The following is a 57,671-nucleotide window of genomic DNA, read 5'->3' as shown; positions in this document are numbered from 1 at the left end:
CAGCGCCTCGGCCTCGTCGGGCGTTTGCTGCAGGTAACGCACATAGTCGTCGATCTTGCTGATCTGGTGCACCGACATGCGCCGCTCGATGCGCCGGTGGATGGTGCTGGGCTTGTACTGCGAAAAGTCATGCCCGGTCTGGGTGCGCAGCACCACAAAGATCTTGCGCAAAGCGCTCTCATTGATCTGAATCGGCCGGTCCGAATGGGTGGAGAACTGGCCAAACGCGTATTTCACGTAAACCAGCAGCTGCGCGGGCATCTCGGAGGCGTCCAGCAGATAGTCGACCATGCCGGTGGCGATGGCGCTGCGCGGCATGCCATCAAACTCGGTGCTCTCGGGCGTTTGAGCCATCACCATGCCGCCCGCGTCCTTGATGGCGCGCACCCCCACCGTGCCGTCGCTGCCGGTGCCCGAGAGCACGATGCCAATGGCGCGCCCGTGCTGGTCGACTGCCAGCGACTTGAAGAAAAAGTCGATCGGCAGGCGCTGTCCGCGCGGCGCGGTGGGCTCCAGCAGCTGCAGGCAGCCGTGCAGCAGCGCCATGTCGTGGTTGGGGGCAATGATGTAGACGTGGTTGACCTGGACCGTCATGGCGTCTTCGACTTCGACCACCGGCATCGGGGTGTAGCGGCGAATCAGCTCGGCCAGCATGCTCTTGTGGTCAGGCGCCAGGTGCTGCACCAGCACAAATGCCATGCCCGGTGCGGCGTCTTTGGGCATGCCCGAGAAAAACGCCTCAAAAGCCGCCAGCCCGCCGGCCGAGGCGCCAATGCCGACGATGGGAAAGCTGTCAGGCGGGGCGGAAGCAGCGGGCGGCACACTGGCCGCTGCGGTTTTGATCGGCGCTGGTTTGAGCGCTGCGGGCGTGGAAGCTGGCGACTGGGCTTGGGCTGGCGCTGCGGTTGCGCCCGCTATTTTCTTTGCCATGGAGGCACTCCTTATCTGACCGGTGGTGTAGGGCGACGCGATGGCGCTGGCCCCGGTCTGAGTGTAGGGGCTGGGATGTTTTTGAAAAATAATAGCTTGAAACCCTTGTCCATGGCTGCTTGAGGCCTGTCTGGCATGAATTTTTCGGGCATCCTGCCGTGGGTCAGATGCCGGGATGTCGGCGTTCACCAAAGGGAGCTATAGCCGCTTGACCATAATCGGGGTCCATTCCACTTCGGCGCAAGCCCACCATGGCCAGCTCTGCCTACCCCACTGACCGCCACCAGCACATCCGGGCGCTGTTTGACGAGTACATCGAGATGTATGCCGCGCGTGATGCGCGGCTCACCGAGCGTTTCAGCGACAACTTCAGCGGCTACACCGGCAGCGACGACTTCTTGGTGAAAGACCGGCAAGCCTGGCAAGCCATCACCCGGCAGGATTTTGCCCAGGTGCCCGGGCGCATCCGTATCGAGCTGCTGGACTACGTGGCGCAAGATCTCAGCCCCGAGGTGGTCATGTGCACGGCGGCGTTCCACATCCACCTGCCGGTCCAAGACCATGTGCTGGCCAACGAGGTGGCGCGACTGGTGCTGGTGTTCCGGCAAGAAGGCGCCCAGTGGCAGATCGTGCACAGCGGTATTTCGATCCCTTACCCTGCGGCGCAAGACGGCGAGGTGTACCCACTGGCCACGCTGCGAGAGAAAAATCAGGCGCTCGAAGCCTTGGTGGCCGAGCGCACCCGCGCCTTGCAAGCCAGCGAAGCCTTGTACCGCTCGCTGACTGAAAACACCCAGGACGTGCTCTGGCGGACCGACGGCCACCTGATGGTGACTTACATCAGCCCGTCCGATGAGCTGTTGCGCGGTTTCAGAGCCGACGAGGTGGTGGGCCGCCATGTGTTCGAGATGTTCACCGACGCAGGTGTGGCGCAGGTCAAAGCCGTCATGCGCGAGGCCCAGCAAGCCCGGGCGCAAGGCCTGCGCAGACCCTTTGTGAATCTGGAGCTGGAGCACCGCTGCAAGGACGGTCGGCTGATTTGGGGTGAGGTGTACTCGCGCCCGGAGCTGGACGCCCAAGGTGCCATCGTGGGCTACCAAGGCATCACCCGCGAGATCACCCAGCGCAAGCTGCTGCAAGACCAGGTGCGCCAGCTGGCGTTTTTTGATCCGCTGACCCATCTGGCCAACCGGCGTCTGCTCGATGACCGGATCAGCCAGGCGCTGGCCATGGGCAAACGCTCGGCTTGTTTTGGTGCGCTGCTGTTTCTGGACCTGGACAACTTCAAGCCGCTCAACGACGACCACGGCCACGCCGTGGGCGACCTGCTGCTGGTCGAGGTGGCCAACCGCCTCACGGCCTGTGTGCGCCAGGTCGATACCGTGTCGCGTTTTGGTGGCGACGAGTTTGTGGTGTTGCTGGCCGAGTTGAGCACCTACCCGGCGCAGGCCACCGATCAGGCCCGTGTGTTGGCAGACAAGATTCGCCACCAGTTGGCCCGGCCGTATGTGCTGAGCGTGGTGCAGGAAGACTTGACGACCAAGGTGGTGACGCACCACTGCACGGCCAGCATCGGCCTGGTGGTGTTTCAGGGGGCACACGTCACCCAGGACGAAGTGCTCAAAGCCGCCGACGCCGCCATGTACCAGGCCAAAGAGGCTGGCCGCAATGCCGTCTGTTTTGTCAGCGCCAACGCACAGCCCTGACATCCGGGGCATGAATCCGGGGGCATGGATGGCGGGTCGTCGCCCCGCAATGACAGCCGTTAATCCGCAGCCACCCGGCGGTCATCCCGGACGTGATCCGGGATCCATGAATCCGGGCCCATCCGGCTTTTAAGATCACTTTATGTGCGACAGCGCACCAATTCAGCCAGGCGGGACCGGTATGCTGAAGGCACATCCACACCGGGCCGACACAGGCTGGCTTCACTTGGCGATACCTTTGAAATCCCCTTCCAAACAAATGATCTGGCTGGCCGTTGCGCTGCTGCTGGTCGCTGCGATGGTGTTGGTTGACTGGTTGGCGGTCTACCCCCAGGTCCAGGCGCTGGTGCTGATCGTGCTGCTGCTGGCCATCTTCGGGATGCAAGGCGCCAGCCAGCGCCAACTGGTGCGGGCCAACCGGCAGGCGCAGGACGACGCCCAAAAACTGGCTGCCACCCTCAACGCAATCGGCGATGCGGTGATTGCCACCGACGCCCAGGCCCGCGTGACGCTGCTCAACCCGGTGGCGCAAAAACTCACCGGCTGGACGCTGGCGCAGGCGCTGGGGCAGCCGGTTGAGGAGGTGTTCAAGATCGTCCACAAGCTGACCCGCCAGAGCGTTCTGGTGCCGGTCGCCGCCACGCTGGCGCACGGCACCACCCAGGGTCTGGCCAACCGCGCGGTGTTGCTGTCCCGTGACGGTGCCGAGTACGACATCTCTGACAGTTGCGTCCCGATTCGCAACCCGGACGGTGCGGTGGTGGGTGCCGTGCTGGTGTTTCGCAATGTCACCGAGGAATACGCCGCCCAACTGGCGCTGCGCCAGGTCAGTGCGCTGCAAAACGCCATCGGCAACAGCGCCAACTTCTCCAGCATTGCCACCGATGCCAGCGGGGTGATCCAGATTTTCAACGTCGGCGCCGAGCGCATGCTGGGTTACACCGCGCCCGAGGTGATGAACCGCATCACCCCCGCCGACATCTCCGACCCGCAAGAGCTGGTGGCGCGCGCGCAGTCGCTCAGCCAGGAGCTGGATGCCGACATCGCGCCTGGCTTTGAGGCGCTGGTGTTCAAGGCCTCGCGCGGCATTGAAGACATTTACGAGCTGACCTACCTGTGCAAGGACGGCAGCCGCCTGCCCGCCCTGGTGTCGGTCACCGCGCTGCGTGACGAGTTGGAGGCGATCATTGGTTACCTGCTGATTGGCACCGACAACACCGCCCGGCGTGCCGCCGAGGTGGAGCGTGCGCATCTGGACCAGACCCTGCGCGACAAAAATACCGAGCTCGAAACCGCCCGTGCCGCCGCCGACAAGGCCAACCAGGCCAAGTCCGAGTTTTTGTCGGGCATGAGCCACGAGCTGCGTTCGCCGCTCAATGCCATTCTGGGTTTTGCGCAACTGATGGAGTCGGGCACGCCCGCGCCCACCGCCTCGCAAAAGGCCAGCATCGAGCAAATTTTGCGCGCCGGCTGGTACCTGCTCAAGCTGATCAACGAGGTGCTGGACCTGGCGCTGATCGAATCCGGGCGCATGGCGCTCTCAAGCGAAGCGGTGTCGCTGCCCGAGGTGTTGCAAGACTGCCAGACGCTGATGACACCACTGGCGCAGAAAAAAATGGTGACGCTGCATTTTGGCCAGATGGCGGTGCCGTGTTTTGTCAGTGCCGACAGCACCCGCCTCAAACAGGTGGTGATCAACCTGCTGTCCAACGCCATCAAATACAACCGCCAGGGCGGCAGCGTGACCGTGACCTGCAGCGAGCGCCCCGGTGGGCGCCTGCGCATCAGCGTGCAGGACACCGGCGAGGGCTTGAGCGCCGACAAGGTGGCGCAGCTGTTCCAGCCGTTCAACCGCCTGGGCCGCGAAAACAGCGACGAAGAAGGCACCGGCATTGGCCTGGTGGTGAGCAAGCGCCTGGTGGCGCAGATGGGCGGCGAGATCGGTGTGTGCAGCACCGTGGGTGTGGGCAGCGTGTTCTGGATGGAGGTGGCGCTGATCGGCGCGCCGCAGTTTGCCGGGCTTGAGGGCGACCTGCCCTTGGCAGCCACCACGCCAGCCGCGCCGCTGGCCACCGTGCGCACGGTGCTGTATGTGGAAGACAACCGCGCCAACATGGAACTGGTGCAGCAGCTCATTGCGCGCCGGCCCGACCTGCGGCTGTTGGGTGCCGCAGACGCCACCCGCGGCATGGCCCTGGCGCGCCTGCACCAGCCCGACGTGATTCTGCTGGACATCAACCTGCCCGGCATCAGCGGCCTGCAGGCGCTCAAAATTTTGCAGGAGGACCCGTCCACGGCGCACATCCCGGTGCTGGCCCTGAGCGCCAACGCCATGCCTAGCGACATGGCGCGCGGGCTGGCGGCAGGTTTCCTTCATTACCTGACCAAGCCGATCCGGGTGACCGAGTTCATGGATGCCCTGGATGACGGGCTGGCACTGGCCCGCCGCCAGCAACACAGCTGCGTGCCTTGTGAGGTGGATGATGCGTGACAAACCCGACGTGATGGACGCCCGCATCCTGATCGTGGACGACAGGGGTGCCAATGTGCTGCTGCTGGAGCAGCTGCTGCAAGCCGTGGGTTACCGCCATGTGATGTCCACCCAGGACCCGTTTGCGGTGTGCGACTTGCACCGCGCGAACAACTTTGACCTGATCCTGCTGGACCTGCAAATGCCCGGCATGGACGGTTTTGCGGTGATGGCGGGGCTGGCCCAGATTGAAACGCAAGCCAAAGGTTATGTGCCGGTGCTGGCCATCACCGTGCAACCCGGCCACAAGTTGCGGGCACTGGCAGCGGGTGCCAAGGACTTCATCGCCAAACCGTTTGAGCTCGAAGAGCTGAAGACCCGCATCCACAACCTGCTGGAAGTGCGCCTGTTGCACAAAAAGCTGTCCAACGCGGTGAACACGCTGGAAACCATGGCGCTGCAGGACGCGCTGACCGGCCTGGCCAACCGGCGCCTGCTGATGGACCGGCTCAACCAGTCCCGGCTGTCGTCGGCGCGCACGCACAACCACTGCGCGCTGATGTTCATGGACCTGGACAAGTTCAAGCAGCTCAACGACACGCTGGGCCATGACGTGGGCGACCAGCTGCTGCAGCAGGTCAGCGCACGCCTGCTGCTGTGTGTGCGTGAGGGCGACTGTGTGGCCCGCTTTGGGGGTGACGAATTTGTGGTGCTGCTTGACGCCTTGGGCCAGAATGCGGCGGATGCCGCCCAGCAGGCGCAGAGCGTGGCCCACAAGATCCTGCAAATGATGCAGCAGCCGTTTGATTTGCAAGGGCACAGCGTGGCGGCTTCGTTGAGCGTGGGCTCGGTGATTTTTCTCGGCGCCCAGGCGCCGGCAGACGAGGTGCTCAGACAAGCCGACCTGGCCATGTACCGCGCCAAGGCCATGGGGCGCGGACGGTTATGCGCCTTCGATGCCGCCCTGCCAGCCGATCTGGTGGTCAACACACCGCAAGACACTGTTCGCTAGGGAAGGCCAGCCATGCAAAGAAGACCCCTTTTGAAGCCTGACCAACCGCCGCAAGCCCTGCCCGAGGTCACCGATGACCGCGTGTTCACGGTGGGTGCGCTGCAATCGTTACGGCGCCGGGCGCAAGACCGGCACCAATCCAGGGTGGCGCTGCCGCTGGACATGCTCACGGAGATGGAGCCGCAAGACGCGCAGCTGCTGTTTCATGAATTGCGGGTGCACCAGATCGAGCTGGAGCTGCAAAACGAGGAACTGCGCCGCGTCCACCGCGAGCTGGAGGCTGCGCGGGAGCGCTACTTTGACCTGTACGACCTGGCCCCGGTTGGGTATTGCACGGTGGATAGCCACGGCATGATTCTGGAGGCCAACCTGACCTCGGCCAAGCTGCTGGGGGTGACCCGCAGCGCCCTGACCAAGCTGCGCCTGACGCATTTCATGCCGCTGGCACAGCGGCATGTGTTTGAGCAATGTTGCGCCGCGCTGGACCCTGGCGGGCCAGCGCAAAACTGCGAGCTGCAGATGGTTGGCGATGACGGCCATGCGGTGTGGGTGCATCTGACGGCCAACATGGCCCGCGACCCCACCGGGGTGACCACGTTCCGGGTGATGTTTCGCGATGTGTCGGACCGGGTGCGGCTGGACGAGGCGCTGCAGGCCAAAAACGCCGAGCTGGACCTCGCCCGCCAGGTGGCCGACAAGGCCAACTGCGCCAAGTCGGATTTTTTGACCAGCATGAGCCACGAGCTGCGCTCACCGCTGAACGCCATCCTGGGCTTTGCCCAGCTGATGGACGCCGGCCTTCCGCCACCGACACCGGCACAAAAGTCAGCCATTGACCAGATCATCAACGGCGGCTGGTACCTGCTGGATCTGGTGAATGAAATTCTGGACCTCGCCAGCGTCGAGTCGGGCCAGCTGGCGCTGACGATGGGGATCGAATCGCTGGGTGAGATGCTGGCGGACTGCCAGATCATGATTGAGCCGCAGGCCACAGCCCGCGGCATCGCCATCCGGTTCCCTGAATTGGCGCACCCGATCCTGGTGAAGGCGGATCGCCGCCGCTTCAAACAGGTGGTGATCAACCTGCTGTCCAACGCCATCAAATACAACCGTCAGCAAGGCACGGTGACGGTGAGCTGCCTGGTGAGTGCGCCTGGGCGGTTGCGCCTGAGCGTGCAGGACGATGGCAAGGGCCTGACCCCCGAGCAGGTGGCGAATCTGTTCCAGCCGTTCAACCGGCTGGGCCAGGAGAGCGGGCCCCAGGAAGGCACGGGCATTGGCCTGGTGGTGAGCAAGCGCCTGGTCGAGATGATGGGCGGTAGCGTGGGCGCCACCAGTCGGGTCGGGGTCGGCAGTGTGTTCTGGTTTGAGTTGGCGCTGGCAGGAGTTGCATCATGAAAGATTTTCCAATTGTGTGCGTGGGTGGTTCCGCAGGCGGCCTGGACGCCTACATCCGCCTGCTGAAAAACCTGCCGCCCGACATGGGCGTGGCTCTGGTCATCGTTAACCACATCACCCTGGTCGCCACCCAGCTGCATGAGGTGCTGCTGCGGTTTTCCAGCATGCCGGTCACGCTGATCACCGACGGCCTGCCGGTGTCACCCAACCAGGTGTTCATCATCCCGTCCAACCGCGACCTGCATGTGCAGGACGGCTTGTTTCGGCTGGCACCCATCTCCAAACCCTACGGCTGGCCCGATGTGATCACGGTGTTTTTGCGTTCGCTGTCCAACAACTGGACGGGGCAGCTGATGGCGGTGATTGTGTCGGGCTACGATGGGGATGGCGCCGAAGCGTTGTGTGGCATCCGCGAAGCGGGCGGTATCACCATCGCCCAGAAACCCGCTACCGCCAGCCGACCCGACATGCCGCAAAGCGCCATCGAGAGCGGGTGTATTGACTTTGTGCTGTCCCCGGAAGACATTGCCCAGCAGATCGTGCGGCTGGCCAAGACGGCGGGCGCGGCCAAGCCGTCGTGATGAAATGAATTTTTGGAGAAGCTGAAATGAACCTGTCTGTCGATATCCTTGCCGCCAGCATCCTCATCGTGGATGACCAGCCTGCCAATGTGCAGCTGCTGCAGCAGTTGCTGGGCGAGGCCGGGTACACCCAGGTCAGCGCCACCACGAACCCCGAGGAAGTGTGCGCCTTGCACCGCAAAAACGCCTATGACCTGATTTTGCTGGACCTGCAAATGCCCGTGATGGACGGGTTTGCGGTGATGGAAGCCCTGAAAACCAACCCGGTGGACAGCTACCTGCCGGTGATTGTGCTCACCGCCCAGCCCGGCCACAAGCTGCGCGCACTGGCGTCGGGCGCCAAAGACTTCATCAGCAAGCCGTTTGACCTGATCGAGGTTAAAACCCGTATCCACAACATGCTGGAAGTGCGCCTGCTGTACAAAAAGCTGGCCAACTACAACCAGGAACTCGAAGCCACCGTGGCCGAGCGCACCGCCGAGCTGCGCGAGAGCGAGGCGCGTTTTCGCAGCCTGACCGAGCTGGCCTCGGACTGGTATTGGGAGCAGGACGAGAACGGCGTCTTCACCAAGGTGTCCGGGCCGGTGCTGGAAATGCTGGGCATCCAGGTGGCACCGCTGGCGGATGACCCCGCACCGTCGCCACTGGGTGGCTGGAACGAGGCCGAGCGTATCAAGCTGCGCAACGCCATCGCCCAGCGCGAGCCGTTTCTGGACTATGTGTTTCGCCGTGTGGATGCCAAGGGTGAGGAGCAGACCTTCCAGGTCAGTGGCGAGCCGATGTTTGACCGGCACAGCCGTTTTATCGGCTACCGCGGCATCGGTGTGGAACTGACGTCAAAACATTAAAAAATGTCCGGGAGATCCACATGAGCTTGCCTGTTACCCCTAACCAAAACCAGCTGCTGGCGGCGTTGCCCCCCGCTGATCTGGCGCCGCTGACCCCGTATCTGGAGCTGGTGCCGATGCCGCTGGGGCAGATGCTGTTTGAGCCCGGCATCCTGATGCGCCACGCCTACTTTCCCACCACCTCCATCGTGTCGCTGCATTACGTCACCGAATCCGGTGCGTCTGCCGAGACGGCGGGTGTGGGCAACGAAGGGGTGGTGGGCGTGTCGCTGTTCATGGGCGGCGACACCACGTCAAGCTCGGCGGTGGTGCAAACCGCCGGTCAGGCCTGGCGGCTGGATCGGCACACGCTCAAAGCCGAATTCAATAAGGGTGGCGCCTTGCAGCGCCTGCTGCTGCGCTACACCCAGGCGCTGATGACCCAGATGGCGCAAACCGCGGTGTGCAACCGGCACCATTCGGTGGTGCAACAGCTGTGCCGCTGGCTGCTGCTCACCTTGGACCGCCTGCCCGACCGCGAGTTGGTGATGACCCAGGAGCTGGTGGCCAGCATGCTCGGCGTGCGCCGCGAAAGCGTGACCGACGCCGCCGGGCACCTGCAGGCGGCGGGCTACATCCGCTACCGGCGCGGCCACATCGGTGTACTCGACCGCGCCGGGCTGGAGCGCAGCGTGTGCGAGTGTTACGGCGTGGTCAAAAAAGAGCTGGACCGGCTGCTCAGCGACGTCAAGCTCAATCAGTAGCGGGGGCCGGTGCACGCCGCTCGGCCATGCCGGCCCGAGGGCCAGCCAAGGCGTCAGTAGCGGCGCAGGGTGCCGTTGTCAATCTGCACCCTGTCGCCCACGCGGATGTCGCCGGTGGTGGACTGGGTGACGGTCTGGTAGCTGCCGTTGTTCAAACGCACGGTGAATTTGTAGGCGTTCACCAACTGGTTGGCCTGGTTGTTTTTTTCCAGCGTGTGCCCGGCGTAAGCGCCGCCTGCCGCGCCCAGAACGGTCGCCGCTGTTTTGCCGCTGCCGCCCCCCACCTGGTTGCCCAGAATGCCGCCCACCACCGCGCCGGCAATGGCGCCAGCGCCGATCGAGCCGGCGCCTGACGCCACCTCTTGCTGTACCAGGTCAATCGACTGCACCACACCATATTGGGTGTAGGCGCCGCTGGCCTGCGGCTGGACGTTGCCGGTGGGGTAGGTTTGCCCCGGCACGTTGGCGCAAGCTCCCAGCACCAGCAAGGTGGAGATGCCCAGGACGGCTTGAAAGTTCTTTTGAATGGTGTTCATGAAAGTCTCCGGTTATTTCTTCAAACTCATTTGGTTAGTGACCTGGGTCACGCCATCGATGGTACGGGCAACGGCTACCGCGCGGTCAATCTGGCCTTGGTTGTTGACAAAGCCGCTGAGCTGCACCTCGCCCTTGCGGGTGGCCACGTTGATGTCCAGGCCGTTGATGCTGGCATCTGCCAGCAGGGCGGCTTTGACTTGGGTGGTGATCACGCCGTCGTCGATCTTGGTGCCCACCGTGGCGGCCACGCCGTCTTTGATGGCGAGTTTGTTGTTGACGCTTGTGACGCCTTCAACGCCCTGGGCTACGGTGATGGCCTGGTCAATCTGGCTCTGATTGGCGACAAAACCGCTCAACATGACTTCGCCTTTGCGGGTTTCAACCGCAATGTCGGTGCCTTTGATGTCGATGTGGTCCAGCAGCGCGGTCTTGACGCGGGTGGTGACGACGCTGTCGTCAATTTGGGTCCCGACGGTGATGGCGGGTGCTGCGGTGCCGGTAGTGTCAGCTTGTTGGCTGCACGCCACCAGGGCCATCACCACCGCGGCGGTCAGCGTGGTGGTCGCGATGCGCAGGCTAAGGGGGTTGCCCATAAGTTGTCTCCCATGTTGTTGTGAATAAGCCTCCACTTTGGCCCTGGGGGGCGGTGCTGTCGGTGCGGCAGCTCACGTTGGGTGCAACGCATGGGTGAAACACAACGGTGGGTTGGCGACGGGTGCGCAACTGGCAGGTCTGTGTGTGCGGGCGCACAGACGGCTGGCAGGTGTGCCGTCAGACTCGCTGGTTTCATAGAAAGTGACCCTCATGAACCCGATCAAGCTGATAGGTATTGTTCTCATTGCAGCCGGTGCCCTGGGCCTGGTGTATGGCGGCTTCAGTTACCCCAGTGAAACCACGGCATTGAAACTGGGCACCATGGAGCTGAAGGTGCAGGAGACCAAAACCGTCAACGTGCCGCTGATCCTGAGCGCCGCCGCTGTCGCTCTGGGCGCGGCGATGCTGGTGTTTGGGCGCAGCAAATAAGGCGGGGCTACAGCCAGCGCTCCCACAAGCGCGCCAACCATTCCTTGAGTTTGAACTGCAGTGGGCGAGCCGCCCAGGTTTGGGCGTCGATGGGGTGTGAGGCCGCCTGGTCCAGCGCGAACATGGCCGACATCTGCGCGGCAAAGTCGCGGCCCAGGATGACCGCGTTGACCTCGTCGTTGTCCATGAAGCTGCGCCAATCCAGGTTGCTGGAACCGACGGTGGACCAGACGCCGTCGATCATGGCGGTTTTGGCATGCAACAGGGCGCCCTGGCGCTCGAAAATCTTCACACCGCCCTGGAGCAGGCGCCCGTATTGCGCCCGACCCGCATGGAACACCAGGGCCGAGTCGCTGTAGCTGGGCAAAATCAGCCGCACATCGACTCCGCGCGCTGCGGCGTCGACCAGCGCCTGCATCAGTTGCGGGTCGGGCACAAAGTAGGCGTTGGTCAGAAAGACCTGTTTTTCGGCGTTGCTGATGGCCGAGATCAGCGTCAGGTACACCAGGCTGTACGGGTCGTCCGGTGTGCCACCAATCGCGCGCACGATGTCTTTGCCCGCTGGCGCGAGCACCGGGGTGTAGTTTTTGGGCATGAGGGTCTTTCCGCGTTGCTTGTCCCAGGTCTGAAGAAAAAGTTTCTGAAATTCAGCCACCACCGGGCCGTCGATTTGGATATGGGTGTCGCGCCAGGCACTGTCAGCCGTGCTGGTTTTGCTGGGCCGGTGGATGACCGACCCCGACGAATACACGTTGCTGATGTTGATGCCGCCCAGAAAAGCGGTGCGGCCATCCACCACCAGCAGCTTGCGGTGGTCGCGGTTGTTGATCAGCCATGCACCGCCGCGCGAGGCAAGCGGGTTGACCGGGTTGAATTCGAGCACCGCCACACCGGCGCTGGCCAGCTCGTCAAAAAATTGCCGCGGGGTGGTGAGGCTGCCGACACTGTCATAAATCAGGTTTACCTGCACACCCTGGCGCTGCTTGGTGAGCAGTGCCTGCGCAAACGCCTGCCCCGTGGCATCGTCTTCGATGATGTAAGACTCCAGGTTGATGTGGTCCTGGGCGTCGGCAATGGCGGCCAGCATGGCCGCATAGGTGGCCGGGCCGTCTTGCAACAGCGTGACCTGGTTGCCCAGCACCAGCGGGCTGTCGTTGATGGCCTGCTCCAGGGCGATCTGTTTGTCCAGAATGTCCAGGTCGCCGGCGGTGCGCTTGAGTTCGGCCACGATGGCGGCGCTCCGGCGGGCCGACACCGGGCCGCGCGCGGATTCAAACTGTGCCGCCTGGACGCTGTGGCGCGCCAGGATGTCCTGCGTATCGGGCAGGCTGGCGCAACCAGCCGTGCTCAACACCCACATCATGATCAGGATGGCAAGGTGACGAGAGGGTTGGCAAGTTGGGTGTGGCATGAAGCGGGCAGGGTACAAGGAGGGGCAGCCAGCGGACGTAAAAACGCCCCGCGATCCGATAGGCGAATCCAGGGCGTTAGCCTTTTGGCCAGGCTCAGGCACAGAAAAGGTGACTGGTTTGTCTTGAACCACCTTTCCTCAACGTTTCAAGGTTGGATCAAGGACGAACAGCGATCTCGTTCTTGACCGAGGTGACATTGTTCACGCCACGGGCAATGCGTTCGGCTTCAGACTTTTCGGTGTTGCTCTTGGCAAAGCCGGACAACATCACCACGCCATTGAGCGTTTCAACACTGATGGAGGAAGCGCTGACCAGTTTGCTCTCGGCCATGCGTGTTTTCACCAAGGTGGTGATGCCGGCGTCGTCAACGTAGGCGCCCACTGTTTGTTGGCCACGGCTCACAGCGCAACCGGTCGCGGTCAGCAGGGCGGCGGCAGTCATGACGGCGGCGAGGGCAAGTTTCATATTCATAGGGGACTCCTGGACTATTTTGATGGTGAATGCCCCACCACCTTCGGGCGATAAACCGGGGTCATCCCAGTTGCTGGACGAACTGTAAAACGTGTGCGCCAGCGCGTCCGTGCGCTGGCGCACCTAAGGATCTACACCGTGATCACAAAGCTGGTGTGCTCTGGCAGCTCTGTCCAATGCAGTTGCTGGCCCGGTGCCAGCAGGGTGGCGCCGTGCTGGGCGGCGGCCTGCACGGCGGCTTCGGGTGACGCGCGCAGCAGGATGAAGCGCATCTGGCGCGTGCCACGCACCAGCGTGATCTCTGCCTGCGGCCAGTGGCTCGGCAAGTGCGGGGTAAAGGCCAGGGTCTGCGCGGTTTGTTTAAGGCCAAAGATGGATTCGATGGTGGCGCGGTGCATCCAGGCGGCCGCCCCGGTGTACCAGCTCCAGCCGCCACGGCCCACATACGGCGGCTGGCTGTACACGTCGGCCGCCATCACATACGGCTCCAGACCATACAGCGGGCCGCGCGTGGGGTGGCTGGCGCGGTGCGCCGGGCTCAGGTAGGTGAAATAGCGGTAGGCGACATCGCCGCCGGACACCTCGGCCTGCGCCATCATCCCCCAGATGCCGGCGTGGTTGTACTGGCCACCGTTCTCGCGCACACCGGGCGGGTAGGCCTGGATGTAACCGGCGCTGGGCAGCGCATCGCTCAAAGGCGGGTCCAGCAGCTTGATCAGCCCCATCTGCGGGTCCACCAGATGCGTTTCGGCCGACGCCATGGCCTCGCGCGCCAGCTCGGGCGGCGCGGCGCCTGAGAGCACGGCCCAGGCCTGGGCAATCAGGTCGATGCGGCCTTGCGTGTTGACGTGGGAGCCCAGCGGCTGGCCATCGTCAAAGTAGGCGCGTTTGAACCACTGGCCGTCCCAGGCGGTGCTGGCCAGCGTCTGCTTCAGCCCGGCGGCCACGTGTTGCCAGCGCTGCACCCGAGCGCTGTCACCGCGCGCCAGTGCCCACGGCGCAAAGTCGGTGATCAGGCGGCACAAAAACCAGGCCAGCCAGACCGATTCACCGCGGCCTTCGATGCCGACCCGGTTCATGCCGTCGTTCCAGTCACCGCTGCCCATCAGCGGCAGGCCGTGGCTACCCAGCGCCAGGCTGCGGTCGATGGCGCGCGCGGTGTGTTCGTAGACCGACGCTGTCTCGGCGCTGATGGCCGGGCTGTCGTAGGCGTCTTCGGCGCCGGGCGCAATGGTGCTGCCTTCCAGAAACGGCACCTGCTCGTCGAGCACGCTGGTGTCGTCGGTGGCTTGCAGGTAGTGGGCGCAGGCCGCCACCAGCCACAGCCGGTCGTCCGAAAAATGGGTACGCACCCCCGCGCCGGTGGGCGCGTGCCACCAATGCTGCACATCGCCCTGGACAAACTGGCGCGAGGCGTGCAACACGATTTGCGCGCGCAACGTGTCTGGTGCCGCCCAGGCCAGCGCCATGGCGTCTTGCAACTGGTCACGAAAACCGGTGGCGCCACCGGCCTGGTAAAAGCCCGACTTGGCCCACAGTCGGCAAGACACCGCCTGGTACAGCAGCCAACGGTTCACCAGCGCGTCCAGCAGCGGGTCAGGCGTGGTGACGGTGGTGGCGCCCAGCAGTGTGTCCCAGCTGGCGCACACCTGCGCCAGCCGGTTGGCCGCGGGCAGGGCGCTGGCCTGCGCCAGCAGCGGCCCGACCTGGTCGGCGCTGGGGGCGTAGCCAAGCAAAAAGTTGACCTGGGCCGACTGCCCGGCGCCGATGACGCGTTGCGTGGCGAGTGCGGCGCAAGGGTCCAGCCCGTCGCCGCTGCGCTCGCCCAGGTGGTCGGGCAGCACCAGGCGGCCACGGGCGTCAAAAAACTCCCGCCGGTCACAGGTCCAGTCGGTGGCCTGGGTACCGCTGTCGGCCAGGCTCAGGAAAGCCGAGCCCTGGCCAAACCCGGCGGCGCGTTCAAGCTGGGTGGCCAGCAGCGCAGTTACCCCGCCCTGTTGCAGCACGGCGGTGCGCACGGTGGCGCGGTCGCTGCGGTTGGCGCCCATCAGCCATTCGGCCAGGCCGATCAGGCGCAGTTGCAGGGTGCGGTGGCCGTGGTTGGTCAGGGTGATGTGCACCTGTTTGATGGCGGTGTTGGCATCCACGCACCAGGTGGCGGTGACCGCCAGATCAGCGTGGCGGTGCGCCACGCGGGTGAACCCCTGGCCGTGCGTGACCTGGTAGGTGCGGGCGTTATGTACCCCCGCGCCGGGTGCCACCGGCCAGACCTCGCGGGTTTGGCTGTCCTGCAGCAAAAACCACTCGGACGGCGGGTCAGACAACGGGTCGTTGGACCAGCCGGTGAGCTGGTTCAGGCGGCTGTTGATGGCCCAGGTATAGCCGCCACCGGCCTCGGACAGGTGCGCGCCAAAGTCGGCGTTGGCCAGCACGTTGATCCAGGGCCGGGGCGGGCGCTGATGCGCCGACACGGTAAAACCAAAGTCGGCCGTGGTGGGCGCAAACTGGCCCACACTGGGGCGCGGCAGGGCGATGCCGGGCAGAGCCATTGGCAGGGTGGCGGTGGAGGTTTCTTGCCGGCGCTGCAGGGCGAGCTCGTGCAGATGCAGCCAGTCCTGCACGTGGCGTGCGAGCGGGCGGCCATCGGCACGTAACACCACCCGGGCCAGGCTGTGCAGTGTGTTGAGTTCGGGGCGGCTCAGGTCGTCGGCACGCAACAGATGAAAACGCGTGTTGGCGGTGCCCACCTTGGCGTTGACATCGGCCGCGTGGCGGTCGCGCAGGGCGGCAATGGTGCGGTCCAGCGTCATCAGGTACGAGGCTGGCTCGGCGTTGATCACCACCAGGTCACACGCCACATTGCCCCACAGCCACAGGCCCATCGCCTGCGACAGGGTGCGGACCAGGCCCAGGCCCTCGTTGACGCTGACCAGCGCCAGCACCACCGGCAGGTCCCCCGAGATGCCAAAGCGCCACAGCAGGCGGCGGTCGCACACCTGCGCGGCGGTGCCCGGGTCCCGCACCGCGCGCGCCTGGGGTCGGGTCAGGCTCAAAACCAGCGCGCTGGTCAGGCTTTGCACGGTGGCGAAGTTCTCGGCGCTGATGCGCAGCGCGCGCAGCCGGATGCCGCTCAAGGTGGCAGACATCAATGAGGCGCGCGCCACGTTGCTGGCCAGGCGGTATTTGTCGATGACCGCGCGCAGGGTGTCCGGGTTTTGCGCCACCGCGGTGGCGAAGGTCAACCGTGCCTTGGCGCCGGGCGCAATCTGAATCCGGGCCGACAGGGCGCACACCGGGTCCAGCCCGGTGTCGAGCGTGACCGCCTCGCCGTCGGCTGCTGCGGTGGGTGCCAGGCGCATCCGGGCCAGTGGCTGGCTGGCGGGGCGGTTGCGGCCTTGCCAGCTTGGGCGGTCGGCGCACAGGCGCACCTGCTGCAGGGGCGCATTGCTGTCGGTGAGGAAGTGCGCCAAGTGCAGGCCCTGCTCGGTGGCCAGGCGCGGCTTGCGCGCCATCAGCAGCGCCTGGTGCGAGGCCAGCCATTGGGCGCTGATAAACAGGTTGGTGAACGCTGGGTGCGCCTCATCAGCGCGCGCCTCAGACAGCGTGACCTCAAAGGCCGACATCAACTCGATGTCCAGCGGCAGCTCACCCAGGTTGCGCAGCTCCACCTGGCGGAACTCGATGTCGTCCTCGGGGCTGACCCAAACCGTCATCTGGGTTTGCAGGTCGTCCCAGCTGGTGTCAAAACAGACGCGGTCGGCATGGAACACGCTGGCGTAGCTGGCCGCCGGGTCGGGCGCCGGGTGCTGGGTCAGGGAAAACAACTCGGGCTGCAGGCTGCGCCGCAGGTAGAAGAAGCTGCCCCGGTCGTCACGCAGCGCGTCGTCGCGGCTGCGGGTGATGCCCATGTGGTCCCAGCGGCTGCTGCCAGCGCCATTGGCGCGCAACAACACGCTGTAGCGCCCGTTCGAGAGCAATTGGGTCGGCGCCACCGCCTGGCCGCCGGGCAGCACCTCGCGCAGCAGGCCCTGGGTTTGGCGGCGTTGGGCCTGGCGGCGCAGGTTGGCCGCCGGGGCGTGCAGGCTGGAGACTTCGCGCGGAATGCGCTCATGCAGCAAGATGGTGACCGCCTGCAGGTGGGCATTGGCCATGCCCCAGCGCTGCGGGGCATGGCCCAAGAGCACATTGGCCAGCGCCACGATGGTCATGCCCTGGTGGTGGGCCATGAAGGTGGACACCGGCACATACGGCTCGTTACCGACCCGCCGGGCCACCGTGTAGTCCAGCGCCTCGATGAAGCCGTAGCGACCGCGGGCGCCCAGCAATTCGAGGGCGACAAAATTCTGCCGCGCCAGCAGCGGGTCCAGCAGCGCCGCCAAACCGGTGGCGTAGGGGGCAATCACCAGCTCATCGGGCGGGGTGCGACGCAAGGCCAGCCGCGGCACACCTTGCGGTGCATATTGGTATGCCAACGTGTAGTCGCTGGCGCCATAGGCTGACTCCGAGATGCCCCAGGGCACGCCCAGTGCCTTGGAAAACGCCACCTGTTCCAGCAGCGCGGTGTGGCAGGCTTCAAACAACACGCTGCCGCGCGGCTCCTTGAGGACCAGGCTGGGCATCAGGTACTCGAACATGGAGCCGCTCCAGGAGCGCAGGCCCACATCGGCGCCGTGGGCAAACAAGGGCCGCCCCAGATGCGCCCAGTGCCGCACCGGCAGGTCGCCCCGGGCCACGCCGAGCAGGCTGGTCAGGCGCGACTCGGAGGCGAGCAGGTCGTAGAAGCTGTTGTCCAGCTGGTGTTCGGCCACCCGGTAGCCGATGTGCAACAGATGGCGTTTGCTGGAGTACAGAAACGCGAAATCAGCCTCCCACGCCAGGGCGGACAGCGCGTGGGCCATGGCTAACAGGCGTTGCCGGGTGAGCTCGGTCACGTCGCTCTGGCCGGTGTCGGCCCGGGCCTGCGCATCCAGCCGGGCGGATTGGCGGGTGTTGCGGTGGTCCCGCAGCAGCCAGCCCAGTTCTTCGCGCTGCAAGGCGGACAGCTGGTGGCGCGTTTTGAGCAGCGGACGCAGTCGGGCGCTGGAGGCCTGCAGGGCGCGCTGGCTGGCGGCGTCATCCAGGGGGTGCTCGGCAAACTCCAGGCAGGCCTGGGCCACGGCCAGCAGGTGGCCGCAGAGGTTGCCGCTGTCCACGGTGGAGACATACATCGGCCACAACGGCTGCGCGGTCAGGGTGTCGTACCAGTTCATGAAATGGCCGCGGTAACGCTCCATCTGGTTCAGCGTGGCCAGGGTGGCGTCCAGCCGGGCCAGCAGCTCTTGCGTGCCGATCCAGCCAAATTGCCGGGCGCAGGTGGCGCTGAGCAAGTACATGCCGATGTTGGTGGGCGAGGTGCGGTGCGCCACCAGGTCGTGCGGTAGGGTTTGCAGGTTGTCGGGTGGCAGGTGGTGGTCATCGGGGCCCACGCAGCGCTCGAACAGGCGCCAGGTGTCGCGCGCCACGCTGTGCAGGTAGGTTTGGTCGCTGGCGGGCAGCTGCGCGTCGGCACACAGCGTGCAGACCCGGCTGACCCACCAGGTCCAGACCGGCGAGGCGCCCCACACCAGACACAGCGTGATTGCCAGCGTGGGCCAGGGTGTGGCCAGCAACAGCAGCCCGACCAACAGCACCAGCGCAGCCAGCGGTTCGCGCCAGTGCTGGCGGGCGATGTCCGGCAAGGTGGTTTTGGCCTGCGCCTGCGCCACCGCAGCGGGGGTCCACTGCAGCAGGTGGCGCCGGCTGACCAACGTGCGGTACAGCGCCCGGGTGATGGCATCCAGACTGGCCAGGGCCTGCTGCAACAGCTCGGCCAGCAGCCACAGGCCACCCAGCAGGGTGCGCGCCAGGTCGGTCAGCGCCTCCCGGTAAAAGTGGCGCACGGCCAGGTCACTGCGGCTGGGCAGCAAGCCCGCCAGGGCGCCCATCAGCGGCCCGGCGGTAAATGCCGACAGCACCAGCAGCAGCGCCGCCCACGGCGACAGGCCCACGCCCGCCAGGCTGACCAGCAGCAGCCCGAGCGACATCGGTGCCACCAGCGAGCGGCGCAGGTTGTCGGTCATCTTCCAGAGGTGGATGGCGCGCAGGCCGTAGCGGCGCGGCTGCAGCATCAGCGGCAGCAACTGCCAGTCGCCACGCGTCCAGCGGTGCACGCGCGAGGCGGCCACATCGGCATGGAACGGCGCGTCTTCAATCACCGAGATGTCGGTCACAGTGGCGCAACGGGCCATCGAGCCTTCGATCAGGTCGTGGCTGAGCACCTGGCCCTCGGGCAGGCGCCCGGCCAGCACCGCGTGAACGGCCTGCACATGCAGCAAGCCCTTGCCGGTGAACGTGCCCTCGGAAAACACATCCTGGTAGACCTCGGAACTGGCGGCGCTGTAAGGGTCCATGCCGCACTGGCCGGCAAACAGCCAGTGGTAGCGGGTGAATTCGCTCAGATCGGGCAGCGGTGTCGCCACCCTCGGCTGCAGGATGCCGTAGCCCGAGACCACCCGCAGGCGGGTGGCGTCCAGCCGGGGCTGGTTGTGCGGGTGCGCCGCCACGCCCACCAGTTCACGCAGGCGACCCGGTGGCAGCTGGGTGTCGCTGTCCAGGGTGAGCACCGACACCACCCCCGGCGCCAGGCGCGAGGTGTCGCCCAGGTCGATGAAAGGGCTGTGGTGCCCGGTGGCCAGCGCAGTGATCAGTCCTTCGAGCTTGCCGCGTTTGCGCTCCCAGCCGATCCAGCGCTGCTCGGACTCGCTGAACGCGCGCGCGCGGTGCAGCAGGATGAAGCGCGGCGCGCCCAGGCTGTCAAGGGCTTCGGGGAAACGGGCGTTGAGTGCCTGAATCTGCGCCACGGCACGGGCTAGATGGGCTGCGTCATCGGGTAGCGATTGGGTGTCGGCGTCGGGCCAGTCGGTCAGCAAGGCAAACTGCGCCTGGGGTTCGGGGTTGGCCAGGTAGTGCAGGTGCAGCCGGTGGGCCAGCTCGGTCGCCGCACGCGCGCTGCCCAGCATGCCTGGAATGACCACCAGCACCCGGTGTGCCTCTGGGATGCCGCTGGCCAGCGCCAGCCGCGGCAGGTGCTGCGGTCGGGCCGACTCGCTGATCAGCCGGTTGATCATCGCCACCACCGCTTCAGACGCCGGAAACAGCGCCAGCAGGCCCACCACCGCCAGGCTCCAGCCCGCAGGCTGCGGGGTGTGGCGCAACAGCAGCCACAACAGCAGCGCCAGCGCCGCCAGCAGCGTGCCCAGGTAGAGCGGCAGCGCCAGGCGGCGCGACACCAGCAGCCACAGCCGCGCGCGCAGCGGGCTCATGCCCAGCGCCTGCATCAGTGCGGGCCTGCCCGACCCCAGCAACCAGTGGGCCACCACCGCGCCCTTGTCGTTGCTGTGACCCAGGCCGTGGGTGGACGAGGTTGTCATGCCGGACACCGATCCGGCATCCATGTCTGTGGCTGTTGGAGCGGCGGGTGGCTGTCCGCCACGACTGGCCATCAGCGCCAGCAACTGCTGCGCCACGTGCACCTCGGGGTGGCCGCTCAAGCGGGCCAGCCGTTCGATGGCGTGCAGGCTCTGGTCGCGGGTGGTGTTGTCTTCAGCAGCAAACACCGGCTGGGTCAGCATCAACTGCATCAGCGCGCTGGTGCGGGCAATGATGTCGGGCCAGTCGGCGTCGCCAATGGCGCGCAGCGAGGTGATGGCGTTGCTCACGCTCAGGTTGTCGGCGGCCTGGTCGGCGATCTGCTGTGCCTGCACCGCGGGCATGTCGGGCAGGGCTTGCGTCAGCCAGGTTTGCAGTGCCGCCTGCTCACCGTCGAGCCGGGCGAGGCGGTGGTCTTGCAGCCGCAGGGCCATCTGCAGCAGAAACACCTGGCCCACACCTCGGGTGTTGAGCTGGCCCAGCAGCTCGTCCAGCGATGCCAGCGAGAGGGTGTCGATGACATCAAAACACAGGTTGGCGGCCTCGCGGGCGGCCTTGTGGGTGGCAATGCTCTCGGCCAGGCGGCGCAGGTTCTCCACCAGCACCACCCGCAATGTGGTGGGCAGCGCCCACATTTCGCTCAGGTTGAGCTGGCGCACCTCTTCATAAGCGGTCAAAAACGCCATCAGCATGGGTTCGTCAAACGCGCCGTCGGTGTGCGCCACAAACGCCCAAGCCACGCCATAAATGCGCGGCAGGCCGGCCAGTGGCTCGTCTTGCAGCAGCGGCAATTCGCGGTAGAAGCTGCGCGGCAGACCTTGCCGGATCTCCTTGAGCTGGGCTTCGACCAGGTGAAAGTTGTCCAGCAGCCATTCGGCCGCGGGGCTGATGTCGTAGCCGGTCACGGCCAGCGCACCGATGTAGGCGTGCGCCTCGCGCAGCGCGGTGATGTTGCCCTGGATGCGCGGGAAAAAACCGCCTGCCCCAAATGAGGAGCGCGCGGCGCGGTGCGTTTCGGCCAGGCTGCGGCCGTGTTGGGCAAACCGTTGCGGGCCAAAAATTTCCGAGCGAATCGGTACCTGAACCGGCCCGAGAGCCGGGTTCAGCAGGTCAAGCAGCGCGGGGGGTGCCTCTGGCAACAGGTCAAGCAAGGGGGTGCGCACCATGGCGCGGCCCTACAACAGCCAGAGGTTTGCGCCCAAAATGACGACCACCAGCATCACCGTGGTGACGATCCGTGCGGCCATGAAGCCGCGTATGTTTTGGGCAGCACAGTGCAGGGAGCGCAGATGGCGGTTGCCGCTTTGACAGTGGTCCAGGTGCTCGCCCAGGGTCAGCAGGTCGATCGCTGAGGTGTCTGTGACGAGACCGTTCGATGCCGTGCTCCAGCAGTGGGGTCGGTAAGCAAAGGTGTTCATGGAGTGGCCCTGGGTTAAGGTTGGCAGTGGTGGCGCGCGGTTGGGGCGTGCCGTCATGGGCTGGGGAGTCGTTGGCTGGAGTATGGGCAACGGGGCCCCGGGGGGTCTGTGCGGTGCCGAACAATGGTGGCGGCAGGCGGGGTTCGCCAGCGCACAGACCGCGCTGGCGGCACGGATTTACCGTGCAAGTCTTCTACAGGAATGACCATGCCTCATTTGCAACTCTTCGAGACCCGTGTGCCGCCGCCATCTCCCTGGCACGCCAGCCCCCTGGCCCAGCCAGACACGGGCGGCCGGCAGGTCAGTGAAGAGTTCTTGCGTATGCTCAAGGTCTATCGGCACAGCGGCGGCCTGTTGCGGGCGCCAGAGGCCGCGGCCCGCTGCAAGCCACGCAGCGGCGCCGATGCCACGATGCTGGCGCTCTGGATCCGCCAGCGCAAAGTGGTCAGCTTTGAGTGGTTGTCACGCGTCTGGCTGCCGGTGTTCCAGTTCAACCGCCATGACATGTCGCGCCAAAGGGGGCTGGACGCCGTGCTGTCGGAACTGACCGGGGTTCACGACGATTGGGCGCTGGCCGGGTGGATGTCCCAGCCCAATGCCTGGCTGGCGGGCGCCACACCCGCTGACACGTTGGCCAGTGCGCCCTGCGAGGTGCTGCAAGCCGCCCGTGCGCAGCGCTGTGTGTTGGCCCAATAGGCCCGTCACAGGCCAAGATCGTCACGCCGGTGATCTGGCCTGCGCTTGGGAAAACCCAAAGGCTGTGATCCCAAGCTGCTGACCGGCTTATTTCTTGCCAAAGACCAGGTAAACGGGGTCGTCCGAGGTCGCGTGGCGAACCTGCGCGTTGTCGAACGCCGCAAAGCCAAACCCGTAACGTGCGCCCAGGTCGGTGAACTGCACGTCAAACTTGCTGCCTGTCACCAGCTTGCGGCTGACCACCGAGGTGTGCATGCCATTGGCATAGCTGTTGACGGTTTGCACGTCACCCCGGTCGGTGCCGGTCAGCGGGTTGATGATGATCGAGGCCACTTCGTCGCCCGCTTTGAATTGGCTGTCGTCAAACGCAACTTCATCACCGCGCTTGATGTAGTAGTTGCCACCGGCATTGGCCGCCTTGGCATCACGTGCCATGAACTGCGGTTTGCCCTCGACCAGGGGCACATTGGTGTATTCACCGCCCTTCGGGCCTGGGTCACCTTTGCGCCCGGCATTGGGTGAGGTCTTGGGGTCATACCGGGTGTCGTCGGTGTACTGGTCGTCCACATAACCGAGCGGGCCGGTGCGCTGGCCTTTCATGTGCCACATGTCGAGCAATTGGCCCGGCAGGTTGGTGTATTTGTTGCCGTAGGGTTTGGTCTGACCCTCGTGGCAGGCCATGGCGCAGCCTTCCTTGTCAAAGGCCTTGGCCGTGTCAGCATTGACCGGCCACAACACGGCCCATTTGTCCTCGTAATACAGGTTGTCGTCGCCACCCTTGTCGGCCGGGTCCTTGAGCTTCTTCCAGGAGCCGTCGGCCTGCTTCTGGTACGGGCCACGGCGCACCGAGTTGGTGGGGTCTTTGTACTGGACCAACATGTACAACATGTCCGCGGTATAGGCCGCTTTCAGCGTCACAACCGACTCGCCCTTGTCGCCGGGTTTGGCGCCGAAGTTGACACCCCCGGTCAATTCGGCCGACAGCGGTTTGGCCTTGGCCCAGACCGGGTCAGCGGCACCCGCCGCCACGTTGGGTGCGGTGGTGGTGAAGCTGGCGACCAGGGTGTCGGGTGCGGTTGTGTCCTGGACCGATTGGCAGCCGAGCAGGGCCAGTGTCGCCAGGGTCACGGCGCCAACGCTGAGCAAGGGAGTGTTCTTCATGAAGATGTCCTCGTAGAGTAAAAAATGAACACCAAAGTGTCAGAAACATCTTTGATGCAGTTCAACCCGTGCAAGCTGTGTGCCATTGCCAAGGCGGCTGATTTGGGGGGTGAAAGGCTGACTTGGTGGCGGATACCGCTGTTTTGGGCCGGTTGCCCGCTGCCAGTCACAACAGCTGTCATCACAAAATCGTGACAGGTGTCACGATTTCGAGACAACTTGGGCGCGCTCCAGATGGCCGTAAATGTTCTGCCGCGCAACACCGGATATCCGCGACGCTTCCGACACGTTGCCCCCGGCCGCCTGCATCAGGCTGGAAAAGTAGGCTTGCTCGAACTGCAGGCGCGCCTGGCGGTAGGGCAGCAGTTGGTTTGGTACTGCACTGCCAGCGGCAACGGCAGCCGCGCCGGCGGCGCTGTGCACTCCCAGGTCAGCGCTGGCAATCGGGCCACCGGAATTGACCACCACGGCGCGCTCCATGGTGTGTTTGAGTTCGCGCACATTGCCCGCCCAGGGCGCGTTTTCCAGCAGCGCCAGGGTGTCGGCCTGCAAGGGGCCGGCCTGTTTGTTGAACTTGCGGTTGAAGTGGTCCAGAAAAAACAGGCACAGCGGCACGATGTCTTCGCGGCGCTCGCGCAGTGGCGGCACGTGCAGGGGAACCACGTTGATACGGTAGTACAAATCCGCGCGAAACCGGCCGGCTGCCACCTCCTGGTCCAGCGGTTTGTTGGTGGCGCAGATCAGCCGGAAGCTGGACGGCCGCTGCACCGTGCTGCCCAGCCGCACAAAGGTGCCTTCCTGCAAGACACGCAGCAGGCTGACTTGCATCTTGGGGCTCATGTCGGCAATTTCGTCCAGCACAATGGTGCCGTTGTCGGCCTCTTCAAAGTAACCCGCCGTGGTTTTGGCGGCGCCCGTGAAGGAGCCTTTTTCGTAGCCGAACAACGCGGCTTCCATCAGCGACTCCGACAGCGCCCCACAGTTCAGCACCTTCATCGGGCCGCTGGATCGCGGGCTAAGCGCGTGCAGCGATTTGGCAATCACTTCTTTGCCGGTACCGCTTTCGCCCTCGATCAGCACGGTGGTGTCCAGCGGTGCGGCCTGGCGCATCTGCACCAGCAGCCGCTCCATCGCCACCGAACGGCTGATGATGATCGGGTCGCCCGCCTGCGCGGCCAGCGTCTGTTTCAGGTCGGCAATCTCGCGGTAGGCGCGGTCCATCTCCAGCGCCTTGGCCACGGTGGCTTCCAGCGCCTCCAGGTTGTCAAAGGGTTTGGTCAGGTAATCAAACAGGCCGTCGCGCACGGCGCGCATGGCATCACGCACCTCGGCATGGCCGGTGACCATCAGCGCGGTCTGCTGCGGGCGCTGTTGGCGCATCTCGGCAAACAGGTCCAGCCCGTTGCCATCGGGCAGGCGCTGGTCCAGGATCACCAGATGAAAGTCGCCCAGCCCAAAGGCCTGGCGGGCTTGCGCCACGCTGGCCACGCAGACCAGGTCGATCTGCCCGCCGGGGCGAAACAGGTTCTCGAACAGCTTGCGGGTGAACGGATCGTCATCGACCAGGAGCACGTTGGACTTCATGGGGTGGACTCCAAAGGCAGCCAGAGACTGAAGCGGGCGCCGCCTTGTGCCAGATTCTCAGCAAGAACCACGCCGCCGTGCTTCATGGCGATGTGTTGCGCCACCGACAAACCCAGGCCAGTGCCGTGGGCACGGGTGGTGAAAAAAGGCTTGAACAACTTGGCCGCAGTCTCGGCGCTGAAACCGGGGCCAGAGTCGGTGACGCTGATCTGCACACCGGCAACGTTGGCGCGTGGCGTCAGCGTCAGCGCCACCTGCACCGGCGCGTCGGGGGCCGACAACACGGCGTTGTGGATTAGGTTGAACAAGGCCTGGCGCACCAGCACCGCATCCACATGGAGCTTCACCTCCTGCTGGGGCGCCACAAAGTCCACCGCGTGCTTCAAATCAATACTTTGGTGGCAAAAGGTGATGGTGTCCTGCACCAGCGCGATGAGGTGGGTGGGTGCCAGGGTGGAGCGTGAGGTCTGGTTGATGCGCAAAATCCGCTGGACGATGTCGCGGCACTCGGTGCCTGCCTTGCGCACCTCGGCCAACAGCTCGGCCACACGTTGCGGGTCGTGCACCTCGCGTTCGGCCAGCTGGCTCAGGTTGATCACGCCGACCAGCGGGTTGTTCAGCTGGTGGGCAATTTCCCCCACCAGTTCACCCATGGCCGACATCTTGGCGAGCTGGACGATGCGCTCGTGCTCACTGGTCAGTTTGCCCAACTCGGATTCAGCCACTTGCTGGCGCCGATAGGCCACACTGAAGACTTTGTACAGCACCAGAAACAGGATCAGCCCGCCGCCGCCAATCACCGCCCACAGCAGCACCAGCCCGTGCTGGATGGTCTGGTTCAGCGCATGGGGGTTGCGGTACAAGGACAGCACCCCAATGACCTGCGTTTGCGCCTGCGGCCCGGTTTGCGGCGTGGTCTGCGAAAAAATGGGCACATAACACTCAATCGTCCCTTGGGAGCCCTGGCCCTGCTGGCTGGCCTCAAACCGGTCTGACACCGGGTTAAAAACCGCTTGCACCACCCCCTGCATGGCCAGTGCCAGCCGATCCGGGTTGTCGGTCTGCCGGGTGCCGACCAGATCGGGGTCGTCCGACCAGATGACTGTGTTCTCGCGGTTGAACACCTTGATGCGGGCGGTACCGGGCAAAAGGGTCAAGGTTTTGAAGATCTGTTCAAAACGCTGTCTGGCTTGCCCGTCGGTGCCGTGCTGCATGTCCGCGGCAGTGAGGGCCTGCTCCACCGTGAGCGCTTCCACCAGGTCCTGCACGATGGCCGCTTCCCGGTCGATGATGGATTGCCTGAAAAACGGCGCCTGAACCCAGCCGGTTCCCACCACCATGGCCATGATCATCAGAAAACTGACCGCGGCGAACAGCCGGGGCGGGGGGGTGGCTTTCAATGTCAGGCTTCCTGGTCGCAGTCGGGTGGGCGGCTGAGGATGATAGTGCAGCCGTCGCGGCCGATCTGCCTCGTGGGTGGGATTCCAATGGCTGTGGGCTGGGTTCTACAGACATCCACGCCTACATCTGCAACCGGCAGGGCGACCGGGTCAGGGGCGTGCGGTTTTGGGGCCAAATCACGCGCGGGGCTGGTGCAACAGTGCGCCAAGCTGACCGGACGCGCGCCTTTGGCCCCAAAGCCCGGTCCCCCGACCCAATCGCCCTGCCTTGACGCTGTGGGTGCTGGAGGACGTCGATGCGAAGACAGGCAGTAGCGTCACGCAGCCGGATCGTCTGTCAGGTTGGCCGAGTCACCATTCAGCCAACCGTGCCGGGTAGTTTTTGGTGTTTCTTTGCCGACTCAACACCGCCAAGGCGTGGTGATTGGGTCAGGTGACCGGGCTTTGGGGTGCAAGGCGCGCGTCCAGAGCCATGGGCGCACTGCTTCACCAGCCCCGCGCGTGATTGCACCCCAAAACCGCACGCACCTGACCCAGTCGCCGCGCCGTTCAAAGCGACAGCTTGGGCGCACCCCGGCTGGCCAGCTGGCATTCAAGGTGGCTCAGGCCGGGCGGCTGGCTCGCCTGCGCCAGGCTTTTTCAAGCTCTACCACCCCGCCCACCACGGCTGCGGCACCCAGGCAGATGGCCAGTTCACCCAGGCTCAGCGGCTCGGTTTTGAAGATCGGGTTGAGCAGCGGCACGTAGATGGTGGCCATTTGCAGCACAAAGGTGAGCAGCACCGCGCCCAGCAGCGGTTTGTTGCTGAGCAGGCCCAGCGTCCACAACGCGTCGCGCTCGGAACGGATCGCCATCACATGCACCATCTGCGACAGCGTGAGCACGGTGAACACCATGGTCTGCCAGTGGGCATGGCCGGTGGACAGCGCCCAGGCCTGCACCCCCAGGCACAGGGCGCCGATCAGCAGGCCCACGCCCAGAATGTGCTGCCACATGCCGCCAGCAAACAGGTTCTCTTTGGGCGGGCGCGGTGGGCGCTGCATCACGCCGCGCTCGGCGGGCTCCGCCGCCAGCGCCAGGCCGGGCAGGCCGTCGGTGACCAGATTCACCCACAAAATGTGGATCGGCAGCAGCGGGATCGGCAGCATCAGCAGCGGGGCCAGAGACAGTGTCCAGATCTCGCCCGAGTTGCCGGTCATGGCGTAACGGATGAACTTGCGGATGTTGTCAAAAATGCGCCGCCCCTCGCGCACCGCCGCCACGATGGTTGCGAAGTTGTCGTCCAGCAGCACCATGCTGGAGGCTTCGCGCGCCACGTCGGTCCCGCCCAGCCCCATGGCTACCCCAATGTCGGCGCGTTTCAGGGCGGGCGCGTCGTTGACGCCGTCGCCGGTCATGGCCACGATCTGGCCGCTGGCCTGCAGGGCTTCGACGATGCGGATTTTTTGCGCCGGGTCGACCCGGGCGTACACGCGTACCTCGGCCACGCGGGCCAGCAGCGCCGCGTCATCCAGGTCGGTCAGGTCCTGGCCGGTCAGCACCGGGGCCTGATCGTCTTGCACAATGCCCAGCCGCTGGGCAATCGCGCGGGCAGTGGCCGGGTGGTCACCAGTGATCATCACCGGGGTGATGCCCGCGCTGATGCAGTCACGCACGGCGACGGCGGCTTCAGCGCGTGGCGGGTCAATCAGCGCGATCAGCCCGAGAAACTGCAGATGGCTCTCGATGGCCTGGGTGGCCTGCGGGGCGTCCAGCGCGTCGCCGGTGGGCAACACGGCATGGTCGCGCCGTGCCAGCGCCAGCACCCGCAGACCTTGGGCGGCCAACGTGTGGGCCTGGTCCATCACGGCGGCACCGTCCAGCGGCACGCTGCCGCCCGGTGACCATTGCGCGCTGCAGTGGGTCAGCATCGACTCCGGCGCGCCCTTGGTGTAGGCGACAAACCCGCTGCCCACCCGGTGCAGCGTGGTCATGCGTTTGCGCTCAGAGTCAAACGGCAGTTCCTGCACGCGGGGCCAATGGGCCTCCAGCGCGGTCTTGTCCAGAGCGGCCGTGGCGGCGGCGTCCACCAAGGCGGTCTCGGTCGGGTCGCCCTGCCAGGCGCTGGCGGGTCCGGCGGTGTCGTGGCCGCGTTGGGCGTCGTTGCACAGGGCGGCAGCGCGCAGGGCTTCCAGCACCACCGGCCCGGGCGACGCTGCGCCGGGTGTCCAGGTGGCAAGCGGCGTCCACAGCAGCTCGGTCTGCATCTTGTTTTGCGTCAGGGTGCCGGTTTTGTCGGAGCAGATGGTGGTGACCGAGCCCAGGGTCTCGACCGAAGGCAGGCGCCGCACCAGCGCTTTGACCGCCACCATGCGCCGCGCGCCCAGCGCCAGCAGCACGGTCACCACGGCGGGCAGCGCCTCGGGAATGGCGGCCACCGCCAGGCTGATGGCGGTGAGTGCCATCAGCAGCGGGTCTTCGCCGCGCCAGATGCCCGCGGCAAAAATCAGCACACAGATGCCGATCACTCCCACCGCCAGCCGTTTGCCAAAGGCGGCCAGGCGGTTTTGCAGCGGGGTGCTGCGGTCGTCCTGGTCCAGCAGTTGCGCCACCTTGCCCAACTCGGTGGCCATGCCGGTGGCTACCACCAGGCCATGGCCGCGGCCGGTGGTGACGGCGGTGCCCTTGAAACCCATGTTGAGCTGGTCACCCAGCGCGTTGCTGGCGCCATCGGGCAGGGTGGCGGTGTGTTTGGCCACAGTGATCGATTCGCCGGTGAGGGCCGACTCGTCCACCTGCATCTGCGCCACCTGGATCAGGCGCAGATCGGCCGGGATTTGGCGGCCCGCGTCCAGCAGAACGATGTCGCCTGGCACCAGCGCGCTGGCGGGCACCACCTGCGATTGGCCCCCGCGCCTGACGGTGGCCTGCGCTGCGGCGAGCTTTTTCAGCGCGGCGATGGCGCGGTCGGCACGCCAGCTCTGCACAAAACCAATCACCGCGTTGAGCACCACAATCACCAGAATGGCCACCGTGTCGATCAGGTCGCCGATGACCCCCGACACCACGGCGGCCACCAGCAGCACCAGCACCATGAAATCAGTGAACTGGGCCAGCAACAGGCGCCACGGGCTGCGCAGCGCCTGGCTTTGCAGCTGGTTGGGTCCATGGCGGTCCTGGCGCCGCACCACCTCGTCGTGTGACAAACCCTGATCCGGGTCCACCGCGTGTTCGCGCAGCAGGTCTTGCACATCGCGCTGGTGCCACGGGCGGGGGGTGGTGGCGTCGGTCATGGCCAATCGCCTGCGGGTGATGGCGGTCAATGTTATTGAAACCCCATGCTGGAGCGCATTTGCACGGGCAACAACGCCTGCAGCGTGTGCACCTGGCGCTGCAGCACCTCGATGCGGTTGAAGTTGTCCAGCAGCATGGCGACGGTAAAGAGGTCCAGATCGAAATCCTGGCGCAGTTTGGCCGCCCGGCGCAAGGGCGTCACCCAATGGGCGCTGAAGGCACGCTCAGGCTCGGCGGTGGTCACGGGTTGCAGGGCGCAATAGTCCACCAGTTCATCGAGTTCCGCCTCGCTCATGCCGCAGCAGTGCGACAACTCGGTCAGGCTGACGGTCTCCCGGGTGTCGAGCCAGCGCCATTCAGTGGGTTCTTGCGTCATGGGGTGTTCCCGTTGGGGTTGCGCGGGTTGAAGTGTGAAATGCGGGCCAGTTCCAGGTACAGCGCCCGTTCGGCCTCGGTCAGCTGGGTCGGGATGTCGATGTGAACGATGGCATACAGGTCACTGCGGCCTTCGGCCAATCCACGTCCGCGCAGGCGCAGTTGGCGACCTGATCGGGTACCGGCGGGCACCGTCAGCAGCACCGGGCCGTCCAGCGTGGGCACTTCGAGTTCGGCGCCCAAGGCGGCCTCCCATGGGGCCAAAGCCAGGTCAAAGTACAGGTCCAACCCGTCGGGTCGGAACACCGGGTGCGGTGCCAGGGCGATATGCAGGTAGATGTCACCATCGGGCCCGCCGTGGCGGCCCGGGCCGCCTTTGCCGCGCAGGCGCAGTTTCTGGTCCTGACGCACCCCCGGCGGAACGGTGACTTGCAGCGTGCGCTGGCCCGAGGCATCGGCCAGTTGCAGGCTGACGGTGGTGCCGTGGCGCGCGTCATCCAATGACAGGGTGATGGTGCTTTCGAGATCCTGCCCTTTGACCGGGCGCGGTGGTGGCGCCTGGCCGCGTTGCCCGCGGTGGAGCGAGGCCAGCAGGTCGGCCAGGTCCAGGTCTTCAAACGATGACCCACCGGCGGCGAAGTCTTGCTGCCATTGCGGCGGCGGCGAGAACTCGGCACCGGCGGGCGGATGGCCCAGCTCGTCATAAGCAGCGCGTTTGGCGGTGTCCTTGAGGGTGGCGTAAGCCTCGGCGATGTCTTTGAAGCGGGCCTCGGCACCGGGCGCCTTGGACATGTCCGGATGATGGGTGCGGGCCAGTTTGCGGTAGGCCTTTTTGATCTGATCCAGATCGGCGTCTCGGGGCACACCCAGCGTCTCGTAATAGTCTTTGTATTTCATGATGAGGTGAGGTGAGGTGATATGCGATGCGGGTCAGACCACGGCGCCAAACAGCGCGCCTGCACCCGCCGTGATGGCCATCGCCAGCGCGCCCCAGACGACGACACGCGCGGCGCTGGTGGCGATGCGGGTGCCACCCGCCCACGCGGCCAGTGCCCCCAGCGCGGCCAGAAACCCCAGTGACGAGCCACTCAGCCAGACCATCAGGTTGGCCTGCGGCGCCGCAGCGGCGATGCCCAGTGGCAGCGCCGCACCCACGGCAAAAGCGGCCGCCGAGGCCAACGCAGCCTGCACCGGTTGCGCGCTGAAGGTGGCTGACATGCCCAACTCGTCGCGGGCATGGGCGCCCAGGGCGTCATGCTGCGTCAGTTGTGCCGCCACCTGCTCAGCCAAAGCGGCGTCCAGCCCGCGCTTGACATAAATATTCGCAAGTTCCCTCAGTTCTGCACTTGGGTCGGCGGTCAGTTCGGTTTTTTCGCGCGCCAGGTCAGCCTTTTCGGTGTCGGCCTGGGCGTGCACCGAGACATATTCACCCGCTGCCATCGACATTGCCCCCGCCACCAGCCCGGCTACCCCGGTCATCACCAGCGTGCTGTGGCTGGCTTGGGCCGCCGCCACACCCATCAGCAGACTGGCGGTGGAGACAATGCCGTCATTGGCGCCCAGCACCGCCGCCCGCAGCCAGCCGATGCGATCAGATCGGTGGTATTCCTGGTGGCGACGATGGATGAACATGAGGCGAGCTGGATGGGTGAGGGCAAATGCCGTGTGTCAGGATTTTGGCCGCGTTGACGCTGAAAAATCCTGGGTGCCCAGGCGGATGCGCCAGACCGCGATGAACATGGCCGCAATCACCGGCCCCAGCACAAAACCGTTGATGCCAAACACCGCCATGCCGCCCAGCGTGGAGAGCATCACCAGATAGTCGGGCATGCGGGTGGCTTTGCCCACCAGGATCGGGCGCAGCAGGTTGTCCACCAGCCCGATCACCAGCACGCCGTAAGCGATCAGCGCCAAACCTTGCCACAGCGCACCGCTGAGCAGCAAGTACACCGCCACCGGCAGCCAGACCAGCCCGGCGCCGATGGCGGGCAGCAGCGACAAAAAGGCCATCAGCACGCCCCACAGCAAGGGCGCGTCCACCCCCAGCGCCCAAAACCCCAGCCCGCCCAGCGCGCCCTGGATCATGGCCACCAGCAGGTTGCCCTTGACGGTGGCACTGACCACGGTGCTGAAGTCAGCCAGCAGCGCCTGCTTGTACACGGGCGCCAGCGGCACGGCATTGCCCACCACTTTCAGCATGTCCTGGCCGTCGCGGATCAGGAAAAACGACAGGTAAAGCATGATGAACACGCTGGCCACCCATTCAAAGGCGTTTTGTCCGACGCTGAAGGTTTGCGTGGCAATCGCCTGGCTGCCCTGCGTGAGCGCTTCGGTCAGCCGACGTTGCAGGGTGTTGAAACTGACCAGGCCAAAGCGGTCCAGTATCGCGGTGATGCTGTCGGGCAAGGCATTAAAAACGCCCCGAAAGTAGCGGGTGGGGTCGAGTTGGCCGGTTTGGAGTTGCTGGTAAATCGCGGCCGCCTCCTGCACCAGCAGTGCAGACACCAGCGCCAGCGGCAGCACCACGACGATCAGCGCGGCCAGCAAGGTGATGAAGGCAGCAATATTGCGCCGCTGGCTCACCCGCGGCAGCAGCCAGCGGTTCAGGGGCCAAAACAGCACGGCCATGATGGCGCCCCACAGAATGGCGCCGTAAAACGGCAGCAAGATGGCACCCAGCGCCAGCGACACCACCAAGAGCATTGCGGGCAGCGCCCGCAGGTCGCGCCGCGGTCGTCCGGACGGATCAGGCGGTAGCTGGGGCGTCATGGTTTGGGTTGGGCCACCCAGCGCGCGGCCGCCAGCGCCGCCAGCACGCCCGACATGGACAACCAGCGCCAAGGCCGCACCAGCACCAGCACAGCGCCGACAGCGGCTGCGCCCAACACCAGGCGATACGGATGCTTCTGTGCCACCGGCTGCAGCACCCCGTTGGTGGCTCTTGCCACCAGCGTCGTCGCGACGGCAAAAGGTTGTTTTTGCCACCACGCTTGAAGCAGGTTGATCAGGAAACCTGCCTCGGGGTTGGCTTTGAGGCCGTGCAGCCAGGGCCGGGGGGCAGTGCCCGGCGTGCCCGACGCATCAACGTCGGGGCGCGACTCGGTCTGCGCCAGCGCCAGGCGCAGGCGCTCGCGCGACTGGGCCAAGCGTTCACAGGCACCGGGCTGGGCGCTCATTGTGTGCCCGCCGAACGCAACATGGCCATGTCGGCGCTGAGTTGCCGCGTCAGATTGGCAAAACTCTCACTGCCTGCGGGCTGGCGCGCCAGCAGCAGGCAAACCACCGCCAAACCCAATGGAACCAGTGGTACGGCCACCAGCACCCATAGGGCCCGGTCTGGCAGGCCGGGCGATACCGCCCACAGCATCAGGGCGCTGCCGCCCAGCACGGCGGCCACACCCAGGCCACACAAGGCTGTGGCCAGCAGCAGCGCCTGGCGTCGCCAGCGCTGGCCTGCCAGGCCCAGCTCTTCGTGTGTGAGCACGGCATAGGCCTGCAAGTGGTCCACCAGCATCTGGGGCTGGGTGGCCAGCAGGGTCAGCAAGGGCGGCAACGGCACGCTGGCTTTCAGTGGTGGCTGCGTGAGCGGGCCACCAAGCTGACCAGCGCCATCAGGGCGGCACCGGTGGCGGCGGCAATCAGCACCGATTTCACCGGCTCGTGCCGGATGTAGCTGACCGTGTTGTCCGAGGCGCGCTCGGCCTTCAGGCGCAACTGGTGCGAGGTTTCGCGCACGCTGTCCACGCCATGGCGGGCAAACGAGCTGACCTGTTCGCCGGCGCGGTCAAGCACCGGTGTGGCCTGGCGGCGCAGGTCATGCATGGCGTTGGCGAGGGTTTTCAGGGCGTCATTGGCAGCGCGCTGGCTGGTTTGGATGGCCTGGTCTGCCGAGTGGGCGGCTTGGTTGACCAGGGTGTCGGTGGTGTTGGTATCGGACATGAAATTTCCTTTGAGGTGCGTGAAAAGGGGGCAGATGTGGACCAGGCTGAGCGCCTAAAACCCTTTGACCGATCCGAAAATGATGCTGATGACGGCCAGGACGATGAAGACGAAAAACAAAATTTTGGCGATGCTCACGGCACCGGCGGCAATGCCACCAAAGCCCAACACGCCTGCAATCAGGGCGATGATGAAAAAGACGACGGCGTAATACAGCATGGTGAACCTCTCGTTGTTTTTAAAGAAGTCGACCATACCGGGGAGGCCACGGGGGGTCTGTTCGCCTGCGCACATAGGCGCCGGGCGACCCGGCCCCGGGTGGCACCCTGCCTAGCTTTTGCGCAGTTTGAGCAGGTCCAGCGACAGCGCCGTGCCGCACAGGATGACGGCGCCGCAAATCAGCATCCAGCTCGTGACCGATTCACCCAGCAGCAACACACCATAGAACACCGCAAACACCGGGATCAGGAAGGTGACGGTGAGCGAGGCCGCTGCCCCCATCTTTTCAATCAGCCGGAAATACAACACGTAGGCCACACCGGTGCACAACACACCCACGGCCAGCAGCGCCAGCCAGGCTGTGGCACCGGGCATCACTGCCGGCCACAGCCACACCGTGGGCAGCGCCAGCCCGAGGGTGGCACCGATCTGGCTGCCGGTGGCCACCACCAGCGAGGGCACGCCGCCCAGATAACGCTTGGTGTAGCTGGCCGAGATGCCGTAGCACAGGCACGCCACCAGGCAAGCCACCACCGCCCAGCCGCTGGACAGGCCCGAGGCATCCGGCTTGAAACTCGCTTTGCCCCAAGCCAGCATGGCCACACCCACAAAGCCGATCAGCAAACCGATGATCTTGAGCCCGTGCGGCCGGTCTTTGAGCCATACCCAGGCCACCAGCGCGCCAAACAGCGGCACGGTGGCATTCAGCAGCGACGACAGCCCGGTGCTGATGGCCAGCAGCGCGTAGGCGTAGCAGGCAAACGGCAGGCCCGAGTTGAGCAGTCCCAGAAAGAGAATTTTTCGCCAGTGCACCATCAGCGTGGACCCCTGCCGGCGCGCCAGCAACAGCGGCAGCAGAAACAGCGCGGCAATGCCAACGCGAATGCCTGCCGTGGGCAAAGGCCCGAATTCGGCGGCGCCCAAACGCATGAACAGAAACGACGCGCCCCACAGCGCGGCCAGCAGGAGAAATTCAAGGAGCCAGGGTTTTTTCGGGAGCGAGGTCAAAGAGCGCCTTCAAGTTGCAGCAGGGCGGTTTTGCGGGGCAGGCCACCAGCGTAGCCCGTGAGGCTGCCGTTTGAGCCCACCACGCGGTGGCAGGGCACGATGATACCCAGCGGGTTGCGGCCCACGGCAGCGCCCACCGCGCGCACGGCGGCAGGTTGGCCGATGCGCCGGGCCAGCTCGCCGTAGCTGCAGGTCGTCCCCACCGGGATGCCTTGCAGTGCCTGCCAGACCGCCTGCTGGAACGACGTGCCGGTCGTGGTGTCGAGTGGGACGTCAAACGTCTGGCGCTGTCCGGCGAAGTACTGGGCCAGTTCCGCTGCGGCCTGGGTCAGCACCGGGTGATCTGGCGCGCTGGCGCAAGGGGTGAGGTCAGGCAGATGCGCCTGGTTGTCAAACCAAACGCCCACCAGCCGGTCGGCGCTGGCAGCCAGAAGCAGGCGGCCCAGCGGGCTGGCGATGCTGGCCTGAACGGTGTTTGCGGGAATTTTCATGGTGTGGTCGCCTTCCGGTCGTTGTTTGTCAGGGCCAATGGTTGGGTTCATCCGTGTCCATCGGACGTCTGGTGTGTGGCCTGGCCCGTCGGTGCTGTGTCAGGCAGACGCGCCCAGGCACGCATCACGGCGTAGCTGCGCCAGGGTTGCCACGCGCTGGCGGCGGCCAAGGCTGCTTTGGCCGGTGAGGGGGCGCCCTGCACCGCCAGTGCTTTGTGCAGCGCCACATCGCCAGCCGGAAAGGCGTCGGGCCAACCCAGCGCGCGCATGGCGATGTACTGCGCGGTCCAGTCACCCACACCGGGCAGGGCCAGCACATCGCGCAAGGTTGGCGCCAGTGGCGCGCCCGTGTGCAGGGTCAACTGGCCGTCAGCCACCGCCCGCGCCAAAGCGATGATGGCGCCTTGGCGTTGTTTGACGATGCCCAGCTGCCCCAGATCATCGCCCGTGGCGTTTGCCAGCGTCTGCGCACTGGGGAACAGCCGGTTCAGCCCGGTCATGGGGGTGGTGATGGGTTCACCAAAACGCGCCACCAGCCGGTTGCACACCGTGCGCGCCGCAGCCACGGTGATTTGCTGGCCCAGCACGGCGCGCACCGCCAGCTCAAAGCCGTCCAGCGTGCCGGGCAGGCGCAGACCATCCGATTCGGGGAAATCGTTGTGCAACACCGCGTTGATGGCCAGCGGGTCGGCGTCCAGGTCCAGCAGGTGGCGCACGCGCACCATCACCTGCGGCAACGCTGGCAGCAGCGACTCACTCACCGTGAGCCTGACCCGGCAGCGCGGCGCATCAAAACAGGCCGTGAGCCAGCCGCTGATGCGCTGCCCGTCCAGTGCCACCGACAGCGTGCTGGCCAGACTGGCCTGGGTGGGGGACAGCGTGGCCAGCTCCGTGCCGGTGAGCTGGCGCCTTTGAAAAAATTGCAGCAAAGCGGCCACGTCATAAGGCGGGCGGTAACTCAGAACCACCGTCAGTGGCAGCTGCGGGCTGGTGGAGGGTGTGGGTGCGCTGGCCGAGCGCCGGTCGCGGCGCAGTTGCGTCGGGTTCAGACCATACTGGGCTAAAAAGACCGCATTGAACCGGCGCACGCTGGCAAAACCACTCATGCGCGCCACTTGCGCCGCAGGCAGCCGGGTGTCGGTCAGCAACTGTTTGGCGCACAGCAGGCGGCGGGTTTGCAGGTAACGCAGCGGCGACACACCAAACCGGGCCTCAAAAATGCGCCGCAAATGCCGATCGCTGATGCCCAGACGTTGCGCCACGGGTCCGATGCCTTGTGCCGCCACCGATCCGCTGGGCGGCGCGTCCAGCAGGGCAGCCGCCTGGCCGGCCAGGATGCTGGAGGCGTCCTGCATCGACCAGGCGGGCGGGTGGGGCACCCCGCCACCGGGCGCCAGCTCGGGTCGGCAACGCAGGCAGGGCCGAAAGCCCGCCAACTCGGCCAGCGCCGCGTGCGGGAAAAAGCGGCAGTTCTCCCGCTTGGGGGTACGCACCCGGCACACCGGGCGGCAATAAATGCCGGTGGAGGTCACGCCGGTGAAAAAGCGGCCATCAAAACGGGCGTCCCGCGCTTTCAAGGCCAGGTAGCAGGCATCGTCAAACGGCAGGTTGGGGGTGGCGGTCATGCGGCGGATGATACGGTTGCCCGCGTTGTTTTGGGGGGTCAAAGTAGCCGTTTCCGGACATGTGCCCGCGCCCGGTGCCGACCCTACAATTCAGGCCAAAAATGCCAGCCCGTTCACCGGTTCGACCATCCACAAGGGATTTCTCATGCAACTGCCTGCCTCGATTTTCAAAGCCTACGACATCCGTGGTGTGGTGCCCAGCACCGTGAATGAGGCCATGGCCGAAGCCCTGGGCCGGGCCTTTGGCACCGTGGCTTTGCGTGAAGGGCAAAAAGTGGTCGCGGTCGGGCGCGACGGGCGCCTAAGTGGTCCGGCGCTGAGCGCCGCGTTGATCCAAGGGCTGGTGTCGGTGGGTGTCGAGGTGATCGACATTGGCAAAGCCACCACACCGATGTTGTACTTTGCCGCCAGCACCCTGTGTGCCAGCGGCATCCAGGTCACCGGCAGCCACAACCCCAAGGACTACAACGGTTTCAAGATGGTGATGGATGGCCGCGCCATCTACGGCGACGAGATCCAGACCCTGCGCCAGATCATGACCGACGAGACCTGGGTGCTGCAGGACGGCGGCTCGGTGCGTTGTGTCGATGTGCTGGCTGATTACACCGCGCGCATTGTGGGTGGCATCACACTGTCTCGCCCGATGAAGATTGTGGTGGACTCGGGCAACGGCATTGCCGGTGCCTCGGCCCCCGGCATTCTGCGTGCGATTGGTTGTGAGGTGACTGAGTTGCACAGCGAAGTGGACGGCAACTTCCCCAACCACCATCCCGACCCGAGCAAACCGGAGAACCTGCGTGACGTGGTGGCCGCGCTCCAAGCCGGTGACGCCGAAATTGGCCTGGCTTTTGATGGCGACGGCGATCGCCTGGGTATCGTCACCAAAGAAGGCAACACGATTTACCCGGATCGCCAGATGATGTTGTTTGCGCGCGACGTGTTGAAACGTGCCCCCGGTGGCACCATCATTTTTGATGTGAAGTGTTCCCAACGCCTGGCACCCACCATCACCGAGGCAGGTGGGGTGCCGATGATGTTCAAGACCGGCCACTCGTTGATCAAGGCCAAGATGAAAGAAATTGGCTCACCGCTGGGTGGCGAGATGAGTGGCCACATCTTCTTCAAGGAGCGCTGGTACGGCTTTGACGACGGCACCTACGCCGGTTGCCGCCTGTTGGAAATCTTGAGCCAGTCTGCAGATGCCAACGCGGTGCTCAACGCGCTGCCCACCAGCTTCTCCACGCCCGAACTCAATGTCAAATGTGCCGAGGGGGAACCCCACGGGCTGGTGGACCAGTTGGTGGCCAAGGTCAACTTCCCGGCACCGGCCACCGTGAACACCATCGACGGCTTGCGGGTCGATTGGCCGGACGGTTTTGGCCTGATCCGCGCCAGCAACACCACACCGGTGCTGGTGCTGCGGTTTGAGGGCCACACGCCCGAGGCGCTGGCGCGTATTCAGGCCGACATGCTCGCGCTGCTGCACACGCTCAAGCCCGACGCCAGCTTTGACGAAGCGGCGCATTGAGCTTGGTCGGAGCCCAAGCAGGTGCGATTGAACGGGATGTTGTTGTCGGTTTTGCCCCCTCTCCCGCTGGGAGAGGGCAGGGGTGAGGGCTGCTTTTGAAGATACTGATCGTCAAACTCTCCTCTTTAGGTGACGTCGTGCACGCCATGGCCGCGGTGCAGGACATCCGCCTGGCCTACCCTGATGCACGCATCGACTGGGTGGTGGAGCGTGGTTTTGCCCCGCTGGTGCTGCGCTGCAAAGGCGTGCACCGGGTGATTCCGTGTGAGCTGCGGCGCTGGCGCAAGGCCATGTTCAGCCCCGAGACGCGCCAGGCCTGGAAGCTGTTCAAGGCCGATTTGCAGCAGGATGACTACGACGCGGTGATTGACCTGCAAGGCCTGAGCAAATCCGCCCTGGTGTCGCGGCTGGCGCGCCTGACCCCAAGCGGCAAACGCTACGGCATGGCCAACCAGACCGAAGGCTCCAGCTTTGAGGCACCCGCGCGCTGGGTGGCCGATGTGGCCCTGACCTTGCCCGCACGCAGCCACGCGGTGACCCGCTCGCGCCAGCTGTGTGCGCAGGCCCTGGGCTACACGCTGCCTTTTTACCTGTCTTTCGGGCTGTTGGCGCAAAAGGACAAAGGCTTGCCTGCGACCAAACAGGTCGCGCTCAGAACCGGCTTGCAGGGCCTGGTGGCGCTGGTGCACGGCACCTCACGCGCCGACAAAACGTGGCCGCTGGCCCACTGGCGCGAGCTGGGTGCGCGCCTGAACGCCGCCGGTTACATGGTGGCTTTGCCGCACGGCAGCGCGGCCGAAGAAGCCGTGTGCCACCAGATGGCGGAGGGCCTGACCCACGCCCAGGTCTGGCCGCGGCTGGCGCTCGATGCACTCACCGATTCGCTGGCCAACTGCGACGGTCTGATCGGTGTCGACAGTGGCCTGAGCCACATCGCCGTGGCGCTGGACCTGGCGCATGTGCAGATCTACAACTTTGACACCGCCTGGCGCACCGGCCCGCTGGCCGAACAACAGACCACCGCAGGCGGCCCACCGCCGCGCCAGGTCAGTGTCTTTGCCCAGCCCACCCCGTCGGTGGACCGTATTTGGCAGGCCTGGCAGGCGGTGTCCGCCGCTGCGCAGGCCCGTGTTGCAACCCCCACTTACCGGGCCTCGGGCCTGGCCTCTCTGTGATTCGACAGCTTTATTCATTGGCGATGTGGCTGGCGCAGCCGCTGCTCAAACGCAAACTCAAGCGCCGTGGGGCCAAGGAGCCCGGCTACCTGCAAGCCATTGACGAGCGGTTTGGCCGCTACAGCGCCCCGGTGCCGCCGCACGACGGCCCCACGGTGTGGGTGCACGCCGTGTCGCTGGGCGAAACGCGCGCGGCCGCGGTGCTGGTGGCGGCGCTGCGCAAACTGCTGCCCGACATGCGCCTGCTGCTCACCCACGGCACCGCCACCGGGCGCGCTGAGGGCGCCAAGCTGCTGCAACCGGGTGACCTGCAAGCCTGGCAACCCTGGGACACGGTGGGGGCTGCGCAGCGGTTTTTGAGCCACTTCAAGCCACAGATCGGCGTGCTGATGGAGACCGAAATCTGGCCGAATCTGGTGCACACCTGCCATGTGCGGCAGATGCCGCTGGTGCTGGCCAGCGCCCGCCTGAGCGAAAAATCCTTGCGTCAGGCGCAAAAATTATCCTGGCTGGCGCGCCCGGCCTTCACCGAGCTCAACGCCGTTTGGCCGCAAACCCCGCAGGATGCCCAGCGCTTCAACCAGCTTGACGCCCCGGTACGTGCGGTGTTTGGCAACCTCAAGTTTGACGCCACGCCCGACGCCCGGCAGATCGCCCTGGGGCGCCAATCCCGCACACGCCTTGGCAAACCGGTGGTGATGGTCGCCAGTTCACGCGAGGGGGAGGAGCTGGCCTTGCTGCAGATCCTCCAGGCGCTGCGCGCCCCATTCCCTGCGCAACCGGGACCAGCCGTGACGGATTCGGTCGTGGATCAGGTTCATTGGCTGATCGTGCCTCGGCACCCGCAGCGCTTTGACGCGGTGGCCGAGCTGATCACCACGCAGGGTTTTGCCGTGTCGCGCCGCAGCCATTGGGGCGTACAGGGGCCGGAATTGCCCGCGGCGGCGCCGGGCCAGCCGCCCACGGTCTGGCTGGGCGACTCGCTGGGCGAGATGGCGCTGTATTACGGCCTGGCCGATGTGGCTTTGCTGGGTGGCAGTTTTGAGCCGCTGGGCGGGCAAAACCTGATCGAGGCGGCGGCCTGCGGCTGCCCGGTGCTGATGGGTCCGCACACTTTCAACTTCGCCGACGCGGCCGAGCAGGCGCTGGCCGCAGGTGCGGCGCTGCGCGTGGCGGATCTGTCCGAAGCGGTCAAGGTGGCAGGTGATCTGGTGGCCGATGCCCACCGGCTGGCCAGCGCCCGCCAGGGCTGTGACAGCTTTGCCCAGGCGCACCGCGGTGCCGCGCACGGTTTGGCACGCGCCATCGTGCACGTGATGAACGCCTCGGTGGCGGGCTTGGTCAAAACCGGTTAGCCCGCCCCCGGGATCACGCGCCGGCCAGCTTGTCGGTGTCGGCGCCTTTGTCAATGTCGAGCTTGCGCATTTTTTCCCACAGGTTTTTACGGCTGATGCCCAGAGCGTCTGCGCAGGCTTGAATTTGCCATTTGTGGCTGTCCAGCGCGCGCACGATGACGTCGCGTTCACAGGCCAGCAGGTAGTCGCGCAGACTGCCGCCCGTGTCTTGCGGGCCGGCCAGCGCTGGCGCGGGCCGGTCAAACAGCAGGTCGTGCGAAATGGTGCGGCCATCACTCATCAGGGTGGCCCGTTCCAGGGCGTTTTTCAACTCGCGGATGTTGCCGGGCCAGGCATAGGTTTGCAGGGTGTGTTCGGCCGAGGGCGTCAGGCTCGGCGGTGGTTTGCCCTGCGCGCTGGCGATGTCGTCCAGCAGTTGCCGGGCCAGCGGCAGGATGTCTTCGGGCCGCTCGCGCAGCGGCGGAATGCGCAACTCCACCACGTTGATGCGGTAGTACAAGTCCTCCCGGAAGGCGCCCGCGGCCACCCGTTCCTGCAGGGCCTGATGCGTGGCACAGACCAGCCGGATGTTGACGTTGATCTGCTCCTCGCCGCCTACCCGCACAATCTGGCGCTCTTGCAGCGCGCGCAGCAGCCTGACCTGCATGGCCAGCGGCATGTCGCCAATTTCGTCCAGGAACAGGGTGCCGCCGTCGGCCTGCTCAAACACCCCTTTTTTGGTCCGCGCAGCGCCGGTGAATGCGCCTTTTTCGTAACCAAACAGCTCCGCTTCCAGCAGGGTCTCGGTCAAGGCGCCGCAGTTGACGGCGATGAACGGGCTGCTTTTGGCGCTCAGCTGGTGCAAGGTCTGGGCCACGAGCTCCTTGCCAACACCCGATTCACCGGTGATCAGCACCGAAGCCGCGCTGGTGGCCAGGCGCTGCAGCATCACCTCGATCTGCCGCATGGCCGGGGATTGTCCCAACGGGTGCACCGCCTGCGCCGCACCGGGCGGCACGATGGCCCGCACCTTGTCGACCAGGGCGTCCAGGTCAAACGGTTTGGTGATGTAGTCGTGCGCGCCTTTTTTGAGCAGCCGAACCGCCGTGTCGATGTCACCATGGCCGGTGATGAAGATGAAGGGTGGCAGCCCGGTGCGTTGTGTCTGCAATTGCTCGAACAAGACATCGCCGGTGGTGTCGGGCAGGCGGATGTCGCTGATGACCAGGGCGTAGTCCTGATGCTGCAGCGCCAGCTGGGCTTGGGCGCCGTGGCGGTACCAGTCGCAGGGCAGGCCTTCGAGGGCAAAGCGGTCGGCCAGTGATTCCCCCATGATCTCATCGTCTTCAATCAGGCAAAGTTTGCGCAGCGCTGGCGTCATGTCGGGAGGTCCAGGGGAAAAGTCACGGTGAAACAGGTCCGCCCGGTGGCGGACTCAGCTTGAATGGTACCGTGCAGCTGGTTGACGATCTGGTAACAGATCCACAGGCCCAGACCGTGACCGTTTTCAGAGAACGGGGAAAACGGCTCGAACAGCCGCCCCAGTTGCTCAGGTTGGAGCGACTGACCATTGTTGTGGACTGACAGCACCAGTTGCCGCCCCAACGTTTGGGCCTGCAGCGTCACCTGGCCGCCCGCGCCTGCTGCCGTGATGGCATTGAGCAACAGATTCATCAGCACCTGGCGCACCAGGGTGGAGGGCAAGCCCAAGGGTGCGGTCAAGTCGACATGCCAAGCCAGTTGCGTCGCCTGTTTTTTTGCGGCGTGCGCCACCAGCACCCGGACATCGTCAAAGTCGGACGCGTCCAGCGGGCGGCTGCGCACGGTGGCCTCGACCAGCAAGGCCGCCACGGTTTCGCGAATCTGGGTCAGGCCACGTTCGAGTAAGGAGATGGTTTTTTGCGTCACGGGGTCGGGGTTGCCGTGTTTTTTGAGCGTGCTGATGGCGTTGAGCATGCCACCCAGCGGGTTGTTGATCTCGTGGGCCATGCCGGCGGTGAGCCGCCCCAAGGCTGCCAGTCGGTCGGTCTGCAACATCTGTTTTTCCAGCGCGGTTTTTTCCAGCAATCTGGAGCGCATGTCTTCATAGGCGCCAAACAGTTGGCCGACCTCGTCCTGATACGGGTAGACCGAGGCGTCCAGCGGCTGCGGCTCGCTGCGGCCGATGCCGCTGATGCGCTCGGTGATGAGTTGCATCGGCTGCATCATGCGCCGCCCCCAGTAGGCGGTGATTGGCAGCAGCAAGGCCAGCACCGCCAGCGTGGTCCACAGCGCGTTTTCCAGCAGATGCAGGTAGCGCTGCGAGATCAGGGATTTGTTGTAAGTCACGATCAGGGTGCCCAGGCGCACGCCATCGTTGCTGATCGGCACCGCCACATAAATATGGTCGGCCTCCTGGGCCTCCAGCACCAACGCTTGGGCGTCGGGTTCACTGGGCAAACGGCTGGCCAGCGTCTTCAACTCGCTGCCCAAGGACGCCAGCGGGCTCAGCATCGGGTGCTCCTGCGGTGTGGAGGAAACGTAGACGCGGTTGGCGCTGTCCAGCACCATCAGGCTCTCGGCCAGCGCCGCGTTGAGCGGGGTGGCAAAGGGCAAGGACACGATCTCGAAGGCCTGCCAGACCTCGTCCTGCAACATCACCGGGAACAGCGCATGGGCCACGGTGCGCCCCAGATCCTGGGCGTTTTTCTGGATTTCTTCGTGCAGGTGGTCCCAGGTCTGCACCGCGAACGAGGCCGACAGCGCCAGCGCGGTGGCCAGAATCAGGCCGCCGCCCCACAGCGGCATCTTGAAGCGCAGGCTCAGGTCAAACAGCCGCATCAACGTTTGCCAGTCAGCGCCATCATCTCCGCCACGCGGTCATAGAGTTGGGGATTGCCTTTGACAAAGCCGTTCAGGTTGAGCCGCGCAAGCAGCACGCGCCCCTCGGGGTCGTGGGTCATGTTGAGCAACACCGTCTGCATGTTTTTGAAGTCCGCGTCAGACACTTTGCCCTGCGCCACGATGGGCGGAAAGCCGTATTCTTCAGATTGCCAGGCGATCCGCGTCTTGGCCGTGATGTCCGGGCGCACCTTGGCCAGCGAGTCCCAGACAAAGCTGTCCACCGCGGCGCCCTGGGCCAGACCAGCGGCCACGGCGTCAATCGCTTTGCGGTGCGACCAGGTGAAAAAAGTCCGTCTGAAAAACGTGCCCGGGTCAGCGCCACGGCCTTCAATCTCAAACCGTGGCACCAGGTAACCGGTGTTGGAATACGGGTCAGCGTAAGCAAAGATGCCTTGCTTAAGGTCGGCAAAGTGCCCGGTTTGGGTGTCCTGGGCCGGCACGATCAGGTAGGAGCGGTAGGTGGGACGACCCCCGTTGAGGGCCGTGGCCAGCAAGCGCACGTCCTGCTTGAGCATGACGTAGGGGTAGTCACAAATCCAGGCAAAGTCCACCTTGTGCCGTTGCAGCAAGTCCATCGTGTCGCGGTAGCGGTCACGCTGGACAAATTCCACCGAGCGATTCAGGCGCACCTCCAGATAACCCCGCCACTGCGCCAGCAGGGCATGCTGGTCGTGCAGGAAGGCCGGGGTCATGGCAAAACGCAAGGGGCGTGGCTCTTGCGCGCTCCAGGCCGCCAGGCCGGTGGCGGCCAGGCAGATTGCCATCAAGGTGGCTCTGATACGGTTGAACATCCTGTTTCCTGTCTCCTTTTTGGGTTACCGAAGGGTGACTTGCGACAAAAACATCGGGTGGTGACGTTACCGATTGGTAACTTGCGGGTCGGTGGCACGTGGTCACTCAGGTGGATGCGGCGCCAGGCGCCTGTCGGGTCGGGGAATTTTATCGGGGTGCGCAGCTTGGGCCACCCGTTGACAAGCCCGCGAAAGCCGTCCAAACCTTGCCGCCGCCAGCGCACGGGTTACCGATGGGTAACGCCGAACCTGCGTCCTGCCCGCGCCACGCGTGGCATGGAGCTTGCGCTCCCAGGCTGTCGAACATCAATTCAGGAGCATGTTATGAAGCTGACGAGACGGGTATTCATCATGGCAACGGGGCTGTCTGCCGGGGCGGTGATGACGGGGTGCGCGGGTCTGTCCGGGCCGGTCCATAGTTCACTGATCCCGCGCAAAGCCAAACCCTGCAGCCCGGCGGCTGGCCAATGGGTGGCCAGCACCTGCCAGGGCTGCACGCAGTGGTGTGCGGTGCAGATTTTTGTGCAAAACGGGCGCGCCACCCGGGTGCGCGGCAACCCGCTGTCCAAGACCAACCATGGTTACTGCTGTCCACGTGGGCACATGATCCCGCAGCAGATGTACGACCCGGACCGCATCAAGACACCGATGAAGCGCACCAACCCGCTCAAAGGCAGGGGCATTGACCCGAAGTTTGTCCCGATTTCCTGGGACGAAGCCCTGAACACGGTGGCCGACAAGATGATGGCGCTGCGTCAGGCCGGTGAGCCGGGCAAGCTGATGTACATGCGCGGTCGTTATTCCTCCACCTCCACCGAACTGCTGTACGGCACCTTGCCCAAAATCTGGGGCACGGCCAACTATTTCTCGCACAGCGCCATCTGCGCCGAAGCCGAAAAGATGGGCCCGGGCTTGACCCAGGGCTTTTTTGGCTACCGCGACTACGACCTGGGTAACACCAACTGCCTGGTGGCCTGGGGTTGTGACCCGCTGAGTTCCAACCGCATGGTGCCCAACGCCATGCATCACTTTCCCGGCATCGTCCAACGTGGCAAGGTGATTGCCATTGACCCGCGCATGTCCACCATTGCCGCCAAGGCGCATGAGTGGCTGCCGATCAACCCCGGCACCGACGGTGCGCTGGCCAGCGCCATCGCGCACGTGATCCTGACCGAAGGCACATGGAGCAGGGAGTTTGTGGGTGACTTCAAAGACGGCAAAAACCTGTTTGTGGCCGGCCAGCTGGTGGACGAAGCCGCTTTCACCGAGAAAGAAACCAACGGTGTCGTCAAATGGTGGAACCTGGAACTCAAGGACAAGACCCCGGCCTGGGCGGAGAAAGAAACCCTGATTCCTCCCGCACAAATCCTGCGGGTGGCGCGCGCCATGGGTAAGGCGGGTTCCAAAACCACCGTTTTCATGGGGCCGGGTGTGGCCATGACGCCGCGCGGCACCTACGCCGCGATGGCCGTGCACGCGCTCAACGGCTTGCTGGGTTCGATTGACGTGGAAGGCGGCGTGTGGCAAAGCAGCAGCGTACCGCTGGGCAAATTTGCCTCCACCGAGAAGTATGTGGACGAGGTCGCCAAGTTGGCTAGCAAGGGCAAAAAGCTCGATGGTCGGGGCGCCAAAGACATGCCCGCCATGATGGGTGGCAAGCCCGGCAGCGGTGTGGTCACCAACAACGTGGCCAACGGGCTGCTGAAAGACCCGGGCGCGGTGAAGGTGTTTATTTCGTCGTGGTCCAACTTCAACTTCTCGTGCACGGGCGCCGGGCGCTGGGACAAAGCCATGGCCCAGATTCCGTTCTTCGTTCACATGGTGCCCAACGCATCGGAGATGACGCAGTTCGCTGACATCGTGCTGCCTTCCACCTTCAATGCGGCCGAGGGTTGGTCGGTGATCTCCAACATGGGCAACGGCTACGGCTATGCCTCCATCCAGCAAGCTGCGGTCAAGCGCCTGTGGGATGTCAAACAGGAAGAGACCGAGGTGATGTGGCTGCTGGCCGAAAAACTCAAGGCCAAAGGTTTCCCCAACCTGTTTGACTATTACGCGCAAGAGTTCAAAGACCCCGAAACCGGCAAGCTGCCCACCACCCCCATGGAGTTCAGCGAGATTGCCGCCAAGATCAGCAGCGCCACGCTGTGGATGCCCAAGGAGCCGCTCAAAGGTGACGCCCCCGTCAAGGGCTGGGCTGATTTCAAGGCCAAAGGGATCTTCACGGGGCCGAAGTACACCCTCAAAAAAGGCTGGGGCGGCAAGTTTGGCACGGTCACCAAGAAGTTCGAGTTCTACAGCGAAACGCTCAAGAAGGGCTTGCTGGAGCACGCCAAGAAGTACGAGACCACCACCGACGACATCATGACCGTCAGCGGTTATGTGGCGCGTGGTGAGCTGGCCTTTGTGCCGCATTACGAACCGGTCAAACGCCACGGCAGTGTGGCGGACTACCCGTTTGCGTTTATCGACCACAAATCGCGCCTGAACCGCGAGGGGCGTTCGGCCAACGTGACCTGGTACCAGGAGTTCAAGAAGGTGGACCCGGGTGACGTGTCCTGGGGTGACGTGGTCAAGATGAACCCGAGCGATGGCGCCAAACTGGGCCTCAAGGACGGTGACAACGTGAAGATCACCTCGGTGGCGGGCAGCATTGGCTGCCAGGTCAAGCTGTGGGAAGGTGTGCGCCCCGGCACCGTGGCCAAGTGTTACGGACAAGGGCACTGGGCCTATGGCCGGGTGGCTGCCAAAGACTTTGCCAAAGCCGTGCCGTTCGGCGGCAACAACAACGAGGTGTTGGTCGATGACTACGACCGGCTCAGCGGGGCCACGGCCCGCAACGGTGGTTTCACCGGTGTCCGTATCGACAAAGCCTGACCGCCCATCACCCTTACAGGAGTAAATCATCATGGCAAGACTTGGAATGGTCATTGACCTCGCAAAATGCAACGGCTGTGGCGCTTGCGCCTTTGCCTGCAAAGCTGAAAACAACACCCGCGACCGGGGTGACGAGCAGAGTTTCAACTGGGCCGACTTTTTGATGCAGACCCGGGGCACGTTCCCCAACACCACCCAATCGGTGATCCCGGTGTTGTGCAACCACTGCTCAGACGCGCCGTGCATCAAGATCTGCCCCGGCAACCCCAAAAAGGCTGGCCCGGGCAAGCCGTTCAAAGCGCTTTACAAAACACCCGAAGGCATCACCCTGCACGACCCCGAGCTGTGTATCGGGTGTGGCGACTGCCAGAAGGAATGCCCGTACAGCCACCCCCGGCTGGGTGCATCCAGTCTGGATGGCGGCAGCTACAGCGTGATCAGTCTCAACACCTCGGGTGAAGATCCGCAGCCGCGCTGGTCTGACAAGACCTCGGCCATCCCCGGGTGCACCTCGTCAGGCGCTGAAGTGGCGGCACTCGCCGGCGCCGTGCCGCCGATGGCCAACCTGTGGGACAGTGGTGACCAGCAGGCGGTGCGTTCGGACGATGTGATCGAGAAATGCACCTTCTGCTACCACCGGGTGCTCAACGGCCTGCAACCGGCCTGTGTGGAAGCCTGCCCGGCCAAGGCGCGCATCTTTGGTGACCAGGAAGACCCTGCCAGCGAGATCGCCATGATCCTCAAAAAAGAGAAATCCTGGCGCCTGCTGGAAGAAAAAGGTACCAAGCCCAATGTGCATTACATTGGCAAATACAGCCCCAGGGCTTGACCTGCTCACAGCCAAGCCGCGCTTCGGGGCTTGGCTTTCACGGCAAATTTTTCAAGGAAGAGTGATGTCCGACGATGACCCAGCCGCAGCCATGGCCCGCGCAGATATGTACCGCTTTCTCTCAGCGTGTTACTACGAGCCGGAACAGGCCTTCATGGAAGAGAAGCTGTTCGACTCGATGCTGATCGCCGCCCAGAGGCTGAGCCCGGCTTTGGCCGGGCAGGCCAAACATCTGGGCGAGGCGTTTGTCGCCGAAGACCTGCAAACCCTGCTGGTGGACTACACGCGCCTGTTCCTGGGGCCGCTGCAAGTCCGGGCCCAGCCTTATGGGTCTTCCTGGCTGAAGGCACCTGAAGCGACGCAGGACAACCCGCCACCGGCGGTGCTTGACCTGTACAGCGAAGGCGGCTTTGAACTGGACGCCGAGTTTGCCGAATTGCCGGACCATGTGGCGGTTGAGCTGGAATTTCTGTACCAGTTGGCGTACAACCGGAACCAGGCCGAGGTGACCGGCCAGGCCGATGTGGCCCAAAAAATCGACGACTTGCAGCGCCGGTTTTTGACGGAACACCTCGGGCTGTGGGTGGAACCCTTCGCGGCCGCCGTGACGTCTGCGGCCGAGGCCGCTTTTTACCGTGAACTGGCAGACATCACTCGGGCATTTGTCCAGGCCGAGATCGGCAGGTTGGCGGCGCACTGATCCATCAGGTTTTTTCAGGGGGGCATCATGAAAATTTTTGGCATCACGGGGCATTCCGGGATGGGCAAAACCACCTTGTTGGAGCGGCTCCTGCCTGAGATCACTTCGCGTGGCTTGTCGGTGTCATTGATCAAACACAGCCACAAAAACATCGACATTGATCGCCCGGGCAAAGACTCCTATCGCCTGCGCGAAGGGGGTTGCAAAGAGGTCCTGCTGTTGGGCCATGACCGATGGGCGCTGATGCATGAGCTGCGTGGAGCGCCGGAGCCACCGTTGGACTATTTGCTGGACCGACTGCAGGACTGTGATGTGGTGTTGATTGAAGGCTTCAAACAGGGTGTTTTTCCCAAGCTCGAAGTCTGGCGGGATGGGTTGGGGCAACCAACTTTATGGCCCGATTGGCCTGGAATTGTGGCCATCGCCAGTGACAAGCCGCCCCGGTCACCTTCTCAAACCGGTGTGACACCTGGATTGACCTTTTTGGATTTGTCAGACCTGAGCGGGATCGCCAACTTTGTCCTGAACCGTGCTGAAGTGCGCCAGATGTCGCCAATTTACATGGCAAGCTCTATAGAATCACCCTCATCGATTGATATGGATCAATGAAGTTGGACCGCAAAAACAAAGATATCCATGACCAAATCATCTGAAACCACATTGGGTAACCCGGTGCGACCGGGTGGCCGACTGAAGAACATGGCCCTGTTTTTGGCATCGCCCTTCATTGGCCTGTACTACGCTGTGTTGCTGCCGGGCAAACTGATCCAGCTGGCCAAGGCCGAATTCCAGGGAACACCCGCTTCCCCCAAGACGGCGGATCACAAGTGAGCACAGCCCGCGCTCATCACCGCCGTATCCGCTGAACCGAATTGCGCGCCAGACCGGCCAACCCAAGTTTTATGCCATGAAAAGTGCCCCTCCATTGCCTCGTGCCACGTTCCCACGGCTCCACCCGGGGCTGCTGATGTCGGCCATCTTGTGTTTGTTCATGCTCTTGTGGTGGCAGCCTGCGCAGGCCGCTGACGACATTGAGCTGTCCGAGGAGGACGTGGCCTGCCAGACCTGCCATGACGGCAAGGACCATCTGGTTAAAAAAACCGAGGCTGGCGAGACCGTGTCGCTGATGATCTCGACCAAAGACTTCCTGGCCTCCATGCACAACGAAACCAGTTGCACCGACTGCCACGAAGACATCGACGAAAAGAACCACGGCAAAGTCGAGGTGCCGATGGAGAGCAAACGGGCCTATCGGATGTCGTACCAGGACTCCTGCACCACCTGCCACAAGAAAAATGTGGCCAAGTACAAGGACAGCGTTCACGCCATGCTGGTCAGCGACGGCAGCGACAAGGCGCCTACCTGTTCCGACTGCCACAACTCGCACACCCAGCTCTCGATCAAGGTGGTGGAGCCGATTGCCAATGTGCCCTGCGCCAACTGCCACAAGAAAATTTTTGAGGCTTACGCGCAAGACGTGCACGGCCTGGAGCGGGTCGCCAAAGGCAAAAGCGCCCCCATCTGTGCTGACTGCCACCAGTCCCATGCGATCCAGGCGGCCTCGTTGGGCAGCGCCCTCAAAGACTCTTGCCTGACCTGCCACAAGGATGCTGCTGCCAAACACGAAGACTGGCTGCCCAATTCGGGGCGCCACTTCGAGTCCATCTCTTGCCCGGTATGCCACGCGCCGGACGCCCAACGCCGGGTGAATTTGCGCATGGTGGATGCGGTGGGCGGCGCCCAGCTGCTGGAGAAAAAAGGGGTGCCCCAGTTTGAGCGCCTCACCCAGGCCGCAGACGATGGCAACACCAGCCTGAACGAGCGGGAGCTGCGCAGCTTCCTCAAAGAATTCAATCTGGAAAACGTCGACAACAAAGCCATCCTGAATGGTCGTCTGGAAGTGCGCTCAGGCGTCAGCGCACACCAGTTGGCTGAAAAAGAGAAGGCGCTGAAAGATTGCAAGATCTGCCACCAGGCCGGTGCCACACCGTTCCAGAGTGTGGTGTTGACCATGGCTGGCCCTGATGGTCGCGCCATGCGCCACGGTGTCGAGAAAGAGGTGCTGAACTCCCTCACGGCCATGGGCACCATGCGCGGCTTTTACGCCATTGGCAGCACCCGCATCAAAATGCTGGACTACCTGCTGGTGCTGGTGGTGCTGGGTGTGTTGTGTGTGCCCATCGCCCACCTGACCGCCAACCAGCTCTTCAAAGGCCGCCGCGAGAAGCTCAAGGCCCAACGGCAAGCTGCCCAAACCGCCGCTGAGAAATAAGGTCGAGCCATGACAACAGCTTACAAAAAAGTCTATATCCACCCGCTGCCGGTGCGCATCTGGCACTGGGTCAACGCCCTGGGGTTCCTGATCCTGATTGCCACCGGCTTGCAGATCCGCTACCTGGAGATGGTGCAAGTGCTGCCGTTCAGAACCGCCATCAACATCCATAACTGGGTGGGTTTTGTGCTGATTGGCAACTTCTTCCTGTGGCTGGGTTTTTACCTGTTCACCGACAAGATCACCGTCTACCTGCCCGAAATGAACCCCAAGAAGTACTTTGAAGACTCTTGGCGGCAGATCAAGTTTTATGGCTACGGCATCTTCCTGGGTGAAGAAAACCCGCATCACCCCACGATGCACCACAAGTTCAACCCGCTGCAGATCATGATGTACCAGATCATCATGCTGCTGCTGATGCCCATCCTGTTTGTCTCGGGCCTGCTGCTGTGGGATGTGAAGCGGTTTTCATACCTGGTGGACCTGTTTGGCGGCGTGCGGGTGGTCGATACCGTGCACGTGCTGCTGTTCATCGTGTTCACCGGGTTTTTGATCATGCACTTGTACCTGATCACCCTCGGCCACACCCGGACGGCACACATCAAGGCGATGGTGACGGGGTACGAGGAAGTGCCTGACAGCAAGACGCCTTGAACTTTTAACGCCAGCAGTCATCATCCCCTTTGGCATCCCACTTTCGTCAACGTACCTTAAAGGAGTCCCATCATGCGCAAAATGTCTTTATCCCTTTTGAGTGCCTCGTTCTTGCTGGCCGTGAGTGCCGCCGTACCGGCGCATGCCGCAGTGGATGTTGACGCTGCCAAGTCATTGGCGAAGAAGAATGACTGTCTCAAGTGCCATGCCCCCGACAAAGACAAAAAGGGTCCTTCCATGAAGAAGATCGCCGAGAAGTACAAGGGTAAGCCGGACGGCATTGACAAAGCCATCAAAAACATGACCGAAGGCCAGAAGGTCAAACTGTCCGACGGCACAGAAGAAGATCACAAGATCATTGACACCAAGGACCCCAAAGAGTTGAAAAACCTCGCGGAGTGGTACCTGTCGCACTAACACTGATAGGTCTTTTTTGACACAGATGGCCCCGGAAATCCGGGGCTTTTTTTTGCTCATCGTTTGAGTCGATTGACTTAGATCAAAAAAAAGTTGCTACAAAGCCAAAAACAATGCCCGCACGGCTCATGCGGATTTATCATGAACTGTGTCTGCAGTGTGAAGTTAACGTAAAGGTACAAATATGAGACAACTGTCAAAGATCAAGCGCATCCTGTCGTTGGGCCTGCGCTGCGGTGCCTTGGGACTGGCGTTGATGGCGGGCACGGCCTTTGCGGCCGATGTGGCCAAACCGCCGGCCGACCTGTTCCTCAAAGGGGATGCCAAGTGCACCGGTTGTCATGACGAGGCAGATGACTCCACGCCCACCATGCTCGATTTGCATCCGTCCGTTCTGGCTATCGGCAAGACGCGTCACGGCATGACCGGCGACTCCCGTACCCCAACATGTACCAGTTGCCATGGCAACAGTGAAAAGCATGTGAACCACAAAGGCTCAAGCAAGCCACCTGCAACGGATGTGATTTTTGGCAAAAAATCTCAAACCTCCGCGAAAGTGCAAAGCGAGACTTGCCTGACCTGCCACGCGGGTGGCAGCAACATCCATTGGGACAATGGTGTGCATGCCGCCAACGATGTCAGTTGTTCCTCGTGCCACTCGGTGCACAGGGCAAAGGACAAAGTTCGAGACAAAACGCAACAGGCAGAGGTCTGTTACACGTGCCACAAAACGCAGCGCGCTGAATCAAACAAAGCATCGCACCACCCGATGAATGAGGGCAAAGTGGTGTGTTCCAGTTGCCACAACCCGCACGGTTCCACCGGCCCCAAGCAGCTCATCAAGAACACGGTCAATGAGACCTGCTATACCTGCCACACGGAAAAGCGCGGCCCCTTCCTGTTTGAGCATCCCGTCGCCAGCGACAACTGTCTCAATTGCCACAACTCGCACGGCTCGAACAACATCGCCATGTTGAAAACTCGTCAGCCGTACCTGTGTCAGCAGTGTCACGACTTCACACGGCATCCTGGCAACCCCTACAGCGGTACAGGTCTTCCGCCCAGCGCGGGTGGTACTGCTGCCGCTCAGCAACTTCTGCTCCGAAGCTGTGCAAGTTGCCACACCCAGGTGCATGGCAGCAACCACCCATCCGGCGTACGCCAAACACGTTGATTTAGAAGGAGAAGAAAATGACTAACAAATTGAGTCCTTCCTTGTCACGTACCGTCCTGGCGGCTTCGATTGCGGCCATCTGGGTTGCCGGTCATTCGGCTGCCTGGGCCCAAGACGCCGATGAAATCCGCAGCCTCACCCGGCCCGGTAATACGGTTGAACTTGGGGTGGGTTTCACAAATGCCAACAGTTTCAAGTTTGGTGATTACACCGGCATGAACGACAAAGGCGCCTACCTGATCAGTAATGTCGAGTTGAACCATCGCAATGAGGCGAATACCCATTACTTCTCGCTTACCGGGCTCAATCTTGGCCTGGATTCGCGCAACTTGAAGTTGGAGGGCGGCGAACAGGGTAATTACGGCTTGAGTCTGGAATACGACGAGATACCGAAGTTGTCCCTGGACAGCTACCAGACGCCGTTCCTCAACCCCGGTACTGCCAATCTGACCTTGCCCACTCCCTGGGTACGTGGTGCGACTACTGGAGCTATGGCGGGTCAAATTGACAGCAACATGCGTCCGTTTGACATAAAAACCGAGAGAAACTCACTAAGTTTTGGCCTCACCAAAGAGTTGGCGCGCGGCTGGGATGCGGTGTTGCGCGTCAAGCGTGAGAAGAGAGACGGCAGTCGCCTGATTGGTGCGGTGATGGGAAATTCCGGAGGCAACCCGCGTGCTGCGCTGCTACCAGAGCCCATCGACTACACCACCGACGAGCTTGAAGCACAACTGCGGTACACGGACAAGAAGTTGCAACTGCAGTTTGCTTACTTCGGCTCCTACTTTGACAATGCCAATAGCAGTTTGACTTGGAGCAATCCGTTTGCAGCATCAGTTTGGGCGAATGCAAGCACTGCACAAGGTCAAATTGGTCTGCCACCGGACAACCGGGCACATCAAATCAGTGCAGCCGGCGGTTACACCATTACGCCGGATACGCGTCTGTCTGGCAGTGTGTCGCTTGGCCGGATGACTCAAAACGACGCCTTCTTGCCGTACACGATTAACTCTGGCCTGACGAGCAATGTTGCACTACCTCGGACATCGCTCGATGGCCGGGTGGATACGTCGCACGTGGATGTGAAACTGTCGTCAAAACTGACACCCAAATTGCATGCGTCTGCTGGTTATCGCTACGACGAGCGAGACAACAAGACGCCGCAGGCGAGGTACCGCTACATCGGTGGGGACTCAGAAAATCAGGCTGCAGCGAACAGTGCCAAGGATCGTACCAATCTGCCCGGAAGCAGCACCAAGCAGCAAATTGAAGCGCACCTGGACTACCACTTGACGCCCGATACCAAGCTCAAGTTTGGCTACGATTACGAGTGGGCAGAGAAAACGTTTGAGGCCATCACAGAAGAGAAGGAGCACACGGTCAAAGCGGAAGTGAACCAGCACTTCAGTGACATGGTTTCAGGTGGTTTGAGCTATGCGTACTCTGATCGCAAGACCCGTGCGGCAAATGGTAGTGACTACGATGCATCAGCTCCATTTTTGGCGAGCTTTACACCCGCCTATGCCATAGGCCAGTTTGACGCCTCGCTACCGCTGAACGGCTACTGGGACAACTTGCCGGCCCAATACAAGTTCTTTATGGCGCCCCGTAAACGGGACAAGGTTCGTGCATTTTTGAATGTGACTCCGACCGACAAAATCGACCTCCAAGCCGCCATTGACTACAAGAACGATGATTTCCACAAATCGCAGTATGGCTTGCAAAAGGCCAAAGGCTGGGCTGTAAATCTGGATGCCAACTATGTCGTGTCTGACACGTTGACAGGACATGTGTTTGCATCTTTCGATAAATACACGACAGGACAGCGCACGTACGCTTTTAACGGAGGTAGCCGGGCGATTACTGGCGGTGTTGATTGGACTGCGGACATCGACGATAGAACGACGACCTTTGGTATTGGCGCTCGTTACACGCCGTCCAGCAAATATCAGATTGGAGGTGACATCACCCATGCCGCATCAACTGGCACGACCTCTGTATTGAACGCGACCAATACCACCGGGGCCATGCCTGACTTGAAAACAAAACTGACGCGTCTTGATCTGTTCGGTCAGTACCAGATTCAGAAGAACCTGACCGTGAAAATGAAATACATCTATGAGCGTTATTCATCTGCCGACTGGTCAATTGATCAAGTCACGGCCACGACAATGGCTAACGTGATTGGAACCAATCAGACGAGTCCGCAATACGATGTGCATTTCCTAGGTGTCTCGCTGGCTTACGACTTCTGACCGCGGCGTGTCCTGTGTGAACAAGTTCTGAGTTTCAAGGTTACAAAACGAAACCCCGGTTGTCTTTCAAGACACCGGGGTTTCGTTTATCTGGCGGCAGCAATACTTGCGCAGTGAGGGGTAAGCGCCCAGCCAACCTATCTTGAATTGAGATCTCGCATCTCGCAAGATCGTGTGCACGCAACCCATCGTGCACACCATGCTCAAAGACCCAGACCCCGCCAAGTATCCGGCCCGACGCACCCACCGAACCTACACAGCCGAGTTCAAAGCAGAGCTGGTAGCGGCCTGCCAAATCCCCGGTTCTTCCATTGCAGCCATAGCCGGGCAACATGGCATGAACGCCAACGTCCTGCACCGCTGGCTCAAAGAACACCAACAAAGTGGGCGCCACCAACGCCTCGTCTGCAGCGCCACGGATCAGTCGCTGCTCACTTCACCACCGGTGCCCGCATTCATTGCCGTCAAACTGCCTGCCACTGCAACGCCTGAACCCGCGAACAAAGACCCCATCAAGGTAGAACTTCGCAAAGGCACAGTCTCAATGATCATCACCTGGCCCTGTAGCGCAGTCGATGACCTGGCGCCATGGACCCGGGCCATTCTCAAGTAATCCCTCACATGATCCGCATCGATGCCATCTGGCTGGCCACCAGCCCCTTGGACATGAGAGCTGGTACCGACACCGCCCTGGCCCGCGTGATCTCAGTCTTTGGCGCGGCCCATCCGCATACCGCCTATTTGTTCGCCAACAAACGAGCCACCCGCATCAAAGTTCTGGTGCACGATGGCATTGGCATCTGGCTGGCAGCCAGACGGCTGCACCAGGGCCACTTCGTGTGGCCTCTGGCCAGTGCGTTCAATGGCTCCAACCGTGTGACTTTGAGCGGCGCCCAACTCGATGCCCTGGTGCTGGGACTGCCTTGGCAGCGCATGGGCGACGCAGGCATCATCACCATGGTTTGAATCATCGAAATAGATAGCACTTTAGTCAATACAGATAAGCACCAATGGTA

49 protein-coding genes (1 of these 49 running past the window's edge) are annotated in these 57,671 nt (G+C 63.7%); 24 read left to right on the top strand and 25 right to left on the bottom strand.

Annotated features, from left to right (window positions below; all coding sequences use genetic code 11):
* Positions 1-930: the 5' end (the start) of a chemotaxis protein CheB gene (locus LHU53_RS11205; protein WP_227332742.1), read on the bottom strand. Its footprint begins 2,193 nt before the window's first position; the window shows 930 of its 3,123 coding nt (coding positions 1-930); the start codon lies at positions 928-930; its stop codon lies beyond the left edge, outside the window.
* A 251-nt stretch (positions 931-1,181) separates the two neighbouring features.
* Between LHU53_RS11205 and LHU53_RS11200 the strand changes: the two genes are divergently transcribed.
* The 7 genes from LHU53_RS11200 (at position 1,182) to LHU53_RS11170 (ending at position 9,688) form a co-directional block, all read left to right on the top strand.
* Positions 1,182-2,636, top strand: a complete 1,455-nt coding sequence (locus LHU53_RS11200) for a diguanylate cyclase domain-containing protein (RefSeq protein WP_227332741.1) — start codon at positions 1,182-1,184, stop codon at positions 2,634-2,636.
* A 238-nt stretch (positions 2,637-2,874) separates the two neighbouring features.
* Positions 2,875-5,127, top strand: a complete 2,253-nt coding sequence (locus LHU53_RS11195) for an ATP-binding protein (RefSeq protein ID WP_370632276.1) — start codon at positions 2,875-2,877, stop codon at positions 5,125-5,127.
* Positions 5,120-6,118 carry a diguanylate cyclase domain-containing protein gene (locus LHU53_RS11190; RefSeq protein ID WP_227332740.1) on the top strand — a complete coding sequence of 333 codons (999 nt, stop codon included), beginning with the start codon at positions 5,120-5,122 and terminating at the stop codon, positions 6,116-6,118. Before LHU53_RS11195 ends, LHU53_RS11190 begins: the two co-directional genes overlap by 8 nt.
* Before the next feature lie 30 nt (positions 6,119-6,148).
* Positions 6,149-7,516, top strand: a complete 1,368-nt coding sequence (locus tag LHU53_RS11185; RefSeq protein ID WP_370632275.1) for a PAS domain-containing sensor histidine kinase — start codon at positions 6,149-6,151, stop codon at positions 7,514-7,516.
* A complete protein-coding gene (locus LHU53_RS11180) occupies positions 7,513-8,097 on the top strand; it encodes a chemotaxis protein CheB (RefSeq protein ID WP_227332739.1) in 585 nt (194 codons plus the stop codon). The genes LHU53_RS11185 and LHU53_RS11180 overlap by 4 nt, the downstream gene beginning before the upstream one ends.
* A 26-nt stretch (positions 8,098-8,123) precedes the next feature.
* Positions 8,124-8,945, top strand: coding sequence for a response regulator (locus tag LHU53_RS11175; RefSeq protein ID WP_227332738.1), 822 nt, complete (start codon positions 8,124-8,126; stop codon positions 8,943-8,945).
* 20 nt (positions 8,946-8,965) lie between these two features.
* Positions 8,966-9,688 (top strand): Crp/Fnr family transcriptional regulator, encoded by a 723-nt coding sequence (locus tag LHU53_RS11170; protein WP_227332737.1) that lies wholly within the window; start codon positions 8,966-8,968, stop codon positions 9,686-9,688.
* A gap of 53 nt (positions 9,689-9,741) precedes the next feature.
* On the opposite strand, the gene LHU53_RS11165 is transcribed toward LHU53_RS11170, so the two are convergent.
* Together LHU53_RS11165 and LHU53_RS11160 are read right to left on the bottom strand one after the other, a co-directional pair.
* Complete coding sequence (locus tag LHU53_RS11165) at positions 9,742-10,224, bottom strand: glycine zipper 2TM domain-containing protein (RefSeq protein WP_227332736.1); 483 nt, start codon at positions 10,222-10,224, stop codon at positions 9,742-9,744.
* Positions 10,225-10,236: 12 nt separating this feature from the next.
* A complete protein-coding gene (locus tag LHU53_RS11160; RefSeq protein WP_227332735.1) occupies positions 10,237-10,818 on the bottom strand; it encodes a BON domain-containing protein in 582 nt (193 codons plus the stop codon).
* A 211-nt stretch (positions 10,819-11,029) separates the two neighbouring features.
* Between LHU53_RS11160 and LHU53_RS11155 the strand changes: the two genes are divergently transcribed.
* Complete coding sequence (locus LHU53_RS11155) at positions 11,030-11,248, top strand: hypothetical protein (RefSeq protein ID WP_227332734.1); 219 nt, start codon at positions 11,030-11,032, stop codon at positions 11,246-11,248.
* 7 nt (positions 11,249-11,255) lie between these two features.
* Here LHU53_RS11155 and cls read toward each other — a convergent pair whose 3' ends face one another.
* The 4 genes from cls to LHU53_RS11135 form a co-directional block, all read right to left on the bottom strand.
* The gene (gene cls, locus LHU53_RS11150; protein WP_227332733.1) at positions 11,256-12,659 is read right to left on the bottom strand and encodes a cardiolipin synthase; all 1,404 of its coding nucleotides are present in this window, start codon (positions 12,657-12,659) and stop codon (positions 11,256-11,258) included.
* 157 nt (positions 12,660-12,816) lie between these two features.
* Positions 12,817-13,125, bottom strand: coding sequence for a BON domain-containing protein (locus LHU53_RS11145; RefSeq protein WP_227332831.1), 309 nt, complete (start codon positions 13,123-13,125; stop codon positions 12,817-12,819).
* A 137-nt stretch (positions 13,126-13,262) separates the two neighbouring features.
* The gene (locus LHU53_RS11140) at positions 13,263-21,743 is read right to left on the bottom strand and encodes a GH36-type glycosyl hydrolase domain-containing protein (RefSeq protein WP_227332732.1); all 8,481 of its coding nucleotides are present in this window, start codon (positions 21,741-21,743) and stop codon (positions 13,263-13,265) included.
* 9 nt (positions 21,744-21,752) lie between these two features.
* The gene (locus tag LHU53_RS11135; RefSeq protein WP_227332731.1) at positions 21,753-21,995 is read right to left on the bottom strand and encodes a hypothetical protein; all 243 of its coding nucleotides are present in this window, start codon (positions 21,993-21,995) and stop codon (positions 21,753-21,755) included.
* Between the two features lie 207 nt (positions 21,996-22,202).
* Here LHU53_RS11135 and LHU53_RS11130 point away from each other — a divergent pair, with 207 nt between their 5' ends.
* Positions 22,203-22,691, top strand: a complete 489-nt coding sequence (locus LHU53_RS11130; protein WP_227332730.1) for a hypothetical protein — start codon at positions 22,203-22,205, stop codon at positions 22,689-22,691.
* Positions 22,692-22,778: 87 nt separating this feature from the next.
* Here the strand turns inward: LHU53_RS11130 and LHU53_RS11125 are convergent, their stop codons facing one another.
* The 15 genes from LHU53_RS11125 to LHU53_RS11055 all read right to left on the bottom strand — a co-directional run bounded on the left by LHU53_RS11125 (position 22,779) and on the right by LHU53_RS11055 (position 37,766).
* The gene (locus LHU53_RS11125) at positions 22,779-23,852 is read right to left on the bottom strand and encodes an ethylbenzene dehydrogenase-related protein (RefSeq protein WP_227332729.1); all 1,074 of its coding nucleotides are present in this window, start codon (positions 23,850-23,852) and stop codon (positions 22,779-22,781) included.
* 201 nt (positions 23,853-24,053) lie between these two features.
* Complete coding sequence (locus LHU53_RS11120; RefSeq protein WP_227332728.1) at positions 24,054-25,436, bottom strand: sigma-54 dependent transcriptional regulator; 1,383 nt, start codon at positions 25,434-25,436, stop codon at positions 24,054-24,056.
* Positions 25,433-26,836 (bottom strand): sensor histidine kinase, encoded by a 1,404-nt coding sequence (locus LHU53_RS11115; protein WP_227332727.1) that lies wholly within the window; start codon positions 26,834-26,836, stop codon positions 25,433-25,435. Before LHU53_RS11115 ends, LHU53_RS11120 begins: the two co-directional genes overlap by 4 nt.
* 602 nt (positions 26,837-27,438) lie before the next feature.
* Complete coding sequence (locus tag LHU53_RS11110) at positions 27,439-30,108, bottom strand: cation-translocating P-type ATPase (RefSeq protein ID WP_227332726.1); 2,670 nt, start codon at positions 30,106-30,108, stop codon at positions 27,439-27,441.
* A 32-nt stretch (positions 30,109-30,140) separates the two neighbouring features.
* Entirely contained in the window at positions 30,141-30,485 is a 345-nt protein-coding gene (locus LHU53_RS11105; protein ID WP_227332725.1) for a chaperone modulator CbpM, read from the bottom strand.
* Positions 30,482-31,381, bottom strand: a complete 900-nt coding sequence (locus tag LHU53_RS11100; protein ID WP_227332724.1) for a DnaJ C-terminal domain-containing protein — start codon at positions 31,379-31,381, stop codon at positions 30,482-30,484. Before LHU53_RS11100 ends, LHU53_RS11105 begins: the two co-directional genes overlap by 4 nt.
* A gap of 33 nt (positions 31,382-31,414) precedes the next feature.
* The gene (locus LHU53_RS11095; RefSeq protein WP_227332723.1) at positions 31,415-32,116 is read right to left on the bottom strand and encodes a VIT family protein; all 702 of its coding nucleotides are present in this window, start codon (positions 32,114-32,116) and stop codon (positions 31,415-31,417) included.
* Positions 32,117-32,152: 36 nt separating this feature from the next.
* The gene (locus LHU53_RS11090; RefSeq protein ID WP_227332722.1) at positions 32,153-33,253 is read right to left on the bottom strand and encodes an AI-2E family transporter; all 1,101 of its coding nucleotides are present in this window, start codon (positions 33,251-33,253) and stop codon (positions 32,153-32,155) included.
* The gene (locus LHU53_RS11085) at positions 33,250-33,660 is read right to left on the bottom strand and encodes a hypothetical protein (RefSeq protein WP_227332721.1); all 411 of its coding nucleotides are present in this window, start codon (positions 33,658-33,660) and stop codon (positions 33,250-33,252) included. Before LHU53_RS11085 ends, LHU53_RS11090 begins: the two co-directional genes overlap by 4 nt.
* On the bottom strand, positions 33,657-34,043 hold the full coding sequence (locus tag LHU53_RS11080; protein WP_227332720.1) for a hypothetical protein: 387 nt from the start codon (positions 34,041-34,043) through the stop codon (positions 33,657-33,659). The genes LHU53_RS11085 and LHU53_RS11080 overlap by 4 nt, the downstream gene beginning before the upstream one ends.
* Before the next feature lie 8 nt (positions 34,044-34,051).
* Positions 34,052-34,423 (bottom strand): hypothetical protein, encoded by a 372-nt coding sequence (locus LHU53_RS11075; protein ID WP_227332719.1) that lies wholly within the window; start codon positions 34,421-34,423, stop codon positions 34,052-34,054.
* 54 nt (positions 34,424-34,477) lie between these two features.
* Positions 34,478-34,642, bottom strand: a complete 165-nt coding sequence (locus LHU53_RS11070; RefSeq protein WP_227332718.1) for a DUF1328 domain-containing protein — start codon at positions 34,640-34,642, stop codon at positions 34,478-34,480.
* A 111-nt stretch (positions 34,643-34,753) separates the two neighbouring features.
* The gene (locus tag LHU53_RS11065; RefSeq protein WP_227332717.1) at positions 34,754-35,650 is read right to left on the bottom strand and encodes a DMT family transporter; all 897 of its coding nucleotides are present in this window, start codon (positions 35,648-35,650) and stop codon (positions 34,754-34,756) included.
* Entirely contained in the window at positions 35,647-36,141 is a 495-nt protein-coding gene (locus LHU53_RS11060; RefSeq protein WP_227332716.1) for a methylated-DNA--[protein]-cysteine S-methyltransferase, read from the bottom strand. The genes LHU53_RS11065 and LHU53_RS11060 overlap by 4 nt, the downstream gene beginning before the upstream one ends.
* Before the next feature lie 47 nt (positions 36,142-36,188).
* The gene (locus tag LHU53_RS11055) at positions 36,189-37,766 is read right to left on the bottom strand and encodes a DNA-3-methyladenine glycosylase 2 family protein (protein WP_227332715.1); all 1,578 of its coding nucleotides are present in this window, start codon (positions 37,764-37,766) and stop codon (positions 36,189-36,191) included.
* Between the two features lie 145 nt (positions 37,767-37,911).
* Between LHU53_RS11055 and LHU53_RS11050 the strand changes: the two genes are divergently transcribed.
* The 3 genes from LHU53_RS11050 (at position 37,912) to LHU53_RS11040 (ending at position 41,824) form a co-directional block, all read left to right on the top strand.
* Positions 37,912-39,294, top strand: a complete 1,383-nt coding sequence (locus LHU53_RS11050) for a phosphomannomutase/phosphoglucomutase (RefSeq protein WP_227332714.1) — start codon at positions 37,912-37,914, stop codon at positions 39,292-39,294.
* A 95-nt stretch (positions 39,295-39,389) separates the two neighbouring features.
* Positions 39,390-40,469, top strand: a complete 1,080-nt coding sequence (gene waaC / locus LHU53_RS11045) for a lipopolysaccharide heptosyltransferase I (protein WP_227332713.1) — start codon at positions 39,390-39,392, stop codon at positions 40,467-40,469.
* The gene (locus LHU53_RS11040) at positions 40,466-41,824 is read left to right on the top strand and encodes a 3-deoxy-D-manno-octulosonic acid transferase (protein ID WP_227332712.1); all 1,359 of its coding nucleotides are present in this window, start codon (positions 40,466-40,468) and stop codon (positions 41,822-41,824) included. Before waaC ends, LHU53_RS11040 begins: the two co-directional genes overlap by 4 nt.
* 13 nt (positions 41,825-41,837) lie before the next feature.
* Here the strand turns inward: LHU53_RS11040 and LHU53_RS11035 are convergent, their stop codons facing one another.
* The 3 genes from LHU53_RS11035 to LHU53_RS11025 are packed head-to-tail and all read right to left on the bottom strand — an operon-like array spanning position 41,838 to position 45,450.
* Positions 41,838-43,184: a sigma-54 dependent transcriptional regulator gene (locus LHU53_RS11035; protein WP_227332711.1), complete on the bottom strand. Its 1,347-nt coding sequence runs from the start codon at positions 43,182-43,184 to the stop codon at positions 41,838-41,840.
* Positions 43,181-44,623: a sensor histidine kinase gene (locus LHU53_RS11030; protein WP_227332710.1), complete on the bottom strand. Its 1,443-nt coding sequence runs from the start codon at positions 44,621-44,623 to the stop codon at positions 43,181-43,183. The genes LHU53_RS11035 and LHU53_RS11030 overlap by 4 nt, the downstream gene beginning before the upstream one ends.
* The gene (locus LHU53_RS11025; RefSeq protein ID WP_227332709.1) at positions 44,623-45,450 is read right to left on the bottom strand and encodes a PhnD/SsuA/transferrin family substrate-binding protein; all 828 of its coding nucleotides are present in this window, start codon (positions 45,448-45,450) and stop codon (positions 44,623-44,625) included. The genes LHU53_RS11030 and LHU53_RS11025 overlap by 1 nt, the downstream gene beginning before the upstream one ends.
* 351 nt (positions 45,451-45,801) lie before the next feature.
* Between LHU53_RS11025 and LHU53_RS11020 the strand changes: the two genes are divergently transcribed.
* The 12 genes from LHU53_RS11020 to tnpB all read left to right on the top strand — a co-directional run bounded on the left by LHU53_RS11020 (position 45,802) and on the right by tnpB (position 57,621).
* A complete protein-coding gene (locus LHU53_RS11020; protein WP_227332708.1) occupies positions 45,802-48,354 on the top strand; it encodes a molybdopterin-dependent oxidoreductase in 2,553 nt (850 codons plus the stop codon).
* A gap of 31 nt (positions 48,355-48,385) precedes the next feature.
* Complete coding sequence (locus LHU53_RS11015) at positions 48,386-49,183, top strand: 4Fe-4S dicluster domain-containing protein (protein WP_227332707.1); 798 nt, start codon at positions 48,386-48,388, stop codon at positions 49,181-49,183.
* A 64-nt stretch (positions 49,184-49,247) separates the two neighbouring features.
* The gene (locus LHU53_RS11010; protein ID WP_227332706.1) at positions 49,248-49,883 is read left to right on the top strand and encodes a molecular chaperone; all 636 of its coding nucleotides are present in this window, start codon (positions 49,248-49,250) and stop codon (positions 49,881-49,883) included.
* A gap of 27 nt (positions 49,884-49,910) precedes the next feature.
* Positions 49,911-50,492 (top strand): molybdopterin-guanine dinucleotide biosynthesis protein B, encoded by a 582-nt coding sequence (mobB, locus tag LHU53_RS11005; RefSeq protein ID WP_227332705.1) that lies wholly within the window; start codon positions 49,911-49,913, stop codon positions 50,490-50,492.
* A 27-nt stretch (positions 50,493-50,519) separates the two neighbouring features.
* The gene (locus LHU53_RS11000; protein ID WP_227332704.1) at positions 50,520-50,714 is read left to right on the top strand and encodes a hypothetical protein; all 195 of its coding nucleotides are present in this window, start codon (positions 50,520-50,522) and stop codon (positions 50,712-50,714) included.
* A gap of 76 nt (positions 50,715-50,790) precedes the next feature.
* Entirely contained in the window at positions 50,791-52,155 is a 1,365-nt protein-coding gene (locus LHU53_RS10995; RefSeq protein ID WP_227332703.1) for a cytochrome c3 family protein, read from the top strand.
* Positions 52,156-52,164: 9 nt separating this feature from the next.
* Entirely contained in the window at positions 52,165-52,809 is a 645-nt protein-coding gene (locus tag LHU53_RS10990) for a cytochrome b/b6 domain-containing protein (RefSeq protein ID WP_227332702.1), read from the top strand.
* 72 nt (positions 52,810-52,881) lie between these two features.
* Positions 52,882-53,226: a c-type cytochrome gene (locus tag LHU53_RS10985; protein WP_227332701.1), complete on the top strand. Its 345-nt coding sequence runs from the start codon at positions 52,882-52,884 to the stop codon at positions 53,224-53,226.
* Between the two features lie 241 nt (positions 53,227-53,467).
* Positions 53,468-54,400: a DmsE family decaheme c-type cytochrome gene (locus LHU53_RS10980; protein WP_227332700.1), complete on the top strand. Its 933-nt coding sequence runs from the start codon at positions 53,468-53,470 to the stop codon at positions 54,398-54,400.
* Positions 54,401-54,417: 17 nt separating this feature from the next.
* Positions 54,418-56,655, top strand: a complete 2,238-nt coding sequence (locus tag LHU53_RS10975; RefSeq protein WP_227332699.1) for an MtrB/PioB family decaheme-associated outer membrane protein — start codon at positions 54,418-54,420, stop codon at positions 56,653-56,655.
* Between the two features lie 199 nt (positions 56,656-56,854).
* Positions 56,855-57,268: a transposase gene (locus LHU53_RS10970; protein WP_227332698.1), complete on the top strand. Its 414-nt coding sequence runs from the start codon at positions 56,855-56,857 to the stop codon at positions 57,266-57,268.
* Between the two features lie 8 nt (positions 57,269-57,276).
* The gene (gene tnpB, locus LHU53_RS10965; RefSeq protein ID WP_227332697.1) at positions 57,277-57,621 is read left to right on the top strand and encodes an IS66 family insertion sequence element accessory protein TnpB; all 345 of its coding nucleotides are present in this window, start codon (positions 57,277-57,279) and stop codon (positions 57,619-57,621) included.
* Positions 57,622-57,671 lie beyond the last annotated feature (50 nt).

This window comes from Rhodoferax sp. U2-2l (assembly GCF_020594515.1).
In the GTDB taxonomy this organism is placed as follows: Bacteria; Pseudomonadota; Gammaproteobacteria; order Burkholderiales; family Burkholderiaceae_C; genus Rhodoferax.
Note: the sequence above shows the minus strand (reverse complement) of the source record. Positions and strands in the feature narration are given on the sequence as shown.

What these genes read in the sequence shown, in the direction of transcription:
- LHU53_RS11090 (WP_227332722.1), bottom strand. Translation starts at nt 33,253, where the DNA reads ATGACGCCCCAGCTACCGCCTGATCCGTCCGGACGACCGCGGCGCGAC.
- LHU53_RS10985 (WP_227332701.1), top strand. Translation starts at nt 52,882, where the DNA reads ATGCGCAAAATGTCTTTATCCCTTTTGAGTGCCTCGTTCTTGCTGGCC.
- LHU53_RS11010 (WP_227332706.1), top strand. Translation starts at nt 49,248, where the DNA reads ATGTCCGACGATGACCCAGCCGCAGCCATGGCCCGCGCAGATATGTAC.
- LHU53_RS10995 (WP_227332703.1), top strand. Translation starts at nt 50,791, where the DNA reads ATGAAAAGTGCCCCTCCATTGCCTCGTGCCACGTTCCCACGGCTCCAC.
- LHU53_RS11100 (WP_227332724.1), bottom strand. Translation starts at nt 31,381, where the DNA reads ATGAAATACAAAGACTATTACGAGACGCTGGGTGTGCCCCGAGACGCC.
- LHU53_RS11075 (WP_227332719.1), bottom strand. Translation starts at nt 34,423, where the DNA reads ATGTCCGATACCAACACCACCGACACCCTGGTCAACCAAGCCGCCCAC.
- LHU53_RS11030 (WP_227332710.1), bottom strand. Translation starts at nt 44,623, where the DNA reads ATGCGGCTGTTTGACCTGAGCCTGCGCTTCAAGATGCCGCTGTGGGGC.
- LHU53_RS11070 (WP_227332718.1), bottom strand. Translation starts at nt 34,642, where the DNA reads ATGCTGTATTACGCCGTCGTCTTTTTCATCATCGCCCTGATTGCAGGC.
- LHU53_RS11160 (WP_227332735.1), bottom strand. Translation starts at nt 10,818, where the DNA reads ATGGGCAACCCCCTTAGCCTGCGCATCGCGACCACCACGCTGACCGCC.
- LHU53_RS11140 (WP_227332732.1), bottom strand. Translation starts at nt 21,743, where the DNA reads ATGGTGCGCACCCCCTTGCTTGACCTGTTGCCAGAGGCACCCCCCGCG.
- LHU53_RS11055 (WP_227332715.1), bottom strand. Translation starts at nt 37,766, where the DNA reads ATGACCGCCACCCCCAACCTGCCGTTTGACGATGCCTGCTACCTGGCC.
- LHU53_RS11200 (WP_227332741.1), top strand. Translation starts at nt 1,182, where the DNA reads ATGGCCAGCTCTGCCTACCCCACTGACCGCCACCAGCACATCCGGGCG.
- LHU53_RS11050 (WP_227332714.1), top strand. Translation starts at nt 37,912, where the DNA reads ATGCAACTGCCTGCCTCGATTTTCAAAGCCTACGACATCCGTGGTGTG.
- LHU53_RS11125 (WP_227332729.1), bottom strand. Translation starts at nt 23,852, where the DNA reads ATGAAGAACACTCCCTTGCTCAGCGTTGGCGCCGTGACCCTGGCGACA.
- LHU53_RS11175 (WP_227332738.1), top strand. Translation starts at nt 8,124, where the DNA reads ATGAACCTGTCTGTCGATATCCTTGCCGCCAGCATCCTCATCGTGGAT.
- LHU53_RS11020 (WP_227332708.1), top strand. Translation starts at nt 45,802, where the DNA reads ATGAAGCTGACGAGACGGGTATTCATCATGGCAACGGGGCTGTCTGCC.
- LHU53_RS11035 (WP_227332711.1), bottom strand. Translation starts at nt 43,184, where the DNA reads ATGACGCCAGCGCTGCGCAAACTTTGCCTGATTGAAGACGATGAGATC.
- LHU53_RS11155 (WP_227332734.1), top strand. Translation starts at nt 11,030, where the DNA reads ATGAACCCGATCAAGCTGATAGGTATTGTTCTCATTGCAGCCGGTGCC.
- LHU53_RS10975 (WP_227332699.1), top strand. Translation starts at nt 54,418, where the DNA reads ATGACTAACAAATTGAGTCCTTCCTTGTCACGTACCGTCCTGGCGGCT.
- mobB (WP_227332705.1), top strand. Translation starts at nt 49,911, where the DNA reads ATGAAAATTTTTGGCATCACGGGGCATTCCGGGATGGGCAAAACCACC.
- LHU53_RS11190 (WP_227332740.1), top strand. Translation starts at nt 5,120, where the DNA reads ATGCGTGACAAACCCGACGTGATGGACGCCCGCATCCTGATCGTGGAC.
- LHU53_RS11105 (WP_227332725.1), bottom strand. Translation starts at nt 30,485, where the DNA reads ATGACGCAAGAACCCACTGAATGGCGCTGGCTCGACACCCGGGAGACC.
- LHU53_RS11025 (WP_227332709.1), bottom strand. Translation starts at nt 45,450, where the DNA reads ATGGCAATCTGCCTGGCCGCCACCGGCCTGGCGGCCTGGAGCGCGCAA.
- LHU53_RS11120 (WP_227332728.1), bottom strand. Translation starts at nt 25,436, where the DNA reads ATGAAGTCCAACGTGCTCCTGGTCGATGACGATCCGTTCACCCGCAAG.
- LHU53_RS11095 (WP_227332723.1), bottom strand. Translation starts at nt 32,116, where the DNA reads ATGTTCATCCATCGTCGCCACCAGGAATACCACCGATCTGATCGCATC.
- LHU53_RS11135 (WP_227332731.1), bottom strand. Translation starts at nt 21,995, where the DNA reads ATGAACACCTTTGCTTACCGACCCCACTGCTGGAGCACGGCATCGAAC.
- LHU53_RS11000 (WP_227332704.1), top strand. Translation starts at nt 50,520, where the DNA reads ATGACCAAATCATCTGAAACCACATTGGGTAACCCGGTGCGACCGGGT.
- LHU53_RS11145 (WP_227332831.1), bottom strand. Translation starts at nt 13,125, where the DNA reads ATGAAACTTGCCCTCGCCGCCGTCATGACTGCCGCCGCCCTGCTGACC.
- LHU53_RS10970 (WP_227332698.1), top strand. Translation starts at nt 56,855, where the DNA reads ATGCTCAAAGACCCAGACCCCGCCAAGTATCCGGCCCGACGCACCCAC.
- LHU53_RS11110 (WP_227332726.1), bottom strand. Translation starts at nt 30,108, where the DNA reads ATGACCGACGCCACCACCCCCCGCCCGTGGCACCAGCGCGATGTGCAA.
- LHU53_RS11060 (WP_227332716.1), bottom strand. Translation starts at nt 36,141, where the DNA reads ATGAAAATTCCCGCAAACACCGTTCAGGCCAGCATCGCCAGCCCGCTG.
- tnpB (WP_227332697.1), top strand. Translation starts at nt 57,277, where the DNA reads ATGATCCGCATCGATGCCATCTGGCTGGCCACCAGCCCCTTGGACATG.
- LHU53_RS11165 (WP_227332736.1), bottom strand. Translation starts at nt 10,224, where the DNA reads ATGAACACCATTCAAAAGAACTTTCAAGCCGTCCTGGGCATCTCCACC.
- LHU53_RS11130 (WP_227332730.1), top strand. Translation starts at nt 22,203, where the DNA reads ATGCCTCATTTGCAACTCTTCGAGACCCGTGTGCCGCCGCCATCTCCC.
- LHU53_RS11170 (WP_227332737.1), top strand. Translation starts at nt 8,966, where the DNA reads ATGAGCTTGCCTGTTACCCCTAACCAAAACCAGCTGCTGGCGGCGTTG.
- LHU53_RS10990 (WP_227332702.1), top strand. Translation starts at nt 52,165, where the DNA reads ATGACAACAGCTTACAAAAAAGTCTATATCCACCCGCTGCCGGTGCGC.
- cls (WP_227332733.1), bottom strand. Translation starts at nt 12,659, where the DNA reads ATGCCACACCCAACTTGCCAACCCTCTCGTCACCTTGCCATCCTGATC.
- LHU53_RS11015 (WP_227332707.1), top strand. Translation starts at nt 48,386, where the DNA reads ATGGCAAGACTTGGAATGGTCATTGACCTCGCAAAATGCAACGGCTGT.
- LHU53_RS11085 (WP_227332721.1), bottom strand. Translation starts at nt 33,660, where the DNA reads ATGAGCGCCCAGCCCGGTGCCTGTGAACGCTTGGCCCAGTCGCGCGAG.
- LHU53_RS11180 (WP_227332739.1), top strand. Translation starts at nt 7,513, where the DNA reads ATGAAAGATTTTCCAATTGTGTGCGTGGGTGGTTCCGCAGGCGGCCTG.